Genomic DNA, 57,671 nt, shown 5'->3' with positions numbered 1-57,671 from the left:
CCCAACCACAAAGCCCGACCTGGACAATTTGCTGAAGCACGTCAAGGACTGCCTGTCGAAACTGCGATTTTGGGAAGATGACAAGCTGGTTGTGGGCTACCTGCCGCACACAGGGAAATACTACTCAGACGAACCGCGCTGGGAGATCGAAATTCTGGAGTGTCCACATGTTTGATTACGCATATCCCGACATGGTGGTGGTCGAGGCAGAGCCGCGGCAGCCAAGAAGGCTCGTCGGCGTTGGTGTTGGTTTTGAGCGCACCCGCAGGATCACCGGATATCTCGTGGGCGATCTGGACAGGTTCAACAACGCCAAGCGGGCAGAGGAACGGGATCGGGTAAAGCATGGGTTGGGAGGGACGTGTGGGTAAAGATAAGCTTGAGGGATGGGCGCAGATCGAGTGCTACCTGGGCATATCACGCAATACAATCTTGGCGCGCGGGTATCCCATTCGGAAGGATGGTGGAGTGTTTGCGTACAAGCCAGAACTCGACAAACACGGAAAAAGCAAGCCCATAAAAAAGCCTTCTGACAATCTTTCACAATCTTTGACGGTTTTTGACAATCTTTGACATAGGGTATTGCTTGGCTTTCGCGTTACGCTTCTACCCAAACAGGAGCGTAAGCCGTGGCCAACAATTTCAACATTGCACACAAATTTACTGCCAAGTGGGAAGGCGGGGAGTCCGACCATCCCGACGACGGCGGCGGACTGACCAAGTACGGCGTCAGTCTCAAATTTCTCGGCGGCCTGTCTGGCACGCAATCAAACCGCGACGTACTGGAGCGTATGGGCATCAGACTGCCTATCACACGCCAGGTCATTTACGATCTGACCAGAGATCAGGCCGCGTCGCTGTTCCGTTGGCAGTTCTGGGACAAGCTCAGGCTCGGTCTCATTCCTCTGCGCCCTGCCGTGGTGCTCTATGACGCCGCAGTCAACAGCGGCCCCGCCCAATCCGTCAAGCTCGCCCAGCGCGGCTACAACCGCTGCGTAGCCTACGGCCAGCCGCTGGTCGTGGACGGCATCATGGGACCGGCCACCCGCGCCGCCATGCAGCTTGCTGACACGGACAAGGCCCTTACGGCCATGCTCGACGCGCGCGAGGCGTTCTTCCAGACCATCGTTGCCAATAACCCCAGCCAGCAGGTTTTTTTGCGCGGCTGGATCAACCGCGTGGACGATCTGCGGCGCTACGTGCGGGGGCTTTAGCGGTGGCTGGCTTTCTCGCTGCTTTGCCTGTTGTAGGCACTCTTATCTCTGGCCTGCTGGACACTCTCAGCGGCGATAAGAAAGCCCAAGCGGAACAAGCACTCAAGCTGCTGGAAATGGCCCAGGCGGAAGCCCAAGGTCAGATGGAAGTCAATAAGTCAGAAGCCACTCATAATTCCATATTCGTAGCTGGTTGGCGTCCGTTTATCGGTTGGGTCTGCGGTGGGGCTTTAGCGTTTCAGTATATCTTGCGTCCGTTCTGGGTGTGGATAGCAGCTGTTTGGTATCCAGACGCCCCTATCCCCCCAACGTTGGACGGCATGCTCTGGGAACTGGTGTTCGGCATGCTGGGCATTGGTGGCCTACGGAGCATTGAAAAGATCAAAGGGGTTGGGCGTTGAATATCGCGAAAGATTTCGCGCTCAAAATCGGCGCGGGGCTTGTTGTGACCGGAGCATCGTCATTTACTGGCGCAATTCTCGGTCTTTACCTGTTCACGGCACGCACAGAAAAAGACTTGGCCAGCATTCAGAAGGACCTTGAGCGGCATGACCTGCGCATCGAGCGCCTTGAGTTCAAGAGCGAGTCGCAAGGGCGCGAACTGGCAAAGCTGGCGAGTGTACCCACAGACGTTAAAGAAATACGTGAAGACGTGAAAAAGCTTTTATCACGGAAAGAGTGATGGCCACAAAAGTGACAAAAAAAGTGACACCTAAAAAAGAGGATGTCTTTTTAATCGCTCTAGCTGAGAGCGGTAATGTCACACGCGCCGCCAAGAAAGCCAAGATTAATCGGACACAACTCTACAACAAACGCAAGGCAGACCCAGCCTTTGCAAAGGTTTGGGACGAAGCTGAAGCCCTTGGCGTGTCGGCCCTGGAAGATGAGGCGCGCCGCCGTGCATATGACGGCTGGCTTGAGCCTGTTTTCCATAAGGGCGTGAAGGTCGGCACTGTTCGCAAGTTTTCCGACACGCTGTTGATCGTGCTGCTGAAAGCTCACAAGCCTGAGAAGTACCGGGAGAATATCAAGATGGACGTTTCTGGTGATCTGAACGTCTCAGCACTGGAGAAGGGCCGTGAGCGCGCAAAAGAACGTATATGAAGAGCAGCTTGCCCATGACGTGGGCGGCTTTGCTTTCGACCCGCTAGGGTTCGTTCTTTACGCCTTCCCGTGGGGCGAGGGTGAGCTTGCGAGTATGGATGGCCCAGAACCGTGGCAGCGCGAAGAGCTGGACGGCATTGGTCAGGGGCTGCGTGATGGCGTGAGTGTTTCCGACGCAGTGTCCACGGCGATTCGTCGTGCAATCGCATCCGGTCACGGTATCGGCAAGTCTGCATTCGTGGCTTGGATCATCATGTGGGCCTTTTCTACGTTCAAGGACACGCGCGGTGTCGTAACGGCCAACACTGAGGCGCAGCTTAAAGGCAAGACGTGGGCTGAACTGTCCAAATGGCACAGACTATGTCTTTGCGGACATTGGTTCGACTGCACGGCCACGGCCCTTATCAGCAAACTCCCCGGCCATGAGAAGACCTGGCGTTGTGACATGGTGCCTTGGTCGGAGCGCAACACAGAGGCTTTCGCCGGGCTGCACAACAAGGGCAAGCGCGTCCTTCTTATTTTTGACGAAGCCTCGGCCATCCCTGATTCAATTTGGGACGTTTCTGAAGGCGCTCTTACTGACGACGACACGGAAATCATCTGGGTTGTTTGCGGTAACCCCACTCGCAATACGGGAAAATTCCACGGCTGCTTTCACAGGTTTCGCCACCGCTGGCACACCCGACAGGTTGATAGCCGCACCGTATCAATCACGAACAAAGCTCAGATTAAAGAGTGGGTTGATGACTACGGCGAAGATTCTGACTTCGTGAAGATCCGCGTTCGTGGGCAGTTCCCGAAGCAGTCTGTCATGCAGTTCATTTCAAGCGCCGATGCCGATGCTGCGCAAAAGCGGAATTTGAGGCCGGAACAATATCAGTTCGCCCCCGCCATTATTGGCGTTGACCCGGCATGGACGGGCGAAGATTCGCTGGAAATCTTCTTACGCCAAGGGCTGTACCACAAGAGCCTTGTCAGCATCCCCCGCAACGAAAACGACTTTGAGATCGCAAGTATCATTGCACGCTTGGAAGACGAGCACCACGCCGCTGCTGTGCATATCGACGCTGGCTATGGAACTGGCATCAAGTCTGCTGGCGACGTTATGGGCCGGCACTGGAAGCTTGTCTGGTTTGCTGGTGAAGCATCAGACCCCGGCTACCTCAATAAGCGCGCTGAGATGTGGGGCGAGATGAAAAAAGCCCTCAAAAACGGCGCGGCAATCGACCCCAGCGACGACCTGCTCTACCAGGACCTCATTGGCCCGGAAACAGTGGCCCGCATAGACGGCAAGATCCAGCTTGAGAGCAAGAAGGACATGAAGAAACGCGGCCTGCCATCTCCCAACCGTGGCGATGCAATGGCGCTCACCTATGCCTACCCCGTGCCCACCATGCCGCCAGGCGGTGCGCCACGCAAGGCCAAAACCTCTTACGACATGTGGAGCCAGTAGCCATGCGCGCCTTCACGTACACCGAAGCCACCACGCCAGAAGCCAAGGCCATTCCGTTTCGTAAAGCCGACGCCGAAGGGCTGTTGCCGTGGGCTATGAGCGGTTTTACTGCACCGACACTTGAAACGTGGCTTCGCGTCACGGCTCACGGCGTACTGCTGTGCTGCACCGATGCGGCCACGGGCGATCTGCTGGGCTGTGGGCATTTCACAACATTCCAGGGCAGTGTGTGGCGCTTCGACTTTACAGCCTTTCACGCCGGATTCCATTGCGCCGCACGGCAGGCCCAGGGCGGCTTTGACTACATGTTCACGCAACACGATGCCAGCGCCATTGTCGGCATCACACCCGTGCAGTTTCGGCACGCCTGGCAACTGGCCGAGGCTTGCGGCTTTGAGATTGTAACAAGGCTGCCCGGCGCATGCTGGCTGGCCCGAAAACAGCGTTTTGTTGATGGCGTCATGGTCATGTGTACGCCGCAAAGCCTGCGCCTCGCGCAGATGAAAGGAGAATAATTATGCCATTTGGAGGAGGCGGAAGCCCCAGCATGCCTGAGATTAAGGAAACCCCGAAAGCCGAAGTGACCAAGCCTGTCACCGAGGCCGCAACAGCAGCCCGCGATGATCAAAAACGACGCGCTGCCAAGGCGGCAGGCTTGCAATCGACCATCCTGACCGGCACAGCCGCGAACAACAGCGGCGGCAAAACCCTGCTGGGGCAGTAGGAGCGGCATCATGGCCGTGGACATTAATAAGCTTAATCAGCGGTATCAGGCGTTACGCAACGAGCGCAGCCCGTGGGATGCCGCGTGGCGTGACCTTGCCGAACATTTTTTGCCCACCAAATTCAGGGCGGACAGTGATTCAAGCACCCGCAAGCCTGAAGTGCTCAACAAGAAGATTGTGGACACCACCGGCATTCTGGACATGCGTACCCTGGCCGCCGGCATGCAGGGCGGCATGACTTCGCCCGTGCGCCCGTGGTTCCGGCTGACGCTTGAAGACGAGAGCGACCACACGGGCGAGATCGGCGCATGGCTTGACGACGTGACCAAGCGTATGCAGGCGCTCTTGCACCGCAGCAATTTCTATAACGCCAGCCACAGCCTGTATGCGGACCTGGGTACATTCGGGCCAGGTCTGCTTATTGAAACTGCAGACTGGACGGGCCTGCATTTCAAACTCATCCCCGCTGGCGAGTATGTGTTGGACGTAGATGACAATGGCACGGTGGATACATTCATGTACCGGCTGCGCATGTCGGCCCGGCAGATCATACAGCAGTTCGGCGAGGACAAGGCCCCCGATGCAGTAAAAACGGCTGCCAGTTCCCCGGCCACGCAGTTCTTTGATGTGGTTCACGCCGTATTCCCGCGTACAGACAGAATATACGGTAGGATGGACGCGGCAAACATGCCCTATGCTTCCGTCTACTGGTTGAGTTTTGGCGAGAACGGCGGCGGTAAGCCCTGCATACTGCGTGAATCCGGTTTCAAGGATTTTCCGGCATTTGCGCCCCGCTGGGACGTGACCGGCAATGACAAGTACGGCCGCAGCCCGGCCATGGATGTGCTTTCCGACTGCCGCATGTTGCAGCAAATGGGCATCACCACGCTCAAGGCCATGCACAAGGCCGTTGACCCGCCCCTGGGTGTGCCTGTCGGCTTGCGCTCCGAGGGGGTGGACCTGACGCCAAGCGGTTTGAATTACATTGATTTTACAAACAATAGCAATGGTGAAATCAAGCCCATTCAACAAATACAGCCCCAGATTATTGAAGCAGCAGAACTTAAAATACAGGCAGTGCAGCAGAAGATACACGATGGCCTGTACGCCGACCTGTTCAAAATGCTCATACTCAATGATCGCCGCAATATCACGGCAACGGAAATTGATGCCCGTGAGCGCGAAAAGCTCAGCATGTTGGGGCCAGTTGTGGAACGGTTGGATAAAGAACTGCACTCCCCGCTGATTCTGCGCACGTTCAGTCTCATGGAGCAATTTGACGCGCTGCCGCCCGTGCCTCCCAGCATGCAGGGCGCGCCCCTGCGTGTGGAATTCACTTCGGTTCTGGCCCAGGCGCAGCGCATGGCCAACACCAGCCCCATTGATCAGACCGTGGCTTTTGTGGCCAACGTGGCCCCGGTACGGCCGGAGGTCACAGATATTATTGACGTTGAGTACACCGTCCGGGCGTACGCCGACGCCTTGGGCGCTCCGGCAGCCATGCTGCGCTCTGAACAGGACGTGCAGCAGATCAGGCAGGCGCGGGCCGAGGCACAGGCCCAGGCAGAGCAGCAGGCGCAGGCACAACTGGCAATTGAGCAGGCATCCCAACTTTCCGGAGCCGCCAAAAATCTTGGACAAACACCGCTGGGTGCGGATGGGCAGACTGCCATTGATGCGATCGTTGGCGGATTGGGAGGCATGTAGTGGATTTTTATGAAGATGCCGAACACAAAGCCCAGCGCCAGCGCGAAGCAGCATTGGAGGCAGAGCGGTGCTTTTGTAATGCAATCATCAGCATTGCGTCCACGCCTGACGGCCTGCTGTTTCTGCGCTGGATTATCGACAAGACTCAGATTCTCACGGCCTATTCCTCGCCCCCAGACCACGCGCACGCTGCATACAATGAAGGGAAGCGCCATATCGGCGCACAACTCATAGCCTTGGCCAAGAAGGCCGGGGTACTCCCCGAAATACTGAAGGAGGACACCAATGGATACTGAAATCACCAATGGCGCTGAAGGCGCGGAAGCCGCTGCCGGAACCCTGCTTACTGACCAGCCCGGCAATCAGGGCAGCAACGAGACGAACAACGAAGGCGGCAAGCCTGAACCGGTTCAGAACGAGGCCGACAAGGGCAAAGACGGCGCTGACGCAGAAAGCCCAACGAGCCGGAACCGTTCGAACTGACCGCGCCGGATGGCTACCCCATCAATGACGCTGGCCTGAAAGGGCTGAATGACCTGTGCAAAACAGCCAAGCTCACCAAGGAACAGGGCGAGGCCGTCATGCAGTACATGGCGGGCAACTATTTCACCTGGCAGGAACAGCAGCAGGCTCAGGGCAAGGCGTGGATTGAAGAATTCAAGGCAGACAAAGACTTTGGCGGCGACAAGTTTGATTCGTCCGTGGCCGAAGCCCAAAAAGCGCTGGCCACCTTTGACGAAAGCGGTGACGTGCGCGCCATGCTGGCGGAAACCGGCTACGGCAACAATCCGGCAGTGTTGCGCATCTTCGCCCGTGTAGGCCGCGCCTTGGGTGAAGACAAGCTGCCCGGCATGAGCGGCGGCGCGGAAGACAAGCCGCTTGAAGATCGTTTTTATCCCAACATGTAACCAATTGCAGCATCAGGAGAATGCACCATGAGCTACAACAAAGGCATTGTCGCCACCCTCGCTGAGCTTGAAGACTTCTACAAGGGCCAGAAGGCGGGCGACATCATTGAACTGATGAACCAGTCCAACGACATTCTCACGGACATCCAGTGGATGGAGTCCAACCAGAGCGACGGACATCTTACCCGCATCCGCACCGGCCTGCCCGAGGTTTACTGGCGCAGGCTCTATCAGGGAACGCCGCCCTCCAAGGCCCAGTGGAGCCAGGTCAAGGAAGGTTGCGGCATTCTTGAGGCTCTTATGGAACTCGACGTGGAAGAAACGAACCTTTACGGCGACAAGGCCAAGGTTTTCCGTCTGTCCGAGGCAAAGGCTTTTGCCGAGGCCATGCGCCAGAAAGTGGCCCGCACCTTGTTCTATGGCGACAGTAATGTGAACCCCGACGAATTCAACGGCCTGGCCATGCGCTATCCCTCCAAGAGCAGCCCCAACGTCATTAACGCCGGGGGCGCGGGCAGTGCCAAATGCACTTCCATGTACCTTGTCAACTGGAGCGCCAACACCGCCCACGGCCTTTACCCCAAGGGCAGCACCGGAGGACTCTCCGCCGAGGACCTCGGCAAGTACATGACCCAGGACGGCGGCGGCAAAAAATTCCAGGTGGTGGGCGACAAGTACAACTGGCGCTGCGGTCTCACCGTGCGCGACTGGCGCGCAGTGGTGCGCGTGGCCAACATCCCTGTGGCGGCCCTGACCAAGCGCAAGGGCGAAGAAGGCTTTATTGACCTGCACATGCTCACCATCCAGGCCAAGAACAAAATGCCCGAGCACATGCGCAACCAGGCCATCTGGTATTGCAACTCCGACGTACTCACAGCTTTGGAACTTCAAGCCACAGACGCGGGCAATGTCACGCTAACCTACCGCACCGAAGACGCCCAGAAGGGCGGACCCCTGTTCAAGTCCAGCCAGATCACCAGCCTGCACGGTCGCCCCATCCGTCAGTGCGATGTGATCAGCGCCGAAGAAAAAGTCATCTAACCCCACGCTTGGGCAGATATAAGGACTACAACCATGCTTCTTGATTCCAACCTTATCATGATGGACAGCACTCCTATTCTGGGCGCGCCTGTCACTGGCCCCGCCGTGGCGCTCACGTCGTTTCTCATTCCTGGCCGGGCCGAACCCATTCCCATTTGCGCCAAGGTGGTGGGCGAGGATTTTGCGGGCGGCACGTCCATCACATTCAAACTCACGCAGTCCGACACTGAAGCCGGAACCTATACCGATGTTCCCGGTTCCGCCGTCACCGTGCCGCTGGCTGACCTCAAGGTGGGAAAATCCATCGGCTGGCGCTTCCTGCCCCGTGGGGCAAGCAAGCCCTGGCTCAAAATGGTTGTCACCCCCTCCGGCACGTTCACCGCTGGCAAAATATTCGGTGCCATCGTGCGCGAAGACGACCTGCCCTATGAGGCTGGCATGTATATCGACAAGGGCGTGGTGCAGGGCTAGCCCCGGCAGCGACCAACGGGAGGGGCTTTCGGTCCCTCCCGACAACAGGAGAACCAGCATGGCGGACGTGAGTAAAATTCAGATATGGAATCAGGCCCTCGGGTATATCGGCACACGCAGGGTCGCCAGTGATGCCGAAAACTGCGAAGAGGCCAGACAGTGCGCCCTGTATTGGGATAGCGCCCGGCAGCAGGCTCTGCGCGATTTTCCATTTCCCTGGGCGCAACACCGGGCCATGCTTGCACAAAAAAAACTGCCCGACGTGTGGACGGCAGATTGGCGCTTTGCCTACGGCCTGCCGCAATCCTGCCTCAAGGTTCACCGCATCGGCAGCGCCAGCAGGCGTGACCTGCGCGCGCCCTTCAAAATGGTTCATGACCCGGCTGGAACCGTGCTGATCCTCACTGATGCCGAAACAGCCTTTGCCGACTACACCACTGATGTGGAAAGCCCCACCCTGTGGGACGCTGATTTCATCCACATGTTGGCGTGTAAGCTGGCGGCCATGGTTGCCGTACCCCTACTCAAAAACAACAGCGGCAAGCTCGCTGAGCTTGAGCAGTTGTACCGCGCCGCCATTCCTCAGGCGTACCAGCCCGCAGCGCAGGAACAGAAAAGCACGCCGCAGGAAGATAGCTGGATATCTTGCCGATAGGAGCACCACGTCATGACACTGGATACAGCGCACAGCAAAGAGATTTATCAGGGCAATGGCAGTACCACGGAGTTTCCGTTCTTTTTCAAGGTGTGGGATGCCGCACAGATTGCCGTCACCGTCACTGATGCGGCAGGCTCAAGCGTGGACGTTACGACGCAGTGCGCCATAGCACTCAATGACGGAGGGGGCAGTGTCGGCTATCTGCACGCGGGCGCTCCATTGCCCGTAGGCGCGACTCTGGCCATTACCCGCAACATGCCGTTTACGCAGGGCGTTGATCTCGTTTCCGCCTCGCGCTTTGACCCGCAGGTTATTGAAGACGCCTTGGACCAGGCCACGGCAGAGCGCCAGCAGACGCTTGAGATGATGCGGCGCGCCGTGATCCTGCCTGCCACCAGTTCCGAAACCCCGCAGGATGTGGTGCGGGCTGTTTACGCCGCGCGGGATGACGCACAAACAGCGAACAGCGAAACCCAGGCTGCCAAGGTGGCAGCTGCCGCCAGTGCTGATGCAGCAGGTGAAAATGCCGTACGCGCTGCTCAAAAAGCCGCTGATGCCGAATACTGGGCCGGACGTGCCGAGGAGGCCAGCAATAACGGCCCGGCCACGCCTGATCGTCTTGGCAACGTTAAGCCCCGCAAGGGTCTTTCCATTATGGAAGATGGTACGCTGGACCTCAATACGGGCGACGGCCTGGAGATCGACGCAACGGAGAACGCCCCGCGCGTCAACGCCTCCGGCATCCGGCACGGCATTCTGGCCGTGGAGCACGGGGGCACCGGCTCTGATGCCCCCCAGGGCGCATTGAAAAACCTCGGCCTGGCGGACTGGCAGGATTCCATTGAAAGCACCAACCCCCAGCGCCTGCGCAATGTGGTGCTGTCGGGGAGAGAAAAAGACGGCTACCCGGCCTACCTTGTGGGGCATGAGTTCCTCGACATGCAACACGAGGATGGCGTGTATATCAGCGCTCGCGGCACTGTCAGCAGTAGTGGGGAGTATAGCGCTGACTATAAGGCTACCAAGCCGTTACGCAATCAGGTTGTGTATCAATCGAACGGATGGCTGACACCCAATACCGTCACTAGTGGGCAGTGGGAGTACACGTTTGCCGACCGGGCGCATGTACTGTCCGGCATGTATCTCAACAACAGGGACAACACCCCTGCACACTGGCCCAAGAAATGGCAGCTACAAGGCTGGAATGAAGAAACATCCGCCTGGGAAGACATTTACCGACGTGACAATGACCAGCCGTTACGCGGCTCTGCGGATAACCTGAAAGATAATGGCCGCATGTACTGGTTCACGGAAAATATCAAGGCGTATCAACGCATCCGTATCAACATTGAAAGTAACCATGGCGGCAATTACACGCAGCTTTCCGTCATTCGCCTGTACGAAGCCGTTATCCCCGGACAGCACAAGTATGATGTGGCGCTGTACGCCAGCGGGGAGCAACCCTTTGCCGCATCCATTGCCTGCGGGTTGGCCGCTGACGGGGCGCGCACGGTTGACCGTGTGGTGAAACTCACGGAGCCGGTAACGTTTGACGGGCGCAAACTGGCGGAAATGAGCCGCAACTACATATACATCGTCCCGGCCGATGCAGGCACCGGCCGACTTCCGGACAATCTGGACGCGGACAGGGCCGTGCCCCTGCCCGGCAATGCGGCCTTTCTGTACGCGGACACCCGCAAACTGCACTACGGCACGCAGGCGGACATTGAGAAGGAATGTTTCGCCCTGCTGCAATCCCGGCATACCGTGGCGTATGACCCGGTACCCAACGGCAAGTTTGAAATGAATCAGGGGGCATGGAACCATCCTCTACATTTTCAGAACGTACGTGTCGATCTGACAGAAAAGCCGCGCGGGGCTGAATCAAGCTATAAGTTTGTCGGCGTCGGCGGCGGCAACTTTATCTCTCCCAATACAAACCTGACAGACGTACTGCTCGGCAAGAACGCACATCCATATCACAATGAATGTACTATTGAGATAGATTTCAAATGGAATGGCCCGTCTCCGGAAACAGCAGACGGCTATCATATTATTTATGACAACGGTTATTATACAAAAAGAGGCTGGGCAGCTGCATACCATAACAGGAAAAAATGCATCGCGGTCCACTGGGGCAGCAGAAGTATTAACAACTGGTGCTATCATGTTCCGTTCAATGCCGCTGACGCCAGATGGCATACGATTGCGATAACGCTCCGTGACAGCAACCTGTTCATCCACGTTGACGGGAAATGCCTTGGCGCATTCAATAACGTGAGCCTGTGCAATCCCAATTACAGGTACTGGATGGTCGGTCGCTGGATTCATACGGACGCAAACAATTGGTATGGGCATATCAACAACCTGCGTATCACTCTGGGGACGGCACTGTATCAGGGGCAGGATTACGTTGTCGCTCCTGTATTCAACCGTGGGCATATCCCTGACAAGACCCTGTGGTACGACGCCGCTGAAGGGGTGGTCAAGGAATGGCAAGCGGATGCGGGCGCGTGGCTGAAAACGCCCATGCTGCCCGTGGGACATGTGGACACCGGGCGGCGTGAACACCTCATGACAGACCAGCCCAGGGGGACACACCATACGCAGGCCACCAAATGGGTGCAGCGTTATGCCGCCGATGGCAATCATGACGGGAACTCCGTACCCGCGAGCATGTTTAATCTTGGGCACGGCGGCAACTATCCGTTCGGCACATTAAACACCAACAACGTGGCGCACTATGTGGAATTTGAAGTTGAAAGCCCGATGTCTTTCAGCGGCATGGTGCAGTATGTTGATTTTTGGGGCCATTGGTACAGCCGTATGCGCCTGTTCACACTGTCTGGCCGTAACGCAGACACTGAAGACTGGACAGTGCTGATTGACCGAAGCAGCTTTGTCGACGACGGCGAGCTTCTTGGTACTGGTATATATACTGCGTCCAATGGCTCTTCTCCGTACCTTGGTGGGTACAGGCTGTTTGCCATATCCGATACCAAGCCATACAGGCAGTACAGGCTGGACATCCTGCCCAAGAACAACCTGCCATTTTATAAAGATTCCGGCTATTCGACAGCGCTTCTTACATTTGTTTTTCGTGACGCGAAACCCGAAGTTCTGGGCATATCCAGCTACGCGCTTGGTGATGTGTGGAGCGTTGGCCCCATTCCCCTCGGACTCAGCGTCGAAGCGGAAATTCCTGTTCCGTTCGGCAATATGGCGTTTGAAGCGTCTGGTTTCGTTGAAGAAGAAATGGATTTTCAGGTAAAGCGACGCCGGCTTGGAGAAGTATCCGGTTGGTATTCAGGAGATACACACTCTGTACATGGTGAAATTGTATACCAAAAAAATGATGCACTCATAATTGTATCTGGCAAAAGCTCAACAGCCATATATTCTGGTTCGCACTATAATTCTCCAACAGTGAATTCATCGTCTGCTAAAGCAAATTACTACATAACCGCCAGAAAACGCTATTAGGGGAGGGGGCAGTATGCAGATGCTTACATTCTTGACACCTGACGGCACCACATATTGCGCATTGTCGCCGCGCTCCGCGTCTGATGTGTCCATACCCGACAAACCCGCGGACATGCCGCAGGGACAATACAACCGGGAAATGGGGGTGTGGGAACGAGGGTATGAAAAACCAACTCCGGAAGACATAACCATAGGCGAGGCGGAACAGCTCTGGGCAAAGGCGCGGGAAGGTGACGTCCTGGCTGCGATCATGCTTAAGGTAGCAGGATTATAGGGAGGAATATGCGCATTGCCTATAAAAATTTCACTGGCGGCGAAGTCTCGCCCACGCTGACCGGGCGCTATGATCTGGAGCGTTATGCAACATCAGCACAGTGTGTGGAAAACATGCTACCCGGCCTGCACGGTGACGCGGCCCGGCGCCCCGGCACTCGATTTGTGGCGGATTTGGGCGAATATGCCGTGCTCATTCCTTTCAGTTTCAACGTGGATGCTGATCAGAACTTCGTTATCATCCTGTCGCATCAGGCCTTGCGCGTTTCTGACGGCACAGGGACTCTCTCTGCACCTGTGGAAACGCCGTATGCTGCCGCCGATCTTTTGCGCATCTCATGGGCGCAGGTGGGTGATGTCGTGTATCTGGCTCACCCGGGTTACCCCCTGCACAAGATCATGCGCACCAATGCCGAAGACAGCAACGGTTACAAATGGAGCATAGGACGGGTAATTCTTAATGAAAGTATAGACGCCCCGGCAGCGCCAGGCGTTACGTTCAATGGTTCCGGTGGTTCGTTTACCCTGCGCTACAAGGTTGTTGCTGTGGATGCAGACGGACGCGAATCCCTGCCGTCGCCGTCAGGACAGGCTACCAACGGCAAGCATCCGTCCGATTGGGTGCAGGGTAACAGCGCCACCATAAGCTGGAAGGCCGTTAACGGAGCGACAGAATATAATATCTATCGTGAATCCGCAGGCTATTACGGTTTCATCGGCATCTGTAAAGGCGGTGCTGCGCCAAAGGAACCGGACGAGACAGACAAGCAGGCTCTGGCAAATCTTCTTGCAACCGCACAGCACTTTGAAAGCCAGGCAGCATCGGCACTGTCTTCATATAACAGTATAAAGACACAATACGACGCCAAGTGTGGCCTATTTGGCGAGAGTCCCTCTTCAGATACCTGTGTGAATCTCAAAGCATCGTGCGACGCAGCCCTCGCAACGTATAACAATCTCAATGCACAGGCAGTCTCATATCGTAATCAGTATAATACGCTTTATGGGAGTCTGTACCCCACATTGTCGTTCATAGACAATAACTATGAAGCAAAGACCGACGACACCCCCAAGGAAGACTGGGATCCGTTCGCGGACGGCAATCATCCGGCTACGGTCAGTTTTCACCAGCAGCGCATGGCCCTGGGCGGTGGCATAAAAAGCCCGCAGACCTTCTATATGTCGCGCACAGGCGACTTTGAAAACTTTCGCAAGTCCCGCCCCCTGCAAGATGACGATCCTGTGGAATACATGGTTGCATCGGGTAGCATTGACTCCATCCAGTGGATAGCCAGTTTCGGCGATCTGCTCATAGGCACATCCGGCAGCGAGTACAAGGCAACGGGCGAAGGCGGCGTGATCACTCCTAAAAAAGCCACGATCACGGCTCAAAGCTATTGGGGCAGCGCCGGGCTTACGCCGCTTATCATCGGCAATTCCATCCTGCATGTGCAGCGCCACGGCTCCCGCGTGCGCGACCTTTTCTATTCGTTGGAAAAAGACGGTTACGCGGGCAACGACCTTTCCATCATGGCCCCGCACCTTTTTGAGGGGCATACCATTTTGCAGTGGGCCTACCAGCAGACGCCCGGCTCTCATATCTGGTGCGTGCGCGACGATGGTATCGTGCTGGTGCTGACCTATCTGAAAGAACACCAGATATTTGGCTGGTCCCGTCATGTCACACAGGGAAAGGTGCTTTCCGTGGCATCTATTTCCGGCGATGACGGCGACGTTATCTTGATGGCCGTACAGCGTGAAGTTGATGGCCGACAGCGTGTCTTTCTGGAGCGCCTGGCCGAACCCTTTGCCCCAAGCACAGCAATTGAAGACGCCTACTTTGTGGACTGCGGCATCACATTTCGCAACGACGAAGAAGTACAGACCGTCACAGGCCTTGACCACCTTGAAGGCTGCGAACTGGCCGTGCTGGCTGACGGCAGCCCGGTGGAAGGTTGTGTGGTGCGCGGCGGCAGTATTGAATTGCCATACCCCGCCCATGTGGTTCATGCGGGCCTGCCGTACACATCCGTTCTTTCACCGCTTCCTGTGGAGGCTGACACACAGCAGGGTTCAACCCTGGGCAAGCGTCGCGGCTACGGTCGTTGTGTGGTGCGTCTGTTCCGCAGTGTTGGCGGTCAATACGGAGCCAGCCGCGCCGAACTCAACGACTTTCCATTTCTGCCTGCGCGCTGGGGCGAACCTTGCGAACCCTATTCCGGCGATGTCGATTTTACACCCGGCGGAGGGCAGGACGCGGATACCTCTGTCTGGCTGGTGCAAAACAAACCCCTTCCGTGGCATGTGGTGGCAATCATGTGCGACGTGGATTTTGGCGAGGTGTAGCCGTGAGCATATCCTTTGCCGTCGAGTCCTATTCCTTCATTCGTGACGAGGTTGCGCCCCTGGCCGTGGCCCACTGGCAGGAAACAGAAGAAGCCATGTACGGCAGCCAAACAGCCGTACCTATGACGCACCCCATGTATGAGGCCATGGAGCAAGGCGGCGTGCTGCATGTCGTTACTGCGCGCGTGGATGGAGTTTTACACGGTTACGCAGCGTACTGTCTCTCTGAAAACCTCAACATGCCCGGTCGCGTCACCGCGTCGGCGCTGGCCCTGTATATGTCCCGCGAAATCAGAGCAGATGCCTTTGCGGCCCTACGCCTCTTGCGATGGGCTGAAGATAGCCTGCGGCAGCGCGGCGTTTCCGGCATCGGCTACAACTCCCCGGCCTCGCGTCCGTGTGACGCGCTATATCGCCGCCTTGGGGCCAGGATCACTGAAACCGTCTGGTATAAGGAGCTTTGATATGGCCGCAATTTCCGGCACCACAGCCGCGGTAGTATCCGCTGTATCCATCGCTGCATCTCTGGCCGGCACTGCCATGAGCATGTCGGCCCAGCAAAGGCAGGCCCAGGCCCAGCAGGCACAAGCCAACTATCAGGCCAAAGTGGCTGAAAAAAATCAGGAGCTTGCAGAAGATCAGGCCCGCGCCGCGCGTCGGGAAGGCTATGACGCCGCCGTTCGCAAACGGCAGGAGGTTGCAAGCATCATCGGTAGCCAGCGGGCCGTTGCCGGGGCCAGCGGCGCTACCGTGGACACGGGCAGCTTCCTCGACCTCAATATGGACATGGCGGAGAAAGGCGAAATGGACGCCCTTGCTCTCTACCAGCAGGGCTTGGACAAGGCGCGAAACTTGGAAATTCAGGGCTGGAACTCCGGGCAGCAGGCGCAGGCCTACGCATGGCAGGCTGACCGCGTTGACCCCACTGCCGGAATGATCGGCACGGCTCTGGGCGGCATTGCCCAGGCCGGAACGAATTTTGGCAGTGGGCTGTGGGGCGGGAAAAGTGGCGGCACAAAGTCGTTTGGCAACACAAAAACTACCGTAACATCTTCTAATATGAAGTGGTGGTAGTCATGAGTTTCGGCACGGCAGAAGCCGTTTCATCCAACCCAAAGCTTCAGAGGCAGGCAGCACCCGCAGGGCAACTTGAAGCTGGGAACATTAATTTGAATAACCGCCCGCGCGTCAAAAACGCTGATGGCTCAATAAGCACCGTGCGCAGTATGTCTTTCAACGATGGTACGGGTGAAGTCGTAGTGCCCACAGTTTCCGATGATGGCCGCATCATGACGGATGATGAAGCTTTTGAGCAGTATAGGCGCACGGGGCGGCATCTCGGCAAATTCGACACCCCTGAAAATGCTACGAATTTTGCTATCCGACTGCATGAAGATCAAGAACGCCAGTACGTCGGCACTGCGCGATAATCGAGGTCATATATGAACAGAAATGCTTTCCGTGTTCCCACAAACCAGCCCGGTTCCCGCATGCCGCAGTATAACCAGCAGCAGCTTCCAGCAACACCGGGCGCAGATGTTTCCGCGCGTCTGTCAGACAGCGCAGGGCAGATCATAGCCCAAGGCGCAGACCAGCAGGCCCGACAGCTTGAAATGCTTGGTCGTGGCATGCAGCAGGCAGCCAAGGCCTATGACCTCTATCATGACTACCAGGCCACCAAGGCCAAGGAAGCATGGCTGACGTACAAGCAGGAGGCGATAACCAAACGTGCCGAGCTTGGCAGAATGCAGGGCAAAGACGCCATTGATCCGGAAAAAGGTATCACGGCGCAGATGGCGGCATGGCGCACCGAACGTCGCCAGACCCTCATGAAAGATCTGGGCGGCCCGGCGGCCTCAATGTTCGACACTGCCGCCAAGGATATTGATTCCAGCATGGACGCATGGGCAATTGATAAGGTGAATACCGAACGCCTGAACTACGAAAACAAAACCAGTGAGGCCCACATATCGCTTTTGCAGGATGAAGCTATGGCGCTGGCCGCAAATCCTGCGCTTTTGGGTCAAAAGATGGGCGCACTGGAAGGCGAACTTAAAGCCATCGCAGGCCGCAGCGGGCTTGATGAAACGTGGGTTAAGGCCAAGTTTCAGGATATCCAGCAAAAAACACTCACGCAGACCATTTCTGACAGCATAGCTGGTGAGCAGTTAGGCAAGGCCAATGCCATGATAAAGGCGTATGCCCCCATGCTTGGCGGCGCTGCTGAAGGCCTGCGCGCCCGGGCCGCAGCCAAAGGAAGGGAACTCCAGGCGCGGGCCAGGGCGGAGGCGGAGAGGGCGGAGGGAGAAGCAGCCATTAGCGTCGTTTCCGGGCTCTTGAACGATACGGTGGGCCTGACCAGGCAAGAGCGGGAGTCTGCGGTTCTTGCGAGGATTGCTGAAGAACCTGATCTGAAAAAGCGTCACCGCATGGCGTCACTGGCAAAAAGTGAACTCGCTTTTGAAGAGTTGCGCGAAACCGCACAGACTGAAAAGCAGATTGTGGACTTCTACGATGAGACCAAGGGCATGACGCCTATACAGCAAATGCAGCACCTTGAAACTAGCACAAATATTTCCGCCGCCGCGCGCGACAAGCTGCGCCCGAAGCTGAGCACTGAATGGCATCGGGAGACGCCGCAGAATCAGGCGGCATTGTCGGACGTTATGCTTGACATAGACAAGGCAAAGGCGGCCGGTCTGCCAAATAGCGACATTGAACAGCGCGTGTACGCTCGTGCTGCGGTTCGCGGCCTGACCCCCGAGCAGACCAAGAAGGCCGTAAAATACGCGCAGGAAGGAGGCTCCACGGGCAGCCTCAAATTCTCCGAAGCAAACAGCATATGGAAAAGGCTGACCGGCAAAAAAGAAATGCCCGCTGAAGCCTTTGAAACCCTGCGCTCGCAACTGCCCCAGGGGCGCGAGGCCACTGCCGCCGACATTGAACGGGTACTCGCCAATTTTTACATGTCCGGCAAGTCGGCCGATTCCGGCTGGTTCTCCGACAGCGAAAATTACCTTGAATCTTTGAAACACGGACGCGGCGAGGCCTGGTTGCCCAATGTTACCGACCAGGAAAAGAAGGATATTTCCAAGCTCCTTCAGCGAGCGGGCGTTGCCGTTTCGCTTGAAAAAATACGCAAATACAAAAAACATGTTATCATGGGCATTCCCGAAGAAATTGGAGGGTCCAAATGAGTACCCTGTTTGATGAAAGCGCCCCGCCCCTTGCCCCTGCTCATGCGCCCTTTGACGATGTTGAGGCTGCCCCTCCTGCGGCAAGCCCGGTACGTGCGGCGCTGACTGCATCTACCGGAAGGAGTGCCGTCAACGTTGCCAAGGCTCGCGTGTTGGCCGAAACGCTCGGCATACCTGAAGGTGTGGCCCTGGCCGATCCCGCAGGAGCACAGCGCGAGTATGACGCTTTTATACTTGAATCCAATAAGCGGTTGGCTGCATGGGCCGCGCAGACCCCGGACAATGCCGCCATTGCCAAGGCCGAGCCAAAGGCTCTTGGCAGCCTGTTTGACGCTGCGGCTGAAATCCCTCGTTTCTTTGCCCGAGAAGCGGCGGCCCTGGGCTCTGCCTGGGACAAAGGCAGCCTGCAAGTGCAGTATTCCGCCCTTGGTGAACGCTATCGATCTGGTGACGATTCTGTTCTTCCCGAGATTGAGGGCATCCGTCAGAGGATGGGGGAAGCTGAAAAGATCAAATCAGGAACAATGGCCAGCTCCATCGGTCTGGCCACCGCTACAGAACAACTCCCCTTACAACTGAATATGGCTGTCCCGTCTGCCACTGAAGCCTTCGGCATGGGAACGGCTGTATGGGGCGGCGCAACTCTGGCAACGGGCGGCACAGGGGCGCTTATCGGCTCTGTCGTGCCTGGTCCCGGCACGCTTGCCGGTGGCGCTGCCGGGGCCATCGGGGCGCAGCCCGCCGCTGTTGCCGCAGGCATGACCGCAGCCAAGGCGACATATCTTTTCAGGCAGGCGCAACGCAGCTTCAGCATGGAGCGCGGCGCGTTTATTGCCGACCTTGCCCTTGAAAAAGATGTGAATGAACAACCCCTGCCGCGTGACGTGCAAAATGCCGCTGCGGATGTGTACGGACTCATGGCGGCAGCCGTGGAAACCGGCGGCGAAGCCATTTTTTTAAAGCTGCTCAAACCGCTTGGCGGGCAGGCTATTGTTGAAAAATTTGGCGAACAAGGGCTGAAAGCTTTCTTGAAGTCCGCAGTAAAGCGCGCGGCCTTCGACCAGAGCACGCGGGGCGTTCTGATGGATATAGGCGCCCGTATCGGCCTGCACTCCCTGGCTGAAGGGCTGGAAGAAAGTGTGCAGGAGGTTGCCTCCATTCTGATAGAATCAGTAGCCAAGGAGTATGTAGAGGGTCGCGATGGCCAAGTGCACCTTGATACTGCAATCTTCACCCCAGAAAACGCGGAAAGGGTCAGGGAGTCTTTTACCGGGGGGCTGGCTGCTGGCGCATGGCTTGGCGGCGGTCCAATTATCGTTTCCGGCGCATTTGATGTACGCAGTGCGCAACAGGCGCAAAGGTTTGCCCAGGGACACAGCGACCTGCACGGAAAGGTTGAAGCTACAGAGATTAAGCAGCTTTCGCCCTCGCACACTCAGGAGATTCTTGAGGCAGCAGACCCCTCTTTGCAAGAGGAGGTGCAGCTTCCTGCTGATGCCCTGCTTGAACTCTATCAGGATGGCACTGACCTGCTCGGCCCCCTGGGCCTGAGCGAAGAACAAGTGACCCGTGCCGCCGGTATGGGACATTCTTTTGAAGTGTCCGTGAGCCGCCTACACGCCAACCTCGATCAGGGACAGTTTGACGCCGCTGCACAGATCATGAGGCGCAGCCCCGACAGCTTCAGCGCCAGAGAGGCAGACAGGGTTGATAATAAAATAGCTGCCGATGCCAAAAAAGTTGCGACGCTCTATCAGGAACAGGCTTCCGAGCTTTCGGCGCTGGAGAAAGAACGCGAAAGAGTGCGCAATGAAGCCGTTGCTGCTGTTGAGTCTGTACCTGGATTGAAGGCGCAGGCCGAGAGTATGGCGGGAGGTGTTGAAGCCTATGTCGATCAATGGGTGACGACTCTGGACGCATTTGCGCGGCGCATGGCCCCGCAAGGGGAGAGTATAGCTGAAACCTTTCGGCGCATGGCGATCAACAGCTTGGACAGGCCGTCTTTGACCGAAGCACGCGAAGCTTTTCAGCCTCCGATTGAAGAGGTGAGAGCTGCAGATATCGCCCTGCAAGAAGATTCTGAGGCGTGGGCAGGCGCCCTGCAAGCCTTTGCAGAGCGGGGCCTTTCTCCGCGTAAAACTGTACCTATGTTGCGCCAGACGCCGCTTGTACTGCAAATGCTCGGTGCTGAAAATCTGCCGGTGGTAACAACCTATAATGTGCTGAAAAAAGTGCTGGTAGAAAAACACAAACTGCCAGTTGCAGCGTTGCAACAGGTTCCGGCGGCCATGGCAGATCCCGTAATGGTGTTTAGGTCTGCCACGCAGGGCGGCGATCTGGTGATGATGCTGGATGTGAAGGATCAGAACGGCGCAACAGTTGTTGTGCCGTTGGCACTAAAACAGGACAGCCCCGAAGGGTACAGCGTAAATCTTGCCACAAGTGTATACGCAAAAAACAAGGCCGAGCATGGGGCGGCGAATAATCGTTGGTTTATAAACCAGATAGAAAATGGCAATCTGCTGTACAGAAACCATAAAAAAAGCCGCGCTTGGGAAGCCATGGTGGGGCTCCAGTTGCCCCCGACGCACTTCACAAACACGGGTAAGAAAAATTTATACACTGACGCGAATCTTGTCAAGCTGAGGGAAGCAAATCCGGAGCTATATCACGATGGCAGCGATGATCCGCGCGGATCGGTCACTATTCACCCTGAAAGCTATCTGGTGAACCTTTTCCAGAAAGCAGACCTCACTACCCTGTTGCACGAAACCGGCCACATATTTCTTGAGGAAATGGAGCGTGCTCTTGATGCGGGCATAGCCGATAAGGCCATGTCTGACGATTATACCACTTTGCGGGGGTGGGTCGGCGCCAAAGAAGGTGAGCCCCTGAGCGTTGAGCAAAAAGAGCAGATAGCACGGGGCTTCGAGGCGTATTTGATGGAAGGCAAGGCTCCGAGCCAGGAGCTTCAAACGGCCTTCTCCCGCTTTCGGCGCTGGCTGCTGACCATCTATAAATCTGCGCAACGCCTGCGGGCTGAACTGACGGACGAAGTGCGCGGCGTGTTTGACCGCATGTTGGCCACTGAGCGAGAAATAGCCGCTAGTTCAGCGCAAAATGAACTTATTGATTTGACCAATAAGGAGCTGGACGCCCTTGGCCTGACAGGAGCAGAGCGCACATATGCCGCCGGACTCATGGCAGCCGCCAGAACGGCGGCGGCCGAAAAGCTTCAGCTTGATCGTGACAGACAGCGCAAGCGCCGATTGGCAACCTATGCCCTGGAGGCAAGAGAAGAACTTCGTTCCGAGCCTGCGTACATCGCCAGATCCGCCATGCGTAAAACGCCGCTGGATATTGACGCGGTGCGAAACGACTTTGGTGAAGACGTGGCGCTTGAACTCATGCGGCGAGTCCCTGCCAGCCTGAAGAGGGGAGGGGAAGATCCGCAAATTTTTGCGGCCGAACAGGGTTTTGAAAATGGCGCTGCAATGGTTCAGGCGGTGCTGAATTCTAAAAGCCTGAAAGAAGCAGTGTCTGAAAAGGTTAAGGCAAAGGAGGTCGCGTATGACGCCGATTTTGTCGCGACTGAATATCTTGTTGAAACGGATCAAGCACAGGAACAAGTGTCCTTGGTGGGCAAATACCTTGCAGCCAATCAGGGGCAGGAATATATGCGCCAGCAGGCATTTGCGCGGGTTGCCGAGCAGGAACTGACAAATATGCCCATGCAACAAGCCGTGCAGACCGGGAACTTTCTTGCAGCTATGCGCCGGGCATTGCGTCAGGAACGTCAAGCCATTGGTGAAGGCGATTTTGCAGCGGCTCTTGAAGCCAACCACAAGGCCCGCCTGAATTTGGAGTTCACCCGGCGCAGCAGAGAAATATCCCGCAGGCAGCAAACGCTACAGCGCCAGACAACGCGCTTTGTCAAAATGACCAAGGCCGACCCGGATGCCCGATTTGTAGTCATGGATATTGCCATGCGCTACGGCCTGGGGAGGTTTAACGCCACACTGGCCGAAGGCCGTGACGGCGGCAACGTGCAGGCATGGCTACGCGGTGCGGAGGCTGACGGGTATACCCTGTTTGTTGACGACGCTACTCTGTACGGGCCTGGAAAACCCTGGCGAGAAATGAATGTTGGCGAGTTTGAAAGCCTGGCCGAAACCGTAGCCCAGATAGTGACCGTAGAACGTAACCGCCGCCAACTGCTGACAGCCCAAGGCAAGGCCGATCTGGATGAAGTGGCGGCAACCATAGCCGGAGAAATCGGCAAGCATCGGGATATGAAGGCGCTGAAGACTGTTGAGCGCGACCCCGCCGCCCTCAAACTTGTTTCCGGGGTACACGCTGTACACACCAAGATTGAAGCGCTCTGCCTTGCCCTGGATGGCGACAGGCATGGGCCTGCCTGGGAGTTCATTTACAAGCCGATCACACAAGCGGATGATAATCAGAATGTGCGTTTCAAGGAGGCTCGCAATGCCCTGCGAAAACTGTTTGGCGTGTACTCACGCAGGGAGCTTACCACCATCGGCCATAAAAAGGTTTTTGTAAAAGAAATAGGCGAAAGCCTTACCCATGAAAACAGGCTGGCCCTTGCCTTGAATATGGGCAATGCGGCAAATATATCCAGAATCCGCGAGGGGCACGGCTGGACGGACGATCAGATTTCGGCCGCCCTGCGCAGCCTGACCAAGAGAGATTGGGAGTTTGTACAGTCGGTATGGGACTACCTTGAAACTTTCCGGGATGAGTCTTTTGCCCTGCAAGAGGCCGTGACCGGAATGCGGCCCAGGGCGGTAGAGCCACAACCCTTGACGGTTCAGACTGCTGAAGGGCAAACGCTGAACCTCCGTGGGGGCTACTACCCCATTCGCTACAATTCTGAAAAAGGGTTCAGAGCCTTCCAGCAGGAACAGGCCGCCATGGATAAAGAATTCTTTGGCGGCAGAAATTACGGCGCGGCCCAGACCAGGCAGGGACACCTCAAGGAAAGGGCCAAGGGGGGGGCAAAAGGCTCCCCTTCTGCTCGAACTGACTGTGCCCGTGGATCATGTATTTAACGTGATTCATGACCTCGCGTTCCGCAAGGCCGTTCTGGATGTGGCAAAGGTGATTCGGCATGGCACCGTGCGGCAGGCCATTGAGGGTTCTGTGGGCAAGGAGCTTTACAGGGAGCTTTTGCCATGGCTGCAAGATGTTGCCAACGAGCGCCAGGAGCCCATGCACTATATGCACCGCATGGCCAGATGGGCGCGCGCCAGCACCAGTATTATGCAAATGGGCTGGAAATTCACCACCATGTTTACACAGCCGCTAGGTTATACGCAGACGGTGGAAGTTCTCGGGTATAAATGGGCGGGGTATGGCCTTAAGAGGGTGTACGGCAACATGCTCAAATTGCCTGCTCTGATAGAGGAAACTTTTGCCCGGTCCCCCATGATGGCAAACCGCATTAAAAGCTTTGACCGGGAGGTACGCGATATCACCAAGCGCCTGACAGCCACAACGGGGCTTTTCGGGTGGGTTGACAAGGTGCGGGATTCCGCCTTTGTGCCCATGGGTGTGTTTCAGATGGGGGTGGACCTGCCCACATGGTGGGGGGCATACGCCAAAGGATTACAGGACTATTCAGGCAATGAAATCAAGGCTGCTCAGTATGCGGACAGCATGGTAAGGATGAGCCAGGGAAGCGGCTCCACAAAAGACCTGTCAAGGGTGCAGAGGGGTAGCGACCTCGCGCGCCTGGCAACCATGTTCTATAGCTACTTTAACACATTTTATAATCTTGCAGCCCGGAGGTTTTCGGACCTTAAGCGCGACCACAGCCCGGCGGCCATATTCCGGGCGGCCAACACCGCACTGCTGATTTGGTTTATCCCGGCTGTTTTGTCGGAGCTTGTGGCCGGGCGTGGCCCTGGAAGCGGGGATGACGAGGATGAGGACGTTCTGACCTGGGCCGGGATGAACATTCTGCAATATCCCTGGCAGGCAGTTGTGGGGCTGCGCGACATTGCGAATGGTGTATTTGGTGAGTTTGATTACCAGATTACCCCTGCGCAGGCCGCTCCAAAATCTTTTGTGAAATGGGCCGATAGTGTGCGTAAAGCCTTGGAAGAAGAGGATGCGGGCAAGCTCATAAAGCCCACTGCCGAAGCCTTGGGCTATGCATACAACCTGCCGCTCAAACAAGTCATCATAACAGCGGGGAACGTGTGGGATTATCTGACAGGGGAAGACCCGGACCTTGAAGTGCGCGACTTGTTTTTTGTCAAGCCCAAGCACAGGAGGTAGTCAGTTCAGCAGGGCATCAACGGTATTGCGGTAGTCTTTAAGTCGCTCATCGAAAGATTGAGGTTGAGCCTTGTTTAAAGCTTCAGGCTGCCGGGTGCCCTGCTGTGGGGTGCTTCCAAATATTCTGTCAAGTTCCTTGTCACGGATTCGCATGATATCCGCGTGGGTCAACTTCGCCCCTTCAACAGGGGCATCATTGTTCAGCTTTTTTCCCCAAGAGAATAAAAGGGCGATGACGGCAAAAAGAACTATCAGGCCCACAAGACTGACACTCACAGCCCTGTCCGCCTCGGCCTTTACTTTGGCCTGAGTGTCTCGCTTTGAAGGCAGCGGCGCTGTGGACTTGGGGGGACTACTTACGGTGGCCGGTTGGGGGCGCGGCGGGCTAGGTGGCGGCGTGATGGGGCGTTCCGCCCTAGTGGGCTTGGCGGTAGTCTTATCAATTAAAGGCAGTTGCGACGGTGAAGGCGTAGCCGATGGCGTCGCTCCGGCAGCACCGGCTTTGCCAAAGCGGTCCCTTTTTTCTATTTCTTCAAGCCTCTTCTGCACTTTTAAAAGCAGCGCTACGGCGCTTTTGGTCGTTCGGAGCTTGAGTTCAGCACGGACGGCGGTCAAGACCTTTTTATTGAAAGCGTAATCACTGAAAACCTTTTCAAGGCTTTTCACTGATTCGCGCATGTAGGGCCTGACCTGGTTCATCCTCCCCCCCTCGGATGAACTTTAACTATCAGCTAACAAATACGGGGGCAAGGTGGGGCGCAAAGATTAGGAAAACCGAAGGCCGGGGTTACCCGGCCTTCAATTCTACTGCTGCGCTACGGCCTGCTTTACTGTGTCGGCAATAAAAGCATTCAGTGACTTGCCTTCAGCCGCGGCTGCGATACTGGCCTGGTGATATACTTCTGGATCAAGACGCAAGGCAAAGTTGCCCCGGCTCTGCTTTCGCGGTTCAACGCCATGTTTGGCGCACTCGTCAAGAAAGGCGTGCAAGGATTCTGTTCCTTCATGACGCAGGCCGGGGAGGTCAGTTGCATAAAAATCCGCGCCGCCGTTCAGACCCACAAACTCACCACGAAACATCTCTATTTCCGGGTCATAGGCAATAACAGCCTTATAGCCTTCAATGTTCATTACGTTCTTCATGGCTTCACTCCGTGTTCTTCCAGCCAGCGCCTGATGCTGGCAACAGCCCCTTTGTCTGTAGTTGGTGCAGGGTGGGGGCGGTGGAAGATTTTTACTTCACCAAACAGAAACACGCTTACCCTGGAGCCTTCCCTCTCGTTGATTTCGGCTCCCAGAGCAATGAACAGCGCTTCAATATCTGCCCAACGGATGCCGCCAGGAACTGGCCGTGTAAAAATCTGTGTGAGGGTAGCTGCATGTTTGCGCTTCATGTGAATATGATATTGCTTTGTGATATTAAGTCAAGGCGGTTTATCAGGCTTATTATTTCAAGCATTCCCTTGCCCCACATAGCGCCTGCTGATAGGGGAATAGAAAAACATTTCCTATATGCGTTGAAGAAAAGAAGGGGACGGTGGCAATAGCATAGCAGTATAATATGTAAGTTGAAATTTTTGAACCAATGGGCTTAATTTTGGTACAGGTTGATCAATATCAAAATTGGAGGAAACATGTTCAAACGTATTTCACTTGCCATGGCTTTGACGTTGGTTCTTTCAGTATCCGCCTTTGCTGCGGACAACGGCTTCTATATGGGGCTGAAGTTTATCGACTCCATCCAGAGCACAGGTGATGTTTCCAAGGGGGGTGGCACCAATTGGTTTGACGTAGACAACTATACCCAAAACACCGTCGGCGGTGGTGCCTTTGTCGGTTACGACTTCTACCCCATGCATCAGGTGCCTATTCGAGCTGAAATTGAATACGCCATCCGCACCAACAGCGAGACGGATTGGGATTCCAAGGTATACAATGGATACCCTGCCGGGTCGGCATCGCTGAAAGGGCAGTGGAATCTTCAGACCCTTTTCCTGAACGCGTACTGGGATTTCCATAATGATACGGCCTTCACTCCTTATATCGGGGCGGGCGTTGGCATGGGCTTCATCCAGAGCAAGTATGAACTGGATATCCACGGCGTTGGAAGCGACAGCTATAACGAAACCAATACCGTCTTTGCCTGGAATGCTGGCGCTGGCGTTGCCTATGCCATTACCGACAACCTGTCTGCCGACTTGGCGTACCGCTTTGTGGGCCTTGGCTATCATGAAAATGAAAAGACCGCGCACACTATCGTAGGTAGCGAAAAAATGAAGGTCGGTATGGCCCCGTATGCCAACGAGTTCAGCTTGGGCATCCGTTACACGTTCTAAAAGATTATTTTCATGACCTTCCTCTTGAGGGGCCGCCAGTGGGGCGGCCCCTTTCTCTTGCCGTTGCCCCTTTGTGTCTTGACATCCCCCGCATTTTATGGCTGGCTGTCTTCACGGAGCCTCGAAAACTCCTACAGGCGGCCACGCCATTTCCGAAAGTCAATGGCTTTTTTTGCGCCCTTTTCTGGGCTATAATTGAATCCATTGCCGGGTGTGGTCGATATGTCCAGGCGAAAGCTAAAGACGGCCAGCCGTTCCTGTAGCGGTTTCGAGCACCCGGCATTCTCTTTTGGTTGAGGATGCCTTCTGTAAATCTCGAAAACTTACAGGAGTTCACCATGTCCCAGGCTCAACTTCTCCCCGCCGCTTCCCCGTTCCAATTCAACGATTTTCCCATCCGTACACAGGTCGAAGGCGAACAGCTTTGGTTTGCCGCTCGCGATGTGTGCGCCGCCCTTGGTATAAGCTGGACGGGAAGAACCCTGTCTATGATTCCAGATGATTGGCAACGTATGTGCAAATTACACATACGTCGCGGGAAGTATGACACGCGCCTCATAAACGAACCCGCCGTGTACAAGCTGGCCTTCCGCAGCAACAAGCCGGAGGCCGACGCCTTCACCAACTGGATAGCGTCTGAGGTGGTCCCGGCCATAAGGAAGACGGGGAAATACGAAGTCGCCCCCAAAAAGAAAGCCCTGGGCCGTGGCATTGATACACTTCCAGAGACCGCCCCTGTGCTTACCTTTCCAGACGATATGGAGGTGGGGCGCAAAGACGCCATGCGGCGCATTCAAAAAATCATCTGGCAGCTTCATGCGGCCATGGACGTAACCCGCATGTTCACACACCCCAAGGGGCGTATTCCTATGGGGACGGGGCGCTACGACATCATGCTGAGCCTTTACAGGGTTGCTGATGCCAATCTGGTCGGCGCGTACAATGCGCTTGAAGCTGGATATAACCTTGGCAGCGAGATGGGCTGGAGATAGAAAGTAAAGTTTTAGAAGCAAGAAGGCCGCTCAGAAATGGGCGGCTTTTTTGTTAGCGTTTTGTGGTCGGGGCATCTTGCTGATCGGTATCCACTGTTATTCCTATCATCCTATAATAACAAATTGATACTTACAGGCTTCGTTGTCACAACAGGCTATTGCCCATCCACATTGCTGCCCAGTTGTACAATGAAATCGGACTGTCTTGGCAGTATGTCCACATTTAGGGCATATCCAATACCATTGGTATAGTTTTTTATCCTTGTCGACAAAAACAGATAACACTTCACGGATATCATAGATCATAAGTTTATATAGTTTTGCCATATTGCATTCTCTAAATTTTTCATAATAAAATTGCTTTATTTTTACTATCTAGCTATTGCGGCAATAAAAATAAAAGGTATATTGTAAAGTATTTTTAAATGTCTATAACGTAAAATATATTTGCTTATCAATTATATGTTATAGTATAATATTAATTGTACTTTACCATGTCATAAAAATTTTTTATTTCGGATTTTGAAAAAAAGAATACACACGAGTATGCTGGAAATCATATCTTTTTACTCGTATTTTTTATTTGCAGTTGCTGTACAGGTCGCCCTTACGGGCGTTTTTTTCGTCGTCAGCCAGTTGAGAATGCGGCACACGAAATTCCTGTATGGGCTGCTTAGTAAAAAGATGGATAGGGTTTGGGATCGGTATGTGTATAGATGATTTACTATAGCTATGTATTTTAAATGGAGAATTTTTTCGCTGAAAAAATATTTCCCTCTAAACATTGAGTCAAATCCGCCGATAAAAAGCAACACATTCGGGATTACAATGATCGTTTTATGAAAATGAAAAGCCTTAGGAGCAGGAGGAAAAACTCATGAAACTATCGTCGAAAATTTCTACAAGCATGGGTGTGTTGACCGTACTCATGGCTGGACTAACAATCTACTTTATTGTGCAGTTGGCTGCGCTTAATGACGCATCACGAGAAATCAGCTATCGTCAGGTAGCGCTTATGAAATTAATGGGCGAAGTCAATAATGCTGCCTCGGAGTATCGCTTGGTCGAAATTTTGCATATTTATTCCTCAGATCCAGAAAAAATGCGGGAATATGAAAAAATTGGGCAAGCCTGGTCTGAGTTGGTTTCAAAGGATATAAAAGAAATCAGTGGGTTGCTCATTACCCCAAAAGGCAAAGATGCTTTCCATACGTATCTTGCTTACCGTGAAGAATATCGTGAAATCGCTAGGAAAACCCTCGCGCTCTCTCGTGAGCAGCAAACAGAGCAGGCTGTGGTTTTGTTGCTCGGAGATGCCCAGAAAGCGTATGATAATATGAGTACTGCCATGGCCAGCCTCACGAAGTTTATTGAACAGCGAGCCGATCACTTGAGTGATAATGCGCTAAAAACATATACAACTTCTCGATTGGTTGGGATTATTCTTACAGCCATATCACTTTCACTTTCCATCGCTCTTACTCTCTTGATGGTCCGTAATGTATTGCGTCAATTAGGAAAGGATCCTGGCGAATTGAACGGCATTGCCCAGCGTGTTGTAGACGGCGATTATAATATAGACGATGGCAGTACGAAGATTGGCGTTTACGGCGCTATAGTAAATATGGTTGACGCCTTAAAAGCACACATTGAAAACGCTGAACAGGAATCACAGAATGCCAAGGAACAATCTACAAAGGCTAAAGCAGCGATGGCACAGGCTGAAGCTGCCAGCCATGAAGCGCAAAGGAAAACCCAAGCAATGCTGATAGCTGCGGACAAGCTTGAACAGGCAGGAAGCGTGATTTCTTCGGCCTCAACAGAGCTTGCAGCCCAGATTGAACAGTCAGACAGGGGAGCTTCCGAATCTGCACAAAGGTTGTCCGAAGCCGCCACTGCTATGAATGAAATGAACGCCACGGTACAAGAAGTTGCCCGAAGCGCTGGCGCTGCTTCCAGTGCTTCGGCAGAAACTAGGGAAAAGGCGCAGCATGGTGCGCGTATTGTCGAACAATCGTTGCAAAGCATTGAAGGGGTTCGCCATATTTCTGCACAACTCAAGGACGATATGGGACGACTTAATGAGCATGCGCAAAATATCACACGGATAATGGGCGTTATTTCCGACATCGCCGACCAGACAAACCTTCTGGCGCTCAATGCCGCCATTGAGGCTGCTCGCGCTGGTGAAGCCGGACGCGGCTTTGCAGTAGTGGCTGACGAAGTGCGCAAGCTGGCAGAAAAAACGATGGCTTCCACAACAGATGTCAGCAGTGCCATTGAGGCTATCCAGAAAAGCACTGAAAAAAGTATGGGCAGTGTGGATCACGCTGTAGAACAGGTAAGTCAGGCCACGGAATTGGCAGGTCTGTCTGGACAGGCTCTTCAGGAAATAGTGGCTATCGTGGACAACACTGCTGACCAGGTTCATGCCATCGCCACGGCCAGCGAAGAGCAGTCTGCCGCCAGTGAGGAGATCAATCAGTCCATTGTTCACGTTGACAATATGGTCAGACAAACTGCTGATGCCATGTCTGAAGCGGCTCGGGCAGTTTCTGACTTGGCCATCCAAGCCCAAGGGTTGACGGACTTGATTCAGGATCTGAAAAGCGCGTAACCTTGCTAGCCCCATCCTGTCGCGCAGTCGGGATGGGGTTTTCCGTTGCCTCCAGTGTTGAGGAATGTGCGAACGTGTTGCGTGAAGCTGCAATCTGCGATAAAGAAAAAACACGACAGCTAACACGCCCCACAGTGCGGCTTGGTGTCGTGGCCTAAGCCGCTGTTATCTGTCTATCTGTTCCTCCTTCCTTTGCCTTTTTCTAACCCTCTCTAGTTTTTTGTTCCCAGGGCCGGGGATTTTTCTTCCTCCGGCCCTCTCTTTGTTATACAGGTAGTGAACTGCTTGGATTAGATGGCGATAGCGCAGTTCACAGTGTTTTTGTAAACTGTGCATACAGAAAATGAAGACATGTCCGGCGGATGGCTCAGAGGGCGGGGGGAAATGGATGGGTTGCCCCGGACGGGCGGAGATGGGGGAGAGGGAGTGAAGGGTGTCTGTTTTTGTACATTTGGGGCAACTATTGGGGCAACAATATGATAATATAAAAATTAATATAATAGTATCAAAATAATATATATATTATGTGCGGCCCATGGGGGGCCTCCCAGTGCGGGGCGTTACGCTCCGCTGATGTCCGTGAAACATGGGTTTTGCGGGCTTTTTCTTTGCCTTGCAGTCCGCTGTAGTCCGTTGAGTTCCGTTGACAGCCATGACATTTTTGGGGCAGAAAAACTGTTCAACAGGATGGTGCCTTCTAAATTTCTCCTCCCCCAAAAATGGCGCTAAACAGTCAGACCAAGACGCGGTTGCGAAAGTAAAACAAAACGATATGAGGCTGGCAGGGCCTGTTTTGCCACACATGAATATGTACTGCTTCTACGATTTGTGTTGAGAACCGGATCATGAGATTCCCGTATATCTTGTGCAGTAAAGCATGAATCATCCGATAGGGAGTACCGAAAAAATAATAGACACCTGCCGGATTTTGATTGATAATTCAGTATGAAACCACGAGCTGTATGCCTTTTTGAGGTTGTCTGGATCAGTTTCCATTTTGTTACGGTCTGTCGTTTCAGCGCGGATACGTTTATGCGCCGGATAGGTATGGCTTTTCATCAAGGCCGGGTTACTGTGGGAGCTTACGGCGGTAGGTTCCTTTTTTTGTTTAAAATTATAGGATGGATTGTAACGGCTAGAGCGCGTGGCGGGATTTTTTCAAACAGGCAGACCGAGAGCATATGATTTGTATAATCTGCGTTTGCACATGAAAACAAAGAAAACAGGAGGAACATATGAGCACAGTCAAGGTTGCAGTGCACGGACTGGGCAATATCGGCAAGGCTGTCATTGATTGTCTGCTTTGCACCCGGGATATTGATTGCCTTGGTGTGGTGAGGCGTGCTTCTTCCTTGGGTACCCAGCCGTTATCTTTGCGGGGAGTGCCGGATTATGCCTCCATTGATGCACTGATGGCGGAGCGTGGCAGGCCGGATGTTGTAATAATTTGCGGCCCATCCAGAAATGTGCCTGTGGACGCGCGCTATTATATGGAAAAAAACATCAGCACCGTTGACAGTTTCGACATCCATTCTGAAATCCCGCAAGTTGTCGCAGCATTGGACAGTGCAGCCAAGGCTGCGGGCAAGGCGTGCATAACGGCGGCAGGGTGGGACCCGGGAACAGATTCTGTCCTGCGTGCGCTTTTTGAAGCCATGACGCCTGTAGGAACAACTTTCACCAACTTTGGCCGGGGACGTTCCATGGGCCATTCCGTAGCCGCAAGGGCTGTTTCCGGTGTGGAAAACGCCTGCTCCATCACCATTCCCATTGGTGGTGGCAAGCATTCGCGTCTGGTCTACGTTCTTCCCGCTGCCGGAGCTTCTTTTGCCGATATCAAGCAGCGGATTGCCGCAGATCCGTATTTCAGCAATGATCCGCTGGACGTGCGTGAAGTAGGCAGCCAGGAAGAACTGGATGCTGTGGCCGACAACTCTCATGGCGTACTTATGGAGCGCATCGGCGCTTCCGGAAGCGTTTCCAACCAGCGGCTGAGTTTTGATATGCGAATTGATAATCCGGCCCTGACGGCGCAGGTTCTGGTATCGTGCGCACGGGCTGTCACGCGGCTGAATCCCGGTTGCCATACGCTGATTGACGTACCCCCGGTGGCTTTGTTGCCCGGCGACCGCATGAAAAATATTGCCCGGTTGGTTTGACGGCACTTCCAAACCGCATGTTTTGCTGACAGGATGTATCTTTTCTCACTGTGTTGCGCATTCATGCACGTGATGCGCCACACAGTGAGAATATTTTTTCATCTTGAACAGACGCATGCGGATTTCGCCGGCCGTAAGCGGATTATACATATGCGCCAAGAGTCTCTTGTAGGATGGCTGGCGCTGGCTTTTCGCAGTGATTGAAGGTGGGGGATCTGCCCCCGTCTCGTGGGGTACGCGCATGGGGTGAAGGCAATTCAGGCTTGCAGGATGGCAAAATCCCCTTCCGGAAATGCTCCGGAAGGGGATTTTTATTGTCTTTATGTCTGCTGGCAGGATTTTTGTGCAATATAACTTCGTATCGTTTTTACATCTGCACAATCGGCTGCAGCGCCATGATCGGTCTGCTCCAGGCGCTATTATCTGGCGCAAAGGCGAGCAGCGGGGATAATGGTAAAGTTGTTTGCCTGCAACACTTCAACAGCCTGGTCTACCTTGTCAAAGCGAAAGATCATAACGGCGCTTTCTTCTTCGCGCTGGACAAAGGCATACATGTACTCAACATTTATGCCGTTGCGCGAAACAAGCTGGAGAACTGAATCAAGGCCGCCGGGAGCGTCTGTAACCTCTACAGCCACCACACTGGTGCGTCCCAGCGTGAAGCCTTTTTCTTTAAGTATGGTTTTAGCCTTTTCGTGATCGCAAACGATCATGCGCAAAATGCCAAAGTCCGAGGTGTCCGCGAGGGAAAGCGCCCGGATATTGATGCCGGCTTCGGCCAGGGCATGCGTTACTTCTGCGAGACGTCCGGCCCTATTTTCCAAAAAAACGGATAATTGCTCTGCTTTCATGACAAAATCCTTTATATCATCCGGCCGGCTCAGGCTTTATGGCTGGTATCGTCATCAGTAGAAGAAGGCTTTTTGTCCTTTGGCGTGATGTCGATTTCATCAGGTTCGGAAGATGCGCGGCGGAAGTTGCGGATGGCTCTGCCAAGTCCGCCGCCGATTTCCGGCAGCTTGTTCGCGCCGAAAATCAGCAGAACTACCACCAGTATGAGCAACAATTCTTGCATGCCAATGCCGAACATGCGGCAAGCCTCCGTTATGGGGTTGGGCTAAAAGCCGGATTGCGCCTCAGAACATAAGCCGCACAGGCCCGGAGGTCAAGGCGGCATATGGAGCCGCAAAGAACGGGAGCAGCGGAAAGAAGCGCAGAAAAAGCACCACGGGCCTTTTTTCTGACAACAGAAAAAAGGCCCGTGGAATTATATTATCGTTTTTTTGTTTATATGCCTTCAGCCAACGCCGCCTTGGCAACCAGTATGGTCATACTGTCGTTGGTAAAGGCCACATAATCGTTGGACATGCTGCTTGGCGTCTGGTCGGTGTTAACGTTCCAGTCGGAAGACAGCACTATTTTTTCATTATTGTTCAGGAGTACGCCGAGGTTTTCAAGGTCGGCCAGGCTGGTCAGCCCCTTTCCGCCTTCCGTCACAAAGATTTCTATGTTCTGGATGGTATTTGTGGCGGGGTTGGCAAACAGGCTGTCAAGGGTATCTTTGTCTGCGCCGATCATCATGTCGATGCCGGTGCCGCCATCCATGACCGTGTTGCTGGCACTGAATACCAGCACGTCGTTGCCTTCGCCACCATAGAGCTGATTGCTGCCGGAACCGCCATCAAGATAGTCATTGCCTGCGCCGCCGTACAGGATGTCGTTGCCTTCACCGCCGAACAGGGCCTCGTTGCCGATGCCACCCTTGATGATGTCATCACCGCCAGAACCGAGCAGCAGATTGTCCGAACTGTCGCCATACAGGATGCCGGGTGTGTCCAGCCCCTTGACGGTATGGTCACTGTTGACGGTGATCTCAAGCTTGCTGTTCACAGTTTCCCACCCGTCATGCACGGTGGTGGTGAACGTTTCATTCAGCGTACTGCCCTTGCCGAGATGCTGCACCGTGGGATTGCTCATATCCAGCTCATACGTGTACTGACCGGTGGCACTGTCGATGGTAAGGGTGCCATACTGCCCCTGAAGGGTAATGGAACCCGAGCCGTCATCCACGCCGCCCTGCAGGCCGTAGGTGAGCACGTCATTGGCGTCAACATCATGGCCCTGCAACTGCCCGGTGATCTGGGAGCCGCTGAGGGCAAAAGGTACATAGATGCTGCCGCTGGCTTCTTCGAGCACAGGGGTATTGTTGGTGCCTGTGATGTTGACGGTTACATCCTTGGAGGCCCAGCCGCCCTTGCCGTCAGAAACGAGTACGGCAAAGGTTTCATTAGCCTGCTGCCCCTGCGAAAGCTTGTCTGCCCCCGCATGCAGAACGTAGGAGTATGTTCCGTCGGCTGCGATGGTAACCGTGCCGTACGTTCCCTTGTAGGTCTGGCTGTTGCTGGATCCGGCATTGGCTGCGCCCACGAAATAAGACAGAACGTCGTTGGCGTCCACATCGGTGGCGATGACAGTTCCTGTAATGGCCAGGCCGCTGCCTTCGGTGATATCGCTGCCGACAGGTTCCCACGAAGAGATGGCCGGGGCGTCGTTGGTTCCTTCAACCTTGACAACGATATCCTTTGTTGTGCTGTTGCCCTGGGGGTCAGTTACCTGAATGGTGAAGTGTTCTTCCACCGACTCGCCCTTGCCCAGAGACTGCACACTGCCCAGATCGTTATCCAGATAGTAGGTATAGGTGCCATTGGCATCAATAACCAGCTTGCCGTAAGCGCCTGCGGCGGTTCCAGCGAAGCTGCCGTTGCCGGCAACAGAAACGCCGAATGTGTGGTTGCCCATATCGCGGGCATCGTCCAGCACCGTGACAGTGGAATGACTGTCAAGAATTTCATCTTCCTTGACGGTGAGGTCAGCAGCCACCGATATGACCGGCGTGCTTTCCGTACCTGTCACGCTGATGGTTACCGTTTCCTTGGCCAAAGCCCCGTGTTCGTCCTTGACAAAAATGGTAAACGTCTCTTCGCGTACTTCACCGGGATTGATGACCAGTGCCTTGTCTTCAATAAGGCTGTAGGTATATTTGCCATTATTATCGATGCTCAGCGTGCCGAACTGCCCCGTAATCTTTTGAGCAGAGCTGTTTGTCGCGTTGTCGTTGCCCACATAGTATGAAAGTCTGGCCCCGTTATCCACGTCGGCTCCCACAACCGTTCCGCTTGCATCGCTGCCGCCTTCGGTGACAGCAAGGGCAGGGTCAAAGGATTCAATGGTGGGAGAGGTATTGGTTCCCTTGATGGTGACAACAATGTCTTTCTGTACTGTTTCAGCGCCATCGCTGACGTATACAGTGAATGTTTCCGTTGTGCTTTCCCCCTGAGCGAGCTTTTGCACATCAGGGTTGGAGTTGTCGAGTGTATATGTATAGTTGCCGTTACTGTCGATGGTAAGGGTTCCGTACTTGCCGGCAGCACTTTCGCCTTGCTGGCCGTCCTTGGTGCTGACGCCGAAGGTATGCGTGTCTGTGGCGTCCACATCAGTGAATATGAGCTTGCCAGAGCTGGTAAGCACAGTGTCTTCCGTAACAGTCAGGCCGGGGGCGCTGGTGATGACCGGGGCGTCATTGGCGCCGTTAATGGTCACCGTCAGCTGGGTTTCGGTGGCCTTGCCGTGTTCGTCCCTGACCACAACGGTAAAGGTTTCGGTCATCGAATCATTGCGGCCCAAAGCCTGGACAGCCGGATCGGCGTTGTTCAGCACATAGAGATACTGTCCGGTAGCTGAACTGATGGTAAGCGTGCCGTAACTTCCCCGGGCGATCTGGTCAGTCTGGCCATTGCTTTTGACAAAGTACTGCAACTGCGCGCCAGCGTCCGGGTCAGTGGCTTCTATATGTCCTGAAGCAAAAACCATTTCGCTTCCATTCGGCCCGGTTCTTATGTCGTCTTCCGTCACTTCCGCAACGGCAGCCTTGACTTCAGGCGCATTGTTTGTGCCGGTAATGGTGATGACAACATCACGCTGATCGGTCAAACCGTCAATGTCTGTGACAGTTACTGTGTATGTAAGATCGACCGACTGGCCCAATGCCAGTTTTTTAACCGCATCGCTGTCGTTATCCAGCGTGAAGGTATATTTGCCGTTGGCATCAATGGTGAACGTTCCGTAGTCATCGTTACCCTGAACGCCGGAGTGAGAGAAGGTGTGCGTTTCGTTGGCATCCTTGTCATGCACCTGGCTTTGCCCGGACACGGCGATTTCGCCTTCCGCAATGCTGAGGCCACTTTCTACAAAAAGGACCGGGGCGTCATTGGTTCCCTTGATGGTTACGTCAAGAGGCTCAACGACGCTGGCGCCATGCTTGTCTGTGACGGTAATATAGAATGTTTCCGTGAGTTGCTGACCTTCATGCAGGCCCTGCACGGCATCCAGGCCATTATTGAGGGTATAGGTATATTCGCCGGTGTCACGGTTGATGATCAGTGTGCCGTATTGCCCCTGCACAACAGTTTGCAGCGGTCCGGTGTTGCTTGTAGCCGCGCCGTAGGTGATGCCTGTGGGTACATCGTCCACGACCTGAACCTGGCTGCTGTCAGACAGGGCAGAGTCTTCCGTAACGGTCAGGTTGGTTACCGTGGCTGTGGGCGGGGTATTGTCGCCCGTTATGGTAATGGTGATTTGCGTAGGAGCAGAGGTATCGCTTGCAGTATTACCGGAATTATCCTGCGCAACAACGGTAAACACTTCTTCCACGGTCTGGTCTGCATTGAGCTGACCGTGATTGCTGTTCAGGAGGTATTTGTATTCTCCCGTATTCTTATCAATAGTGATGACGCCGTGTTCCGTTTCGATCTTGTCGACCAGGTTGCCATCCTTGTCTTTAAGGAAATAGGACAGGGTGTCGCCTGCATCAATGTCCGTGGCAACAATTTTGCCGGTCACGCCTTCGGTTTTGGCTATATCCTGGCCGTTTTCATGTGCACCGCCGGGAGTGGTGATGCGCGGCTGGTCGTTGGTGCCTTCAACGGTGACAGTGATATCTATCTTGCCTTCTTTGGGATGATACACTGTGAACGTTTCAGTCTTTTGGTCGCCATCGCGCAGGCTTTGCACGGCGGTGCTGTCGTTATTAAGCACATACGTGTAGCTGCCGTCAGGCTTGAGGATAAGAGAGCCATACAGGCCGGTATTGGTCAGTACAGCATCTGTGCCGTCACTGCTTTTCAGATAAAACTGATCAGTAGGATCACCGCCGTCTTTCAGCGTGAGCTTGCCGCTGGCGGTTATGTAGCCGTCATCTATTCCGTCTGCGTCCACATCTTCCTTGACGTCAAGGTCAGTAACCTTGAGGGTGTCTGAAGGGGTGTTGCCCCCCGGATCATTTGGGTCAATAGGGTCGGTCGGATCACCGCCGCCACCGCCAGTGCCGCCGGAACCCTTGCCGATGACGTTAATGGTGATGGTGGCATTGTCTTTGGCTCCGTGGGGGTCAATAACGCCCACCGCGAATTCTTCCGAAACTTCTACGTCTTTGCCAAGCCCCTTATACGCGGAGCCATGTATATTAAGGTGGTATGTGTATTCTCCGGTCAGGGTATTGATGGTTATGCTGCCATATTTGCCCTCGATGGTCTGCACATACTGGGTGTCATCGCCTTCGCCCTTTTCGAAGTAGAACTTCAGTTCGGAAGCGGAGGAGTCGTTGGTGTAATCTTTGTTGTCCACGTCCGTCGCCCAGACCTGTCCGGAGGTCTGCAAGGAAGTCGCCGGGCCATCAGGCTGCCATTCTTTGGCTGTAAAGACAGGAGCATCGTTGGTTCCGGTAATGATGACAGTGATCGTGCCGTCAACGGAGCTACTGATTTCCTGGCCTGCGCCATTGGTATGACCTGTGGTGAGCTTGACATTGAACACGTCTTTTTCGCTGTCGCCCACGTTGAGGTACTGCACGTCTCCGGTGTTCAGCTTGTAGGAGTAGGTGCCGTCCGCATGCAGGGTCAGCGTGCCGAACTTGCCCACAATTTCCACAGAGTCATTGCCGGTAAGATCCTTGCCGTCTGCCGTGATGCGCAGCAGGTCGTCATCGTCATCCTTGTCATGCCATACAATATTGCGGGTTCCCGACTGTGCTGTATCTTCATCCAGGACCAGAACCGCTGTTTCCATAGTGGGGTCGTCCTGGGTGCCGTGAATGGTGACCTTTATGTCGCCATCCACAAATGCGCCGAGGTTGTCGGTGACGCGCACCACAAAGGTGTCATCAACAGACTGGCCTTCAGACAGGAACTGCACTTTGTCATTGTACAGATGATACGTGTATTTGCCTGTGAACGTGTCAAGCTGGATGTAACCATACTTGCCTTCAATGGTCTGCACAGTGTTGCCATCGTGAACAAGGCTGTATATGAGCTTTTCTCCGTCAGGAAGATCAACGTCGGTAGCCTCGACCTGCCCGGTGGTGACGTATGAGCCACTGTCTTCGCGAAGCTCCCGATCCTGGATGGCGTCTTTGAGTTCAGGCCTGTCGTTGGTGCCCACAATGTTGACGGTGATATTCATCTCGCCGGTATTGCCATTGGGGTCAACAGCAACAATGGTGAAACCGTCACTTGCGTGCTCATTGGCTTGAAGTTTATTGACCGCCTCGCTGGCATCATTGAGAGTATAGGTGTATTCGCCGGTATCGGGATCAATGGTGACAGTGCCATACGTGGTGACAAGCGTGGTTTCACGTCCGCCTGAACTGTTGAGGAAGTAATATTTCAGGTTTTCCGTGTCGTCCTTGTCCACATCAACGGCCTGAGCCTTGCCGGAAATAGTGCCGCTGCCCTGATACTCTTCGTTACCGTAGTAGTTGGTAAGGTTGCCCTTGGCATCGACCGTGCCCACGCCGGATTCACGCACCTGGAAAACCTCGGCTGGCACTATAAAGGCCGGTGCATTGTCTTGCCCGTGTATGTTGATAACAAGCTGTTTGCTGTCAGAGGCGCCGTGCTCGTCCTTCACGGTTACGGTGAAGACCTCTTCCACCACGTCGCCATTTTTCAGTTCCTGAATGGAGCTGAGGCTGTTGTTCAGGGTGTAGGTATACTTGCCGGTGGCCGGGTCAAGGGTAAGGGTGCCGTATTTGCCTTGAATGACCGCCCCGGGAAGAACAGTGGGGGGAGCGCCATTGGCATCGGTAATGGAATAGGTAAGCACCGCGCCGTGGTCCACATCGCTGCCCTCGGCCGTACCTTCAACCTGAAATGCCTCGGTGTTTTCCGTCAGGTCATACTGGCCCAGATCGGCCAGTTCGGGTCTGTCGTTGGTGCCGACCACAGTGATGTTGAGGTTGTTGACGCTGGTTGCGCCCTTGTCGTCCGTAATCATGACGGGAAAGGTCATGGTGATGGTAGCGCCTTGAGGCAGTTTGTCCGCAGCGCCGCCTTCTGTGGTGTCAAGCTCGAAAGTGTAAGAGCCGTCGGCCTTGAGTACCAGAGTGCCATATTCATTTTTTATGACCACCTGGCCGGCGTCTTCTGATACCACGGTATTGGTCAGGCCATTAGGCACGTTGGTGTTTTGGGCTGTGCCGCCAAGCTTGACCGAACTGACTTCGGTCACGCCCTTGGTGCTCCAGCCGGTTTCTGTGACTACACGATAGGTGTGGGTGGCACCGTCATCCTTGTCAATAATATTATTGCCAAGGGCATCAGGGTTGTTGAGCTGGCCGTTAATGACCGTTTTTTCGTACTGGTAAGAACCCGAGCCGCTATCAACCTTGTTCTGGGTGTCGCTGGTCGCCTCATTGCCATTGTGTACGCCGGAGTCTTTGAGTAACTGGGCGTTTTCAAGGGCAAGGTAGGGCCGGTCGTTGGTTCCCTCGATGTGAATGTTGATATCATGAATTTTAGGCGCGCTGTGGCCGTCAGTGACAGATACGGTAAACTTGTAGTCCACGGTATCGCCTTCGGCGAGATGGTCAGCCTTGGCGTTGTCCAGCTTGTAGGTATACTCGTAGATGATTTTTTGTTCGCCAGTGGCGGAGTTTACCGTGCGGTGGGGAATAATGGTCAGGATGCCGTGCTCGGTTGTTATGGTCCATGTGCCGTTGGCCCCGGCAATGGCATTGCAGCCGGGGACGGCGTTGCCATCGCTGTCAGTGAGGGTGGCTGTGAGCACATCGGCGGAATCATTGTCGCTTACAGAAAAGCTTTCTTTGGCTGTGGAGGTTCCCTTGATGGTATAGTTGTTGCCGGCGTGCCCCTGAAACTGGCCGGAATTGTCCACGTTGGGATCATTTTGCGCGCCCACGCCGCTTTCCTTGAGCGTAAGGGTGCCCGACGAAATGTCAATTTCGGGAGCATCGTTGGTACCATTGATTGTTACCGTGATGGTCTGGCTGGAGTTGGCTCCCCATTTATCGGTGACCGTAACCTCAAAAGTTTCCACCTTGCTCTGGCCTTCGCCGAGCCTTTGAACTTCTGAGCTGTCATTATTCAGGGTATAGCTGTAGCTGCCGTCAGGGTTGACGGTCAGGGTGCCGTATTTGGTGCTGAAAGTGGAGGTTTCGCCAAAGTCTCCGTTATCGGCGTTGCCCGATGTTCCCGACCCGGAGTGTATGGAATAGGAATGATTGGTATTGTCCGCGCCCGTAGCCCAGTGGCCGTTGCTGTCCGGATCGGAGACAACGTATGTGCCGGATGCGGCAGTATTGACGTCTTCAGTGACGGAAAGCTGGCCGTTTTTGTCATCGGTGATGGTAATGATGGGGCGGTCATTGGTGCCTTCAATGGTTACGGCTATTTCGCCTTTGACCACGCCGCCACGGCCGTCTGAAACGACGACATTGAATTTTTGCTCAATATCCGGGTCGTTGACGCCAAGAAAGTCGCATTTGCCCTGGTCGATGGTGTAGGTGTAGGTGGGCGGTACATCATTGGTATTGAGTACCAGGACTCCATAGGATGTCACAATGGTCTGCACACCATTGGACATGGTGTTGGAGGTAATACTGGATGCCGTGTCGGCATCTGCAGCCTCGATACGATATTGCAGCACATCTCTGGCATCAGGGTCGGTTGCGTATATCTGCCCCTTGGCGCTGGGGGTTCCGGCAATGGGAGTATTGGGGTTGGAAGAAGTGGATGTGGGGCCGACGCCGGATTCTTTGAGGCGCAGGTGATCGGTGTGCGCTCCGATTTCCGGTGGCTCGTTGGGTTCGGGCGGCAGGGGAGGGATCGTCGTGCCGGCAGTGGGCGAGGCGGAGGCAAAAAAGCCCAGGCCGTTTTCGGATTGTGAGTCCGTGCCGGAGCCGTCAAAACCGATATCCAGGCCGTTCAGGTGGTCAATGCCATCCATCAGGGCCGAATCGCCCCACTGGCTGTACCGGGCAGAGCGCTCCGCCCCGGCTGCAGGACCGGCAGCAGGCGCCAGATCAGGGCCAAAGGCGCTGAAAAAATCTGCACTGCTTACAAGCTGCCCGTCTATTTCAAAATCCGGAGCATTATTTTTATTGTATTCGGAATAAAAATTTTCGATACGGATGCTGGAGCCGTCATCAAAGCTGAACAGCAGGTCATCGCCTGCCCGTTCAAGGCTTGCCTGGTCAGCAGGAAAATTCAATGTGATTCTGGAATCAGGTTCGGCGGCAACAAGGGTTTGCTGTGAAGCCGCCGGGCGGGAAAGAGTAAGACTACGCATGAATGGCCTCCTAAGCGCTTGGGCCGCAGAAACAGCTAAGCTGTCGCTGTGCAGGCGCTCTTTACATGGCATGCAAAATGAACCACTCAACTGGCTCATTAACAATTGGGATTGATTTAGGAAGGGGGCAGAGTGACTGCTCGAGGCCAGGTATGCGGTAATCGCCTGACCCCATGTCGCTTGTTTTTTGACCGCGACATTATGGAGAAGGCTTCAGCCAGGGGGAACAGCTAAAGCATGACGTTATCTACTAACAATTACTAATTAGCCACATTTTGCGCTATGGTCAAGCCCTATGGGAAAATTATATTCCGCCGAAAGTGTGCGAACATGCTGCGGGCAAAATAAAAATTTACTTTTGGCCTTGTTGGCAGTAACTTGAATGCAGGGGATGGAGTTCCCCTTGAACCGCATTTGCTGATGACTCCTGCCAGACCTTGTAAAGGTGTTGGTAGATTATTTTCAGGCAACCACACCATGACGTGGTTGCCTTTTTTGTTCACCATTCTTGTTTCGGTATCTGCAATAGCCATGCTGTTTTCAGTGCAGCCGGCAGTGCTTTCGGACAGGGGGCGTACCCTTGCTTTTGTGGCTGTTTTGTTTCTATGGGCTTTTTATTGAAGCCACTGAGGGAGTTGAAAAGGCTTTTGGTGCAGACTTTGTGCCGGAAGGACGGCGTGGCTGCATCTTTGGCTGGTTTAATATGCTCGCGGGAATGCTGTTTTTGCCTGCGTCTGTAACTTTCGGTTTTCTGTATCAGGGATATCCCCTGCGGCTGCTTTTGTTTTTTCGGGAGTATGCTCTGCTCTGGCGGCTGCCCTTTTAAAAGGACTTGTAGTGCCTGTGCGCACGTGATGACAGACGGAGAATTGTATGCTTAAAACGCTTGCCCTCATAAGTATTGGGGCATCTTGCGGAGCCATCTTGCGGTGGTTTCTGGGGTTGATGCTGAACGCCATATTTCTTCCCATACCGCTTGGAACCCTGGCGGCCAACCTGCTTGGCGGGTATCTCATCGGTGTGGCTGTCAGTATGTTCAATGCGCTGCCTGCGGTAGGGCCGGAATTTAGGTTGCTCATCATTACCGGGTTTCTTGGCGGCTTGACGACTTTTTCAACATTTACAGCGGAAATCGGCGTTCTTTTGCAAGGCCAGCGCATCATGACTGCCGTGGCAGCCATAGTACTGCATGTTTGCGGCTCACTTATTATGATGCTGCTCGGCATGGGGACGTTTGCGTTATTACGGACCTGTTTTCGATAGGGGAACATATGCACGGCTATCAGCTTACGTTTTTTACGCAGCAGGGACGCGTTCACGGCATGGTAAACCTTGCAGAGTGGCTGCTCCAGCAGGCAAAGGCGGTCGGAATCAAGGGGGCGACTGTGGCAACTGCTCAAGGAGGATACGGCCGGAACGGCAAATACTATTCGGTCCATTTCTTTGAAATGGGCGAGCAGCCTGTAGAAGTGACGATGGCTGTGGATGCGGTACAGGCGGATTTGCTGTTCGCAAAAATTAACGAAGAGCAGCTCGGTATTTTTTATATAAAGATACCCATTGAATTTGGCGTCACCGGAGAAAAACGGGAGGATTAGCGCATGAAAGTTCTGCGGCCGTAACACGACGTGAATACTGTCGAAAATTGTATTTTCCCGAAGCATGACAACGTTGAAGTGTGAAGCATTTCAACGTTGATCTGCTCGAAAGGATAGATCAGGACCTCTGCACGCTGGATATGCCGGACTCTGGCTTACGCAGTGGATCAAGTCCACCGTCGGGTGCGTGCCGCGTGCCGTTCGGTAAAACATGCGCAATACAAGTAGGTTGTGTTGTGTTTGATATTTGAGCAGACAGTTGCAGTGTCGCTGCCGCAAGTCAGCTTCTATATGAGTCGGGCACAGATTTAGCTTGTCGCCTGAAAGACTTGCGGCTGGATAGTTACAGTTGATCGCCGTATCCTGTCAGGGGGCTGGCGGAAGCCCTGTGGCGGCGGGAGTGGCAGCAGAGCCGGGGGCTGGGCTGTCGTGCCCCGGGGCATCAGGGGAAAGCAGATTTTCCGGCACTTCACCCGGCCCGGGAACAGTAAGCGTTTCGGGGTTGATGCTGTACCAGGCAAACCACATGGAATAGCCGCCGAAATATTCAGGCATGGCGGCCCCTTTCATGTTGCCTTCCAGGGCTTTTCCGGTGGCCGGGTCCCAGACGCTCCGTGTCTTCAAATCCATCAGTTTGCCGTAACGGCTGACAAATAGAAACGGTTCAGCCCATATCTGCCGGTTGAACACGCGCACGACATCCAGTTGCGGGTCATGGGCAGCCAGCAGTGCGTGCGGTCCTACAAAGAAATTAACTGTCCCTTTTTCCTTCACATAGGCCACATCAATAGCCAGCAGGTAGTTTTCATATTCCAGGCAGAGCATATGTGTTTTGCGCGGAAAACGCCTGTCCAGGCGTTCTACCGGGTAGATAAGCCTGTCGTTGTCATAGTAGGTGCCTTTGCGCTGGTAGTTCCCGTAGGGGTCGCGCCCGTACGGGCGGCTTCCTGCCGGTTTGGCCATGACGGATGCCTGGGGAAAGACGCTGCGCGCGGCCCCCCACGTTGTCCAGAACACCGGAATGGTTGGCAGTCCTCTGCCCATGAGGGGGCCTTCAAAAGCCATGCCGGTTTCCTGAAGCCAGAGACTGCCGGAATTGCGGTCAATAAGCACACTGTTGCCGTCATAAAGGCGGCCTTCGACATCAAAAATAAGATTAAGCCCGCCCATGGAGGCATCGTAGGCCATGAGCGTACCTGTGGTGGGGCAGTAGGTGATGGTGTAGGCCACGTCGTCAATAAGTTCATTAACAACCTGATGCCAGACCATATAGCGCTGCAGATATATGCGCGGGCCATCGGGCAGCATGACCACAAAAACAATTTCATCAGCGCTGGTGTTAAGGTCCGCATCCAGAATGCGGTCATAGCGCGGCCTGTACAGCGACGGGATGGCCCCGTAACTGACGCCCGTTTCCACCAGTTTACCGGAAATAGCCGCCAGATCGGCCATGCTTTTGGGCCGTGCCTGACTTTCAGCAGGGGAGAGCAGCAGAGTGCACAACGCCAGCAGAATCAAAGCAGAAAACGCAAATATATCCTGCAAACGGCAGGGCGTACAGCGCCCTGGTTTATGCCTCGTGTTGCGGCCGTTGGTGAGCCGTACACGTGTCCTGCAGGTGCAGTTACCTGCCGTGGCGTCTCGGCTGGGGCCTGGCAGAAGAGGAATGGTCTGCTGGCGAGAGGTCAATGCTTGTCTTTCTCCTTACGGTGAGACGGCAGGTAATCACTAAAAATATAGTCGCGCAGAGCCTGGGGCCATGGCCGTGGCTTTTTGCCCAGGAAGGCGCCCAGTTTATTGTTATCCAGCACGGAAAACTCCGGCCGTTGGGCTTTTTGGGGCCATTGGGCCGAATCGATGGGCATAACCCGGCAGGAAGCGGCCGCGAGGTTGATGGACTCGCAAGCCAGTTCGCACCAGCTGGCCTGGCCGCTGTTAACGGCGTGCCAGAGTCCTGTGGCCTGTTTTTCAGCCAGGGCGGCGCTCCATTGCGCCAGATCCATACTATACGTGGGGGAGCCAACCTGATCGTGAACCACGTTGATGGTGTCGCGTTTTTCGCAGGCTGCCACGATGGTGTCCACAAAATTTTTGCGGCCGGGGCCAAAAAGCCAGGCCGTGCGCAGCACGCAGGAACGCTCGGGCAATTCGCGCAGTACAGCCTGCTCGCCTTCGAGCTTGGTGCTGCCGTATACCGACAAGGGATGCGGCTCGTCTTCTTCGGTCAGCGGAGTTTCTCCTTGGCCCTGAAAAACAAAGTCGGTGCTGTAGTGGACCAGGTATCCGTTGCCGAGAGTTTTAAGAATGTGCGCCAACGCATCGGGCAGGGTGCGGTTTGCCTCACAAGCCGCGTCGGGGTCATCTTCGGCAGCGTCAACAGCCGTAAAGCCTACAGCGTTAAAAACCACGTCCGCGTGTGCCGCAAGCAGACGTGACTGTAAGAAGTCAAAATCCATCACATTGCCGTCCTGCCTGCCCAGGGTCGCCACTTGCCAGCCTCGTGCCGCAAGCACACGAACAAGGGCCTGCCCCAGCAGACCGGTTGCGCCTCCCATAATCAGCGCTTTTGCCATCTGAACCTCCCGGCACGGTACACGCCTTCCCCAGAGGGAGCGTACGTCCCATAATGCAGGCACTGTATCGTTGTGAGTCATGCTGGTCAATACAACGCTTTTCCCGTACTGCGGGCGACTGCCGTCTTGCCACCATGCTGCAAGTAACGTACAAATTAGCCGCATGAGACGTGCAATATTATTGGTAGCTTTTGGCGCAAGCAGCGCACAGGGGCAGAATGCCCTCAAAGGGTTTGACGCGCTTGTGCGCCAGCGCTACCCGGGAATACCCGTGCGCTGGGCATATACCTCACTGCTGTTGCGAGAACGCCTGGCCCGAGCCAGACAGAAGAGCGATTCCGTCCGCAAGGCTTTGAGGCGTCTCAGCCTGGAACGCTTTACCCATGTGGCGGTCCAGCCCTTGCAAACCATACCGGGGCGAGAACACGGCGAAGTTTGCGCAGCTGTGGCTGAAATAGTAGCCCAGAGCGGTCTGCGCTGCCATGTTGGTGATCCCATGCTGGCATCTGCGGATGATGTAAACGCCGCTGCCCATGCCTGCGTGAACCATCTGCCATCCGGGCGTACGGTTCATGAGGATGTCATTTTTATGGGCCACGGCGCAGAGCATCAGGCCGTGGCCCGTTACGCCGACCTGGCGGAAGCCGTTTATGGGATTGACGCCCACGTACATGTGGGAGCCATGAACGGAGCTGTGTTGCTTGAGGATATTTTGCCCCGTCTTGCTTCCGAGAGGGTGTGGCTCATGCCGCTGCTTTCAGTGGTTGGCAATCACGCGCTTAAGGATATGGCGGGGCAGGACAGCCAGTCGTGGCGCAGCCGTGTGGAATCGCAGGGACGCCAGTGCGTGCCGGTGTTGAAAGGTACGGCGGAATACGCCGGTTTTGCTGAGATATGGTTGCGCCACCTGGAGGCTGCCGCCCAGTCCTGTTTTGAATCTGTATGAGGTAATTTATGCGCGGATTATTGATGACCATGCTGTGTGCGGCGATGCTGCTTGCTGGCTGTGGGGCTGGAAGCGGCGGCCATGCCGCCGGAGGCGCTGTAAGTTTGTCGCCGACTGTACAAAACGGCAAGACCAACCAGTATAACCCGCATCTGCACCAGAATATGCCAAACATGCGTTCGGCCACGGCCGAAGGCGCAGCCATGCTTCAAAAAATGGGCGGCAGTGTTCCTACCATCGAAGGCGAGGCTGCACACCGTCCACAGTGGAAACATGAAGTTTATCCTGTAGTTTTTGGCGACCCCACTGCACCGCACGAAGTTCTTGTATTGCTTGATTTTGCCGCGCCGCAGAGTGAAAAAGTATGGCAGGCTGTTGTCGATGCCAGCCGGTCCCTTTCTCCCCAGCAGTGCAAAATTGCAGTTTTTGCCAACAGCAAGGAATATTACGGAACGGACCTTATGGGGCTGGCTATCTGGATTACCCACTCACGCCCGGGACAGGCCATGCCGTACCTGACGTATGCGTTGGGGCAGTGGAACAAGGTCAAGGCCGAGCAAAAAAGCACCCGTGGACGTGCAGTGCCTTTTCAGAATGAATATGACGCCACTGTAAAAAATACGGATTACCCCATCCACTATGCCTATCTTTCACACCTGCGGCCGCCGGTTCCTGCAAGTCAGGAACTTAGCGTGGCAAGGTATTGCTACGATGCCGGAAATGTTAATCTTTACCAGGCTGAGCAGATAAGCAGATATTATGGCATCAAGAACCTGCCCGCCGTTATTGTGGATGGTCAGGCGCTTTCTTCCGTATCCGCTGCCTCAATCCTTAAAGCTTTACAGTAACAAAAACTGCCAGGCAGGGCACCCGGCGAAGCATATGTGCAAAAACTTCGCGTATGCGGGTACAAGCAGCGCAAAACAATCGGCCAGTTTTTCCGTTTTGTTCCGGGAAAAGCTGGCCGATTGTTTATACCTGTGCGGAGGGTGTTATGTCCGGTTTTCAGGCTGAAAAAGGTGATCGGCCTCGGGGAGTTCTCTTGTCTTTCCTGGTGAAAGCCAGCTCCTAGAGAGGATGCAGCCTCTTCGAATTTTGGCACAATACACTAAGATTTATGATGTTTTCAGGCTATACGCCTGTGGCCGCAGCTTCATCCACGACCCATACAAGATCGCCAAAGCCGGGTCGCACCATCTGGGCGGGCAGTGTGGGCGGAGCCAGCAGGTTGAGGGCGCGGGAGAGCACATCATGTTTTTCGGCCCCTGTCACAAGGAACATGCAGCAGCGGGCATTGTTGATCACCGGCAGGGTGAGGGTAAGGCGGTCGGCCTTGCGTTCCGGAACGTACTGGTCAATAACCAGCCGCTTCTTTTCCGCAAGGGCTGGGGAATGGGGGAAAATGGAACCGGTATGCCCGTCTTCGCCCATGCCAAGCAGCATAAAGTCAAAACGGGGGAGGTCCTGCGGTCCAAGGTCGAATTCGGCACGGAGCTGTCCTTCATACTTGACGGCAGCTTCTACAGGATCTTCTTCGCCGCGCATGCGGTAAAAATGCGTAGCCGGGACATGTCCGAGAAATTCCCTGCGGGCCAGGCCGTAGTTACTGTCGGCATGTTCCGGCCCCACGCAACGTTCGTCCACCCAGAAAATGCTTATCTTGTCCCAGGGCAGCCGGTCGGCCCAGTCGTCACCGGCAAGCAGCCGGAAAAGAGGAATGGGAGTCTGCCCGCCGGACAGGGCAATGCGGAATACACCCCTTTCAGCAACAGCCTCTTCGCAAGCGGCGGCAAGAATATGTGCGGCGCGCTCGGCCATGGCGGCCGGGTCTTTATGAATGTGCACCGTAAGATGGATGGATCGGCTGAGGCCCGACATGTGGCGGCTCCTTCAAAGTTGACGATGGAAACGGCCTGCATGGCCGTTTTGCGGGAACTTGCCTGCAAAACGCGTCCTGGCAGCCGGGAATTTCCGGCCTTGCGGGGCGCGGCGCCATTAAACTGTTCGACCGGTCAGGCCGCACTGTTTACCGACAGCCATGACGAAAATTTTTGCCCTGATGAGGCAGGGCGACAACTCTTACTATGGCACAGAAGCATCGGAGAGAAAAGTCCTATTTGTGCCAATAGTGTGCCGCAACTATTGAAATTCTTCGATAGGTTCCGGAGTATCGGAAATATGCAGCACCTCGCCGTTGTCGAGTCCGAGGGTCTTCCATGCCGCCGTGCACTTCAGGGGTAATCCTTGTAGCAGGCGGCGGCCGAGTTCACTGCGCCCGTCCAGCTCAATGGTCCAGCTTCGTTTGAAGTCCTCGCCCGGGCGCACGGGCTGCACGGCATTCAGGTTGCGGCTCAGCAGATTGCTGCCGGAAGCATCGGAGATTTCGGCAAACAGGTTCATGTTGTTTACCCCCACAGTACCGATGTCGCGTGCAAGTACGCGCACTACCACAAGCAGGGTGCTGCCGTCTGAAATCAGGCCGGCATCTGCAGAGCAGGACTGAAGGGGAAAAAGATCCCTGATGCGCCGTTCTGTCTGTGCATTTTTGTCAACGATCATCTGTCGTTGGCCGCGCATGCGTTCCACCTGGGCTTCGCGAAACTGGCGTGTAAGTTCCGGCCCGTTCACCAGGCTGCGCACGATCCATCCTTCGGCGGTTTTATCCATGCGCAGAATCAGCGGAAAATTTTTATCCAGCAGAGGATGTCGTATCCTGGCTGTCAGCAGGGCAGTGCCTTCGCTGGCTGTCTGCAAGCTGATGGTTTTTGAAAGCTGCTCCAGAAAGTCTGAGGGCAAGGCATAGAGCGGAGTTTTTAATCGTGTTTTCAGGTCCGGCTCTTCTTTGGCAGCCTCCTGCTTGGAACGAAGTTGCCTGAGCAGGGCGGTTTGTATCATGTCGCTGATCTGGCGCTCCTGATCCGGGCCCGCCTTGAGGAAAGGATAGCTTCGCATCAGGTTGGCCGCTAGCTGCCGGGAAAGCGCGTTGAAGTCTACCAGCTCCGCGATATTGTTTGTTTGGGCGTTTTTCAGGGCATCACGCAATTCTTCATAGGCATAGAGGCTGGACTGACGGAACTGGTAATACCGCCAGCCGCTGTAAAACAGCACTGCAACGATCACGATCAATATGCCCGCGGCGAACACAAGAATATGTTGCCGCACAAAGGAAATCAGCCGGGAAATAGCGGGAAAATTCATGACACACCTGATATTTTCTAATTCACTGAGAGTTCAGGGAATTTTTTGAACCATACTCCAGCACCGGTTCAGGCCTGCGCAGGCGCTGCCCCTTGATCTTGAGCGGCATGGGCGTTACGGGCCGTGCAGGGCCAAGATCAAGGCGAATGACGCACCATGCTCCCAGGGGAAGGGGCAGCTTGTGAACGCAACCGCCCAGCGGGCAGGAACGGTTCCAGGCGCTGCGCGGTCCGGCAAGAGTGCTCATGCCGCAGGCCTTGCCGTCTCCCATATCTTTGAGCAGGCGCCAGATGCTCCACCATTGGTGCGCAGGCCCGGGCCAGGTTTTTTTTCGGCCTTGAAGGCAGTGCAGCAGGTAAGCAAGGGAAGCGCTGTTCCAGAAGGTAACGGCAAGGCCGCCGGAAGAAACACGCAAGGCTTCGCGTACGGCGATTTTCACTTTTTCTCTGTCGCCGCTGGAGAGGTGCAGGACAACCCCGTCAAAGGAGCTGTCATCAAAGGGCAGGTGATCATCTGCGGCAGCGGCTATTTCTGCGCGGCAGCCCATTGCGGCGGCGGCCCGCGCCCGCAGTTCCGGGCGGAGCTCTGTTGCCGTCAGGTCGAAACCGCATTCCCACAACAAGGGTGAAAACATCCCCTGACCGCAGTTGACCTCCAGCAGGGTTTTCCCCCTGCGAGGCCAGACCGCCAGACTGTGTTGCAGAAGGTTCTGCTGCTTGCTCAGGGCAGAGAGGCCCTTGGTCTTCCAATGCCACCGCTTCATGGTTCTGCCTTTTGATCAGATCGTTTGATTGTTTTTTAATATCCCACTATTTTGCAAAGAGGTCAAAATGGCAAGAAAAAACTGCCGGAAGAAAAACAGGTGAAATTTTCAGACAATGTTTCACGCAAAAAAACGGTGGGAAATGCGCGTTTCGCATTTCCCACCGTTTTGCCGTAAATTGCGTAAAGCTTATACTGCGGCGATGGATTCGATCTCCACCTTGGCTCCCAGCGGCAGGGCGCTGACCTCTACGCAGGAGCGTGCGGGGCAGGGGGCGCTGAAATACTGCTGGTACACTTCGTTGACGGCGCCGAAGGTTTTGATGTCGGTAATGAAAACTGTTGTCTTCACGACATTCGCAGTAGTCAGGCCTTGTGATTCAAGGATTGCCAGCACATTCTTGCAGCACTGGATGGCCTGAGCCGCGGCGTCGCCTTCCACCAGTTTGCCGGTTGCCGGATCAATGGGGACCTGCCCGGAAAGAAATATGAAGTTGCCTGTTTTGATGGCCTGGCTGTACGGGCCAACGGCGGCAGGAGCCTTGTCTGTGCTGATGACTTCCTTATTCATGATTGCTCCTTTCAGCGGTACATGGGTAAAAGATTGAAAACAAAAAGCGTATGGCAAACAGCGACAAAGCAGCCATATGCCAGAAGCAGCGGCACTGTCAGGCGGCCGCCCGGCGTAGTGTACACGGCCTTGCCATAGCGCTTGCGGCTGTTGCTGAGCAAAAGGGCCGGTATGATGACTGCCCAGAATGCCGATGCCAGACCAGCCCAGCCGATGGCGGGCAAAAAGCCGTCAGGCCAGATAAGGCCCCCCAGGATAGGCGGAACAAAGGTGACCAACAGGGTCTTGGTTCTTCCGGAGCGGCTGTTGTCAAAATTGCACAGGTCGGCCATATAGTCAAAAAGTCCCAGGCCTGCTCCCAGAAAAGAAGTTGAAACGGCCAGAAGCGAAAATCCTTCAAGCATCCGCAGAATCAAAAAACTGCTCAGGTTGTTGCCTGCTGCGGCCATCAGGTCGCCAACGTTGCCGCCCGCTTCAATAACGCCTCTGAAGTCCGCGCGCGAAATGTTGCCGTCTGCGGCAGTCAGCCAGGATATATAGCAGACCATGGCCACGATTGTGCCGTAGCGCAGGCTCGCATCAATGGTGCGCGGCTCTTTGCCCATATACTTGACCAGGCTCGGAACAGAAGCGTGAAAACAGAAGGACGTCAGATAGGTGGAAACGGCCCCCCACAGAAAGATCATTTCTCCGCCGCTGCCACCACGGTCCAGCAGTGTGTCTACCTGCAAGTGGGTTATCATGCCGCTGACAGAAATAAAGTAAGATATGACCATGCCGCCCACAAGCAGGATGGAAAACTTGTCGACCGCTTCGGAACTCCACCAGATAAATACTGTGAGCAGCAGGGCGAATACAAGGCTGTTGAGCAGCCTCGGGGGCGCGGTGCCGGTTATGGAGGTAATGCTTTGCTCGATTATGGATCCGCCCCCGCTTACATAGGCATACACCAGGGTGTAGAGCACAAAGGCAACGGCGAAGCCATTCACGAGACTCCATTTGGGTCCCAGCAGTTCGCGGACCATTGTATGGAAGCTGTCCCCGGGTTCAAAATGCATGCTCACTTCCAGCAGTGCCTGGCTTGAACGCAGCATGATGATCCAGGAAATCAGCATCAGCCCGATTGACCACGAAAACCACATTCCGGCCGAGGCCATCGGTAAGGCCAGCATACCGGCGCCTATGGCCGTGCCGGCAACAAGAGTGGTGCCGCCAAGCACAGGAGAAAAGCGGAAGTCCATTACAGTTCCTTGTTTGGGGTGATATCCGTTGGGCGGGTATGAAAAAAATTGGAAAGCAGCGCTCCGGAAATGTTCTGCCATACGCTGTAGAGGGCGCCGGCGATGGCTGCCGCAGGTGAAAAGTGGGCCAGGGCAAGCGCAGTGGCAAGCCCGGAATTTTTGGTACCCACTGCAAGGCACAAGGCGCGGCCGGTGCTGCGGTCAAGCCGGAAAATCCGGGCCAGCAGGCTGCCCAAAGCAAGGCCGGCAAGATTGAGGCAGATGACGGCCATAAAAATATCCAGACCGGCCTGCAGGATGTTTGCGGCATTTATTGCCAGAATGCCTGCCACTACCAGTGTAATGGTCAGGGCGGAAAGCAGGGGCAAAAAGGGCAGGGCGCGACGGGTCAGGCCACCACAAAAACGGTGTGCCGCAAGGCCCATAAGTACGGGGACCACCACTATTTTGCTGATGGAAACCACAAGGCCGCCCACATCTACAGGTATCCACACGCCACCGAGAAGCCATGTAAGGGCAGGCATGAAGAGAAGAGCGAGAAAAGTACCTAGGGAGGTAAGTGTTACGGCATACGGCACATCGCCTTTGGCGATATAGGCCAGAACATTGGAGGCGGTGCCTCCGGGGGCTGTGCCAACGAGAACAAGGCCCATGGCCATGTCCGGCGGCAGGGAGCAGGCATGGCAAAAAACAAAGGCCAGCAGGGCCATCAGGCCAAACTGGGCGGCTATGCCCAGAGTGATATGGCGTGGGCGGGCCAGCACATGGCTGAAGTCTCCCACGCGTAGAGTCATGCCCATGCCGAACATGATAAGTCCGAGAAGCGGGGTAACGTATGGAGCAACCCACCGGAAAAGCTCAGGCCGCCAAAGGGCCAGAGCGGAACAGGCAATAACCACAAGGCCCATGTAGCGCGTGAGGGCGGCGCTGATGATGATCGCAAGACGCAACAAGTCTGTGTTTCCTCCGCCTGAGGCGTAGTATGCGGACATCGGCATACTGTCAGACTGGCGTGTGGATGGCAAGAGTGTGAACAAAAAAGTTACTATCAATAAATAGTTGGAAGTCATCAGCATGGCCTGCGTGGCAAATGTTCGGCCTGCGTCTCACTTGAAAAAGCTGCTCCAAGCAGATACTCTGTCTCTTTAGGAGCGCGCCCATTTGGCGCGCGTTTTCGCACCGCACCTTTGCCAAGGCGAAAACGTCACCAAATTTTGAGGAGCATCATGAGCAACGAACCGGACAAGATCATTTATTCCATGATCCGCGTGACCAAGCGCCACGGGCAGAAGGAAGTGCTGAAAGACATTTCCCTCTCCTATTTCTACGGAGCCAAAATTGGCGTGCTTGGTTTGAACGGCGCGGGTAAATCCAGCCTGCTGAGAATTCTGGCCGGTGTGGACCAGTCCTTTGACGGCAAGACCGTTCTGGCCCCTGGCTATACCATCGGCTATCTGGAGCAGGAACCGCTTGCCCACGAAACGCGCACTGTGCGCGAGGTGGTTGAAGACGGCGTGAGCGAACTCACGGCCATTGCCCGGCAGTTTGAAGAAATCAACGCCAAATTTGCCGAACCAATGGAACCCGACGAGATGGACGCGCTCATCACGCGACAGGCTGAAGTACAGGAACTCATGGATGCCAAAAACATATGGGACCTGGATTCGCGGCTTGAAATGGCCATGGACGCCCTGCGCTGCCCCCCCGGCGATATGCCAGTGCAGCAGATTTCAGGCGGGGAGCGCCGCCGTGTGGCCTTGTGCCGCCTGTTGCTGCAGAATCCCGACATCCTGTTGCTTGACGAACCTACCAACCATCTGGATGCGGAGTCGGTAGCCTGGCTTGAGCGGTATCTCTCCACATTCCCCGGTACAGTTATCGCAGTCACGCACGACCGCTATTTTCTTGACAACGTGGCCGGATGGATCCTTGAGCTTGACCGTGGCCGGGGCATTCCCTGGAAGGGCAACTATTCCTCCTGGCTCGAGCAGAAGCAGAAGCGCCTTGCCAATGAGGAGCGCAGCGAAGCTGAAAGGCAGAAAACCCTTCAGCGTGAACTGGAGTGGGTGCGCATGTCACCCAAGGGGCGCCATGCCAAAGGTAAGGCCCGTCTTAATGCTTACGAGGCCATGCTTTCTCATGAAAGTGAAAAGCGTGCGCCTGACCTTGAAATCTATATTCCCCCGGGACCGCGCCTTGGCAAAAGCGTTGTTGAACTCAGCGGCCTCGGCAAATCCATGGGCGACAGGATGCTCATGGACGGCGCCAACGCGCTGATTCCTCCTGGGGCGATTGTGGGTATTGTCGGTCCCAACGGCGCGGGTAAAACTACTCTGTTCAGGATGCTTGTGGGGCAGGAAACCCCTGACACCGGTACTCTCAAGGTCGGAGAAACGGTGCAGTTCGCCTATGTGGATCAGGGGCGTGAGTCTCTGACGCCCGGAAAAACCGTATACGAGCTTATCAGCGATGGTGCGGAAACCATCAGACTCGGCAACCGTGAAGTAAATGCTCGTGCCTACTGCACCCGTTTCAATTTTCACGGCGCCGATCAGCAGAAAAAAGTGGACGTGCTTTCCGGTGGCGAACGCAACCGTCTGCATTTGGCCCGCATGCTGAAATCCGGAGCCAACGTTCTGCTGCTTGACGAACCCACCAACGACATTGACGTCAACACCATGCGCGCCCTTGAGGATGCTCTCGACAACTTCGCGGGCTGCGTGCTGGTAATCAGCCACGACCGCTGGTTTCTCGACAGGGTGGCTACCCACATAATGGCTTTTGAAGACGAGGCCAATGTGGTCTTTGTTGAAGGCAACTACTCGGATTACGAGGAGGACCGCAAAAAACGTCTCGGTAAAGATGCCGATACGCCGCACCGCCTCAAATTCCGCAAACTGACACGATGAGCCTTGCCCCCGCGTCGGACAATCCGGCGCGGGGGCTGATCGCTCCGGAGGGCAGATGCATACAAGGGAAAAAACACAAAGCAGAATTCGTACACATGCAGCCGCTTCAGGCATAAGGGCTGCCCTGCTGGCCTTGCTGCTGGCAGTGATGGCAACCGGCAGCGCCTTGGCTGCCCAGGAAAAATCCTCTTCCGCCCCCATTGTCCCGGCATCTCCTGCCAGCCCGGTAGCAGCTATCCTTTCCCCCTCGGGCGGGCTGGTGCAGGTTGAAGAAACCCTGCCCGTCGTTATGAATGACGATATGGGGATCCTGAGCTTTGTGCTGCCTGGTGGTGCGGAAAATCTTCAGATCAGCGTTCCCGGTCATACCATTGCCCGCTGGACCTCCACGCCCCAGGCGTTGGAGCGTAAAGGGCATCTGGCCCATCTGCGGGCTGAATTGAGCACCGAAATAAATCAGGTCAACGGCAAGCTGGCCGCAGTCAAGGCTCAACTGGCCCTGTGGGAAACCCCGCCCGGCAGCAGCTCGTATCAGGACCTGACACAAAGAGAAAAAAAGCAGAGCAGCGCCATTCCCGAGCTGATCATTGAACAGGCTAACCTTGAAAGCCTGGTCGCAGTGCTCCGCCAGCAGTTGGATCAGATGCCGCTAAGCCCTGAAATGGGACAGCGTATCACCATCGCCCTGCGCAAACCCGTAACCGGCAAACAGTTGAAGGTGGCGTACAGCTATCAGTTGAACAACTGCGGCTGGCGCCCTGTATACAGCTTTGATGCCAGAACCGGCAGCGGCAAGAGCAATGAAACTTCCGTGCGGCTCATGGCCGAGATATGGCAGCTTTCCGGCATTGACTGGAGTGGCGCGCAGCTTACCCTCATTTCACGCGGTGAAGGCCCACGTGAGCCTGCGAGTCTGGGCAGATGGGTGATAGATTCCCAAGTCCCTGTTCCCCAGCCTGCCCGCGCAGCGCGCAAGACTTTTACCCGGGAGGCCGCAGTGGCGCTGTCGGTCGAGGCAGATGCTGTGCCTGCAGAACCCTCGGTCGTACATGACGGCAGTGCAGTTTTTGCGCGCTGGAACCTGGCTGTGCGTGGTCTGCCCGAAGGGCGTTCGCGACTGCTTATTGTTGAAGATATGTGGAAAACGCCTTTGCAGTGGCTGGCCCGCCCCATTGTGGGCGACAGCCGTGTGTGGCTTATGGGCAAATACAGCCTGCCGTCCGAACAGTCATGGCCGGACGGCG

General features: G+C 55.0%; 50 protein-coding genes and 1 riboswitch (2 of these 51 running past the window's edge). Of the genes, 36 read left to right on the top strand and 14 right to left on the bottom strand.

Annotation, left to right across the window (positions count from 1 at the left end):
• The 26 genes from ACZ495_RS05520 to ACZ495_RS05395 form a co-directional block, all read left to right on the top strand.
• A protein-coding gene (locus ACZ495_RS05520) for a RusA family crossover junction endodeoxyribonuclease (protein ID WP_296984499.1) crosses the window boundary here: on the top strand, positions 1-175 show its 3' end. 272 nt of this gene lie to the left of the window's left edge; the window shows 175 of its 447 coding nt (coding positions 273-447); its start codon lies off the left edge, out of view; its stop codon occupies positions 173-175.
• A gap of 16 nt (positions 176-191) precedes the next feature.
• The gene (gene nrdD / locus ACZ495_RS05515) at positions 192-371 is read left to right on the top strand and encodes an anaerobic ribonucleoside-triphosphate reductase (RefSeq protein ID WP_464262889.1); all 180 of its coding nucleotides are present in this window, start codon (positions 192-194) and stop codon (positions 369-371) included.
• Positions 364-573 (top strand): hypothetical protein, encoded by a 210-nt coding sequence (locus tag ACZ495_RS05510; RefSeq protein ID WP_072311272.1) that lies wholly within the window; start codon positions 364-366, stop codon positions 571-573. The genes nrdD and ACZ495_RS05510 overlap by 8 nt, the downstream gene beginning before the upstream one ends.
• 56 nt (positions 574-629) lie before the next feature.
• Complete coding sequence (locus ACZ495_RS05505; protein ID WP_464262795.1) at positions 630-1,214, top strand: glycoside hydrolase family 108 protein; 585 nt, start codon at positions 630-632, stop codon at positions 1,212-1,214.
• Positions 1,215-1,216: 2 nt separating this feature from the next.
• A complete protein-coding gene (locus ACZ495_RS05500) occupies positions 1,217-1,615 on the top strand; it encodes a 3TM-type holin (RefSeq protein WP_464262794.1) in 399 nt (132 codons plus the stop codon).
• On the top strand, positions 1,612-1,896 hold the full coding sequence (locus tag ACZ495_RS05495) for a hypothetical protein (RefSeq protein ID WP_464262793.1): 285 nt from the start codon (positions 1,612-1,614) through the stop codon (positions 1,894-1,896). Before ACZ495_RS05500 ends, ACZ495_RS05495 begins: the two co-directional genes overlap by 4 nt.
• Positions 1,896-2,318: a helix-turn-helix domain-containing protein gene (locus tag ACZ495_RS05490; protein ID WP_464262792.1), complete on the top strand. Its 423-nt coding sequence runs from the start codon at positions 1,896-1,898 to the stop codon at positions 2,316-2,318. Before ACZ495_RS05495 ends, ACZ495_RS05490 begins: the two co-directional genes overlap by 1 nt.
• Positions 2,293-3,771 carry a terminase gene (locus ACZ495_RS05485; protein ID WP_464262791.1) on the top strand — a complete coding sequence of 493 codons (1,479 nt, stop codon included), beginning with the start codon at positions 2,293-2,295 and terminating at the stop codon, positions 3,769-3,771. Before ACZ495_RS05490 ends, ACZ495_RS05485 begins: the two co-directional genes overlap by 26 nt.
• A gap of 2 nt (positions 3,772-3,773) precedes the next feature.
• Positions 3,774-4,286 (top strand): hypothetical protein, encoded by a 513-nt coding sequence (locus ACZ495_RS05480; RefSeq protein WP_072311266.1) that lies wholly within the window; start codon positions 3,774-3,776, stop codon positions 4,284-4,286.
• Between the two features lie 32 nt (positions 4,287-4,318).
• Entirely contained in the window at positions 4,319-4,495 is a 177-nt protein-coding gene (locus ACZ495_RS05475; protein ID WP_464262076.1) for a hypothetical protein, read from the top strand.
• Between the two features lie 10 nt (positions 4,496-4,505).
• The gene (locus ACZ495_RS05470) at positions 4,506-6,203 is read left to right on the top strand and encodes a portal protein (protein WP_464262790.1); all 1,698 of its coding nucleotides are present in this window, start codon (positions 4,506-4,508) and stop codon (positions 6,201-6,203) included.
• A complete protein-coding gene (locus ACZ495_RS05465; protein WP_072311263.1) occupies positions 6,203-6,499 on the top strand; it encodes a Bbp19 family protein in 297 nt (98 codons plus the stop codon). The genes ACZ495_RS05470 and ACZ495_RS05465 overlap by 1 nt, the downstream gene beginning before the upstream one ends.
• Positions 6,489-6,686 carry a hypothetical protein gene (locus ACZ495_RS05460; RefSeq protein ID WP_464262789.1) on the top strand — a complete coding sequence of 66 codons (198 nt, stop codon included), beginning with the start codon at positions 6,489-6,491 and terminating at the stop codon, positions 6,684-6,686. Before ACZ495_RS05465 ends, ACZ495_RS05460 begins: the two co-directional genes overlap by 11 nt.
• A 98-nt stretch (positions 6,687-6,784) precedes the next feature.
• Entirely contained in the window at positions 6,785-7,111 is a 327-nt protein-coding gene (locus ACZ495_RS05455) for a hypothetical protein (RefSeq protein ID WP_464262788.1), read from the top strand.
• 27 nt (positions 7,112-7,138) lie between these two features.
• Positions 7,139-8,152, top strand: coding sequence for a major capsid protein (locus ACZ495_RS05450; protein ID WP_464262787.1), 1,014 nt, complete (start codon positions 7,139-7,141; stop codon positions 8,150-8,152).
• Positions 8,153-8,185: 33 nt separating this feature from the next.
• Positions 8,186-8,623 carry a Bbp16 family capsid cement protein gene (locus ACZ495_RS05445; RefSeq protein ID WP_464262786.1) on the top strand — a complete coding sequence of 146 codons (438 nt, stop codon included), beginning with the start codon at positions 8,186-8,188 and terminating at the stop codon, positions 8,621-8,623.
• Between the two features lie 58 nt (positions 8,624-8,681).
• A complete protein-coding gene (locus ACZ495_RS05440) occupies positions 8,682-9,278 on the top strand; it encodes a phage connector family protein (RefSeq protein WP_464262785.1) in 597 nt (198 codons plus the stop codon).
• Positions 9,279-9,290: 12 nt separating this feature from the next.
• Positions 9,291-12,764, top strand: coding sequence for a hypothetical protein (locus ACZ495_RS05435; protein WP_464262784.1), 3,474 nt, complete (start codon positions 9,291-9,293; stop codon positions 12,762-12,764).
• 13 nt (positions 12,765-12,777) lie between these two features.
• Positions 12,778-13,038, top strand: a complete 261-nt coding sequence (locus tag ACZ495_RS05430; protein ID WP_464262783.1) for a ribonuclease R — start codon at positions 12,778-12,780, stop codon at positions 13,036-13,038.
• 8 nt (positions 13,039-13,046) lie between these two features.
• Positions 13,047-15,383: a phage tail protein gene (locus tag ACZ495_RS05425; RefSeq protein ID WP_464262782.1), complete on the top strand. Its 2,337-nt coding sequence runs from the start codon at positions 13,047-13,049 to the stop codon at positions 15,381-15,383.
• A 2-nt stretch (positions 15,384-15,385) separates the two neighbouring features.
• A complete protein-coding gene (locus ACZ495_RS05420; protein ID WP_072311257.1) occupies positions 15,386-15,847 on the top strand; it encodes a hypothetical protein in 462 nt (153 codons plus the stop codon).
• A gap of 1 nt (position 15,848) precedes the next feature.
• Positions 15,849-16,457, top strand: a complete 609-nt coding sequence (locus ACZ495_RS05415) for a hypothetical protein (protein ID WP_464262781.1) — start codon at positions 15,849-15,851, stop codon at positions 16,455-16,457.
• A gap of 2 nt (positions 16,458-16,459) precedes the next feature.
• Entirely contained in the window at positions 16,460-16,813 is a 354-nt protein-coding gene (locus tag ACZ495_RS05410; RefSeq protein ID WP_464262780.1) for a hypothetical protein, read from the top strand.
• Between the two features lie 12 nt (positions 16,814-16,825).
• Positions 16,826-18,580: a hypothetical protein gene (locus tag ACZ495_RS05405; protein ID WP_464262779.1), complete on the top strand. Its 1,755-nt coding sequence runs from the start codon at positions 16,826-16,828 to the stop codon at positions 18,578-18,580.
• Entirely contained in the window at positions 18,577-23,652 is a 5,076-nt protein-coding gene (locus ACZ495_RS05400; protein ID WP_464262778.1) for a MuF-C-terminal domain-containing protein, read from the top strand. Before ACZ495_RS05405 ends, ACZ495_RS05400 begins: the two co-directional genes overlap by 4 nt.
• Positions 23,630-24,883, top strand: coding sequence for a hypothetical protein (locus tag ACZ495_RS05395; protein WP_464262777.1), 1,254 nt, complete (start codon positions 23,630-23,632; stop codon positions 24,881-24,883). The genes ACZ495_RS05400 and ACZ495_RS05395 overlap by 23 nt, the downstream gene beginning before the upstream one ends.
• Here the strand turns inward: ACZ495_RS05395 and ACZ495_RS05390 are convergent, their stop codons facing one another.
• From ACZ495_RS05390 to ACZ495_RS05380, 3 genes are all read right to left on the bottom strand, one after another.
• Entirely contained in the window at positions 24,884-25,582 is a 699-nt protein-coding gene (locus tag ACZ495_RS05390) for a hypothetical protein (protein WP_464262776.1), read from the bottom strand.
• Positions 25,583-25,687: 105 nt separating this feature from the next.
• On the bottom strand, positions 25,688-26,026 hold the full coding sequence (locus tag ACZ495_RS05385; RefSeq protein WP_407844460.1) for a type II toxin-antitoxin system HicB family antitoxin: 339 nt from the start codon (positions 26,024-26,026) through the stop codon (positions 25,688-25,690).
• On the bottom strand, positions 26,023-26,277 hold the full coding sequence (locus ACZ495_RS05380; protein ID WP_407844459.1) for a type II toxin-antitoxin system HicA family toxin: 255 nt from the start codon (positions 26,275-26,277) through the stop codon (positions 26,023-26,025). The genes ACZ495_RS05385 and ACZ495_RS05380 overlap by 4 nt, the downstream gene beginning before the upstream one ends.
• A 240-nt stretch (positions 26,278-26,517) precedes the next feature.
• Between ACZ495_RS05380 and ACZ495_RS05375 the strand changes: the two genes are divergently transcribed.
• From ACZ495_RS05375 to ACZ495_RS05360, 4 genes are all read left to right on the top strand, one after another.
• A complete protein-coding gene (locus ACZ495_RS05375; protein ID WP_407844458.1) occupies positions 26,518-27,219 on the top strand; it encodes an outer membrane protein in 702 nt (233 codons plus the stop codon).
• 338 nt (positions 27,220-27,557) lie between these two features.
• Positions 27,558-28,211, top strand: coding sequence for a BRO-N domain-containing protein (locus tag ACZ495_RS05370; RefSeq protein WP_464262775.1), 654 nt, complete (start codon positions 27,558-27,560; stop codon positions 28,209-28,211).
• Positions 28,212-29,088: 877 nt separating this feature from the next.
• A complete protein-coding gene (locus ACZ495_RS05365; protein WP_464262774.1) occupies positions 29,089-30,828 on the top strand; it encodes a methyl-accepting chemotaxis protein in 1,740 nt (579 codons plus the stop codon).
• 1,235 nt (positions 30,829-32,063) lie between these two features.
• On the top strand, positions 32,064-32,987 hold the full coding sequence (locus ACZ495_RS05360; RefSeq protein WP_012624749.1) for a diaminopimelate dehydrogenase: 924 nt from the start codon (positions 32,064-32,066) through the stop codon (positions 32,985-32,987).
• A 419-nt stretch (positions 32,988-33,406) separates the two neighbouring features.
• On the opposite strand, the gene ACZ495_RS05355 is transcribed toward ACZ495_RS05360, so the two are convergent.
• The 3 genes from ACZ495_RS05355 to ACZ495_RS05345 all read right to left on the bottom strand — a co-directional run bounded on the left by ACZ495_RS05355 (position 33,407) and on the right by ACZ495_RS05345 (position 42,629).
• Positions 33,407-33,838 carry an ACT domain-containing protein gene (locus tag ACZ495_RS05355; RefSeq protein WP_012624750.1) on the bottom strand — a complete coding sequence of 144 codons (432 nt, stop codon included), beginning with the start codon at positions 33,836-33,838 and terminating at the stop codon, positions 33,407-33,409.
• A gap of 29 nt (positions 33,839-33,867) precedes the next feature.
• Entirely contained in the window at positions 33,868-34,077 is a 210-nt protein-coding gene (locus tag ACZ495_RS05350) for a twin-arginine translocase TatA/TatE family subunit (RefSeq protein WP_012624751.1), read from the bottom strand.
• 197 nt (positions 34,078-34,274) lie between these two features.
• Positions 34,275-42,629, bottom strand: a complete 8,355-nt coding sequence (locus ACZ495_RS05345) for a VCBS domain-containing protein (protein WP_464262773.1) — start codon at positions 42,627-42,629, stop codon at positions 34,275-34,277.
• Between the two features lie 378 nt (positions 42,630-43,007).
• A riboswitch (Fluoride riboswitch) is annotated at positions 43,008-43,066 on the top strand.
• 436 nt (positions 43,067-43,502) lie between these two features.
• Here ACZ495_RS05345 and crcB point away from each other — a divergent pair.
• Both crcB and ACZ495_RS05335 read left to right on the top strand, forming a co-directional pair.
• On the top strand, positions 43,503-43,892 hold the full coding sequence (gene crcB, locus ACZ495_RS05340; protein WP_072312057.1) for a fluoride efflux transporter CrcB: 390 nt from the start codon (positions 43,503-43,505) through the stop codon (positions 43,890-43,892).
• An 8-nt stretch (positions 43,893-43,900) separates the two neighbouring features.
• Entirely contained in the window at positions 43,901-44,227 is a 327-nt protein-coding gene (locus ACZ495_RS05335; RefSeq protein WP_012624755.1) for a DUF190 domain-containing protein, read from the top strand.
• Positions 44,228-44,593: 366 nt separating this feature from the next.
• Here ACZ495_RS05335 and ACZ495_RS05330 read toward each other — a convergent pair whose 3' ends face one another.
• Positions 44,594-45,679, bottom strand: coding sequence for a DUF3179 domain-containing protein (locus tag ACZ495_RS05330; RefSeq protein ID WP_012624756.1), 1,086 nt, complete (start codon positions 45,677-45,679; stop codon positions 44,594-44,596).
• Positions 45,680-45,912: 233 nt separating this feature from the next.
• Entirely contained in the window at positions 45,913-46,800 is an 888-nt protein-coding gene (gene rfbD, locus ACZ495_RS05325; RefSeq protein WP_296983668.1) for a dTDP-4-dehydrorhamnose reductase, read from the bottom strand.
• Positions 46,801-46,963: 163 nt separating this feature from the next.
• Here rfbD and ACZ495_RS05320 point away from each other — a divergent pair, with 163 nt between their 5' ends.
• Positions 46,964-47,746 (top strand): sirohydrochlorin cobaltochelatase, encoded by a 783-nt coding sequence (locus tag ACZ495_RS05320; RefSeq protein ID WP_012624758.1) that lies wholly within the window; start codon positions 46,964-46,966, stop codon positions 47,744-47,746.
• An 8-nt stretch (positions 47,747-47,754) separates the two neighbouring features.
• The gene (locus ACZ495_RS05315; protein WP_464262772.1) at positions 47,755-48,594 is read left to right on the top strand and encodes a hypothetical protein; all 840 of its coding nucleotides are present in this window, start codon (positions 47,755-47,757) and stop codon (positions 48,592-48,594) included.
• A gap of 283 nt (positions 48,595-48,877) precedes the next feature.
• Here the strand turns inward: ACZ495_RS05315 and pgl are convergent, their stop codons facing one another.
• From pgl to ACZ495_RS05285, 6 genes are all read right to left on the bottom strand, one after another.
• Positions 48,878-49,624, bottom strand: a complete 747-nt coding sequence (pgl, locus tag ACZ495_RS05310) for a 6-phosphogluconolactonase (protein WP_291441235.1) — start codon at positions 49,622-49,624, stop codon at positions 48,878-48,880.
• Positions 49,625-49,885: 261 nt separating this feature from the next.
• Complete coding sequence (locus ACZ495_RS05305; protein ID WP_012624761.1) at positions 49,886-50,944, bottom strand: YfgM family protein; 1,059 nt, start codon at positions 50,942-50,944, stop codon at positions 49,886-49,888.
• Between the two features lie 22 nt (positions 50,945-50,966).
• Entirely contained in the window at positions 50,967-51,707 is a 741-nt protein-coding gene (locus tag ACZ495_RS05300) for a class I SAM-dependent methyltransferase (protein ID WP_012624762.1), read from the bottom strand.
• Positions 51,708-51,896: 189 nt separating this feature from the next.
• Complete coding sequence (locus ACZ495_RS05295; protein WP_072312062.1) at positions 51,897-52,277, bottom strand: RidA family protein; 381 nt, start codon at positions 52,275-52,277, stop codon at positions 51,897-51,899.
• Positions 52,278-52,288: 11 nt separating this feature from the next.
• Entirely contained in the window at positions 52,289-53,518 is a 1,230-nt protein-coding gene (locus tag ACZ495_RS05290; protein ID WP_464262771.1) for an aromatic amino acid transport family protein, read from the bottom strand.
• The gene (locus ACZ495_RS05285) at positions 53,518-54,471 is read right to left on the bottom strand and encodes a bile acid:sodium symporter family protein (protein WP_464262770.1); all 954 of its coding nucleotides are present in this window, start codon (positions 54,469-54,471) and stop codon (positions 53,518-53,520) included. Before ACZ495_RS05285 ends, ACZ495_RS05290 begins: the two co-directional genes overlap by 1 nt.
• A gap of 273 nt (positions 54,472-54,744) precedes the next feature.
• On the opposite strand from ACZ495_RS05285, the gene ettA reads away from it, so the two are divergent.
• Together ettA and ACZ495_RS05275 are read left to right on the top strand one after the other, a co-directional pair.
• On the top strand, positions 54,745-56,427 hold the full coding sequence (gene ettA / locus ACZ495_RS05280; protein ID WP_012624766.1) for an energy-dependent translational throttle protein EttA: 1,683 nt from the start codon (positions 54,745-54,747) through the stop codon (positions 56,425-56,427).
• A gap of 55 nt (positions 56,428-56,482) precedes the next feature.
• Positions 56,483-57,671 carry the 5' portion of a DUF4139 domain-containing protein gene (locus tag ACZ495_RS05275; RefSeq protein ID WP_464262769.1) on the top strand. The gene runs 422 nt beyond the window's last position, so only the first 1,189 of its 1,611 coding nucleotides appear in the window; the start codon lies at positions 56,483-56,485; the stop codon falls past the right edge of the window.

The sequence above is a fragment of the Desulfovibrio sp. GTC20076 genome, from assembly GCF_055385905.1.
Note: the sequence above shows the minus strand (reverse complement) of the source record. Positions and strands in the feature narration are given on the sequence as shown.

Bases quoted from the DNA above. Each gene is read 5' to 3' on its own strand.
- nrdD (WP_464262889.1), top strand. From the start codon at position 192: ATGGTGGTGGTCGAGGCAGAGCCGCGGCAGCCAAGAAGGCTCGTCGGC.
- ACZ495_RS05490 (WP_464262792.1), top strand. From the start codon at position 1,896: ATGGCCACAAAAGTGACAAAAAAAGTGACACCTAAAAAAGAGGATGTC.
- ACZ495_RS05480 (WP_072311266.1), top strand. From the start codon at position 3,774: ATGCGCGCCTTCACGTACACCGAAGCCACCACGCCAGAAGCCAAGGCC.
- ACZ495_RS05475 (WP_464262076.1), top strand. From the start codon at position 4,319: ATGCCTGAGATTAAGGAAACCCCGAAAGCCGAAGTGACCAAGCCTGTC.
- ACZ495_RS05470 (WP_464262790.1), top strand. From the start codon at position 4,506: ATGGCCGTGGACATTAATAAGCTTAATCAGCGGTATCAGGCGTTACGC.
- ACZ495_RS05460 (WP_464262789.1), top strand. From the start codon at position 6,489: ATGGATACTGAAATCACCAATGGCGCTGAAGGCGCGGAAGCCGCTGCC.
- ACZ495_RS05455 (WP_464262788.1), top strand. From the start codon at position 6,785: ATGCAGTACATGGCGGGCAACTATTTCACCTGGCAGGAACAGCAGCAG.
- ACZ495_RS05450 (WP_464262787.1), top strand. From the start codon at position 7,139: ATGAGCTACAACAAAGGCATTGTCGCCACCCTCGCTGAGCTTGAAGAC.
- ACZ495_RS05445 (WP_464262786.1), top strand. From the start codon at position 8,186: ATGCTTCTTGATTCCAACCTTATCATGATGGACAGCACTCCTATTCTG.
- ACZ495_RS05440 (WP_464262785.1), top strand. From the start codon at position 8,682: ATGGCGGACGTGAGTAAAATTCAGATATGGAATCAGGCCCTCGGGTAT.
- ACZ495_RS05435 (WP_464262784.1), top strand. From the start codon at position 9,291: ATGACACTGGATACAGCGCACAGCAAAGAGATTTATCAGGGCAATGGC.
- ACZ495_RS05430 (WP_464262783.1), top strand. From the start codon at position 12,778: ATGCAGATGCTTACATTCTTGACACCTGACGGCACCACATATTGCGCA.
- ACZ495_RS05425 (WP_464262782.1), top strand. From the start codon at position 13,047: ATGCGCATTGCCTATAAAAATTTCACTGGCGGCGAAGTCTCGCCCACG.
- ACZ495_RS05415 (WP_464262781.1), top strand. From the start codon at position 15,849: ATGGCCGCAATTTCCGGCACCACAGCCGCGGTAGTATCCGCTGTATCC.
- ACZ495_RS05410 (WP_464262780.1), top strand. From the start codon at position 16,460: ATGAGTTTCGGCACGGCAGAAGCCGTTTCATCCAACCCAAAGCTTCAG.
- ACZ495_RS05405 (WP_464262779.1), top strand. From the start codon at position 16,826: ATGAACAGAAATGCTTTCCGTGTTCCCACAAACCAGCCCGGTTCCCGC.
- ACZ495_RS05400 (WP_464262778.1), top strand. From the start codon at position 18,577: ATGAGTACCCTGTTTGATGAAAGCGCCCCGCCCCTTGCCCCTGCTCAT.
- ACZ495_RS05390 (WP_464262776.1), bottom strand. From the start codon at position 25,582: ATGAACCAGGTCAGGCCCTACATGCGCGAATCAGTGAAAAGCCTTGAA.
- ACZ495_RS05385 (WP_407844460.1), bottom strand. From the start codon at position 26,026: ATGAAGAACGTAATGAACATTGAAGGCTATAAGGCTGTTATTGCCTAT.
- ACZ495_RS05380 (WP_407844459.1), bottom strand. From the start codon at position 26,277: ATGAAGCGCAAACATGCAGCTACCCTCACACAGATTTTTACACGGCCA.
- ACZ495_RS05375 (WP_407844458.1), top strand. From the start codon at position 26,518: ATGTTCAAACGTATTTCACTTGCCATGGCTTTGACGTTGGTTCTTTCA.
- ACZ495_RS05370 (WP_464262775.1), top strand. From the start codon at position 27,558: ATGTCCCAGGCTCAACTTCTCCCCGCCGCTTCCCCGTTCCAATTCAAC.
- ACZ495_RS05365 (WP_464262774.1), top strand. From the start codon at position 29,089: ATGAAACTATCGTCGAAAATTTCTACAAGCATGGGTGTGTTGACCGTA.
- ACZ495_RS05360 (WP_012624749.1), top strand. From the start codon at position 32,064: ATGAGCACAGTCAAGGTTGCAGTGCACGGACTGGGCAATATCGGCAAG.
- ACZ495_RS05355 (WP_012624750.1), bottom strand. From the start codon at position 33,838: ATGAAAGCAGAGCAATTATCCGTTTTTTTGGAAAATAGGGCCGGACGT.
- ACZ495_RS05350 (WP_012624751.1), bottom strand. From the start codon at position 34,077: ATGTTCGGCATTGGCATGCAAGAATTGTTGCTCATACTGGTGGTAGTT.
- ACZ495_RS05345 (WP_464262773.1), bottom strand. From the start codon at position 42,629: ATGCGTAGTCTTACTCTTTCCCGCCCGGCGGCTTCACAGCAAACCCTT.
- crcB (WP_072312057.1), top strand. From the start codon at position 43,503: ATGCTTAAAACGCTTGCCCTCATAAGTATTGGGGCATCTTGCGGAGCC.
- ACZ495_RS05335 (WP_012624755.1), top strand. From the start codon at position 43,901: ATGCACGGCTATCAGCTTACGTTTTTTACGCAGCAGGGACGCGTTCAC.
- ACZ495_RS05330 (WP_012624756.1), bottom strand. From the start codon at position 45,679: ATGGCCGATCTGGCGGCTATTTCCGGTAAACTGGTGGAAACGGGCGTC.
- rfbD (WP_296983668.1), bottom strand. From the start codon at position 46,800: ATGGCAAAAGCGCTGATTATGGGAGGCGCAACCGGTCTGCTGGGGCAG.
- ACZ495_RS05320 (WP_012624758.1), top strand. From the start codon at position 46,964: ATGAGACGTGCAATATTATTGGTAGCTTTTGGCGCAAGCAGCGCACAG.
- ACZ495_RS05315 (WP_464262772.1), top strand. From the start codon at position 47,755: ATGCGCGGATTATTGATGACCATGCTGTGTGCGGCGATGCTGCTTGCT.
- pgl (WP_291441235.1), bottom strand. From the start codon at position 49,624: ATGTCGGGCCTCAGCCGATCCATCCATCTTACGGTGCACATTCATAAA.
- ACZ495_RS05305 (WP_012624761.1), bottom strand. From the start codon at position 50,944: ATGAATTTTCCCGCTATTTCCCGGCTGATTTCCTTTGTGCGGCAACAT.
- ACZ495_RS05300 (WP_012624762.1), bottom strand. From the start codon at position 51,707: ATGAAGCGGTGGCATTGGAAGACCAAGGGCCTCTCTGCCCTGAGCAAG.
- ACZ495_RS05295 (WP_072312062.1), bottom strand. From the start codon at position 52,277: ATGAATAAGGAAGTCATCAGCACAGACAAGGCTCCTGCCGCCGTTGGC.
- ACZ495_RS05290 (WP_464262771.1), bottom strand. From the start codon at position 53,518: ATGGACTTCCGCTTTTCTCCTGTGCTTGGCGGCACCACTCTTGTTGCC.
- ettA (WP_012624766.1), top strand. From the start codon at position 54,745: ATGAGCAACGAACCGGACAAGATCATTTATTCCATGATCCGCGTGACC.